At 47.2% G+C, this 57,671-nt stretch carries 54 protein-coding genes and 1 riboswitch (2 of these 55 running past the window's edge); of the genes, 52 read left to right on the forward strand and 2 right to left on the reverse strand.

The features are described 5' to 3' along the window. From AOU00_RS18510 to AOU00_RS18615, 23 genes are all read left to right on the forward strand, one after another. Positions 1-594: the 3' portion of a LysM peptidoglycan-binding domain-containing protein gene (locus AOU00_RS18510; protein ID WP_061830304.1), read on the forward strand. 51 nt of this gene lie to the left of the window's left edge; only the last 594 of its 645 coding nucleotides appear in the window; the start codon falls outside the window, past its left edge; its stop codon occupies positions 592-594. Further along, on the forward strand, positions 591-1,568 hold the full coding sequence (locus tag AOU00_RS18515) for an XkdQ/YqbQ family protein (protein WP_069291305.1): 978 nt from the start codon (positions 591-593) through the stop codon (positions 1,566-1,568). The genes AOU00_RS18510 and AOU00_RS18515 overlap by 4 nt, the downstream gene beginning before the upstream one ends. Beyond that, positions 1,561-1,968, forward strand: coding sequence for a hypothetical protein (locus tag AOU00_RS18520; protein WP_069291306.1), 408 nt, complete (start codon positions 1,561-1,563; stop codon positions 1,966-1,968). Before AOU00_RS18515 ends, AOU00_RS18520 begins: the two co-directional genes overlap by 8 nt. After that, positions 1,961-2,425, forward strand: a complete 465-nt coding sequence (locus tag AOU00_RS18525; protein WP_069291307.1) for a DUF2634 domain-containing protein — start codon at positions 1,961-1,963, stop codon at positions 2,423-2,425. Before AOU00_RS18520 ends, AOU00_RS18525 begins: the two co-directional genes overlap by 8 nt. Further along, on the forward strand, positions 2,425-3,576 hold the full coding sequence (locus AOU00_RS18530) for a baseplate J/gp47 family protein (protein ID WP_069291308.1): 1,152 nt from the start codon (positions 2,425-2,427) through the stop codon (positions 3,574-3,576). Before AOU00_RS18525 ends, AOU00_RS18530 begins: the two co-directional genes overlap by 1 nt. Next, entirely contained in the window at positions 3,569-4,243 is a 675-nt protein-coding gene (locus AOU00_RS18535) for a YmfQ family protein (protein ID WP_069291309.1), read from the forward strand. The genes AOU00_RS18530 and AOU00_RS18535 overlap by 8 nt, the downstream gene beginning before the upstream one ends. Before the next feature lies 1 nt (position 4,244). Continuing rightward, positions 4,245-6,836 carry a hypothetical protein gene (locus AOU00_RS18540; protein WP_069291310.1) on the forward strand — a complete coding sequence of 864 codons (2,592 nt, stop codon included), beginning with the start codon at positions 4,245-4,247 and terminating at the stop codon, positions 6,834-6,836. 12 nt (positions 6,837-6,848) lie between these two features. Beyond that, positions 6,849-7,460, forward strand: a complete 612-nt coding sequence (locus AOU00_RS18545) for a hypothetical protein (protein ID WP_069291311.1) — start codon at positions 6,849-6,851, stop codon at positions 7,458-7,460. Between the two features lie 61 nt (positions 7,461-7,521). Beyond that, a complete protein-coding gene (locus AOU00_RS18550) occupies positions 7,522-7,788 on the forward strand; it encodes a hypothetical protein (RefSeq protein ID WP_069291312.1) in 267 nt (88 codons plus the stop codon). A 41-nt stretch (positions 7,789-7,829) separates the two neighbouring features. Further along, positions 7,830-7,961: a hypothetical protein gene (locus AOU00_RS27495; RefSeq protein ID WP_257785347.1), complete on the forward strand. Its 132-nt coding sequence runs from the start codon at positions 7,830-7,832 to the stop codon at positions 7,959-7,961. Positions 7,962-8,013: 52 nt separating this feature from the next. Beyond that, complete coding sequence (locus AOU00_RS18555; RefSeq protein ID WP_069292085.1) at positions 8,014-8,781, forward strand: putative phage tail protein; 768 nt, start codon at positions 8,014-8,016, stop codon at positions 8,779-8,781. A gap of 42 nt (positions 8,782-8,823) precedes the next feature. Beyond that, positions 8,824-9,213, forward strand: a complete 390-nt coding sequence (locus tag AOU00_RS18560; protein ID WP_069291313.1) for a phage tail-collar fiber domain-containing protein — start codon at positions 8,824-8,826, stop codon at positions 9,211-9,213. A 15-nt stretch (positions 9,214-9,228) separates the two neighbouring features. After that, positions 9,229-9,906, forward strand: a complete 678-nt coding sequence (locus AOU00_RS27160) for a phage tail protein (RefSeq protein WP_237166206.1) — start codon at positions 9,229-9,231, stop codon at positions 9,904-9,906. Between the two features lie 14 nt (positions 9,907-9,920). Next, positions 9,921-10,208: a hypothetical protein gene (locus AOU00_RS18570; RefSeq protein WP_061830295.1), complete on the forward strand. Its 288-nt coding sequence runs from the start codon at positions 9,921-9,923 to the stop codon at positions 10,206-10,208. 59 nt (positions 10,209-10,267) lie between these two features. Then, positions 10,268-10,411 carry a CD1375 family protein gene (locus AOU00_RS26340; RefSeq protein WP_155765248.1) on the forward strand — a complete coding sequence of 48 codons (144 nt, stop codon included), beginning with the start codon at positions 10,268-10,270 and terminating at the stop codon, positions 10,409-10,411. Positions 10,412-10,500: 89 nt separating this feature from the next. After that, positions 10,501-10,947 (forward strand): phage holin family protein, encoded by a 447-nt coding sequence (locus AOU00_RS18575; protein WP_040101929.1) that lies wholly within the window; start codon positions 10,501-10,503, stop codon positions 10,945-10,947. A 157-nt stretch (positions 10,948-11,104) separates the two neighbouring features. Continuing rightward, positions 11,105-12,070 (forward strand): glycoside hydrolase family 25 protein, encoded by a 966-nt coding sequence (locus AOU00_RS18580; protein WP_069291314.1) that lies wholly within the window; start codon positions 11,105-11,107, stop codon positions 12,068-12,070. A gap of 842 nt (positions 12,071-12,912) precedes the next feature. Beyond that, positions 12,913-14,568, forward strand: a complete 1,656-nt coding sequence (locus AOU00_RS18590; protein WP_069291316.1) for an ABC transporter substrate-binding protein — start codon at positions 12,913-12,915, stop codon at positions 14,566-14,568. 29 nt (positions 14,569-14,597) lie between these two features. Then, entirely contained in the window at positions 14,598-15,602 is a 1,005-nt protein-coding gene (locus AOU00_RS18595; protein WP_069291317.1) for an ABC transporter permease, read from the forward strand. 35 nt (positions 15,603-15,637) lie between these two features. Further along, positions 15,638-16,549 (forward strand): nickel transporter permease, encoded by a 912-nt coding sequence (nikC, locus tag AOU00_RS18600; protein ID WP_025720529.1) that lies wholly within the window; start codon positions 15,638-15,640, stop codon positions 16,547-16,549. A gap of 229 nt (positions 16,550-16,778) precedes the next feature. Continuing rightward, positions 16,779-18,194, forward strand: a complete 1,416-nt coding sequence (locus AOU00_RS18605; protein WP_061830290.1) for a deoxyguanosinetriphosphate triphosphohydrolase family protein — start codon at positions 16,779-16,781, stop codon at positions 18,192-18,194. A 69-nt stretch (positions 18,195-18,263) separates the two neighbouring features. Beyond that, positions 18,264-19,208: an MsnO8 family LLM class oxidoreductase gene (locus AOU00_RS18610; protein WP_069291318.1), complete on the forward strand. Its 945-nt coding sequence runs from the start codon at positions 18,264-18,266 to the stop codon at positions 19,206-19,208. Between the two features lie 13 nt (positions 19,209-19,221). Beyond that, a complete protein-coding gene (locus AOU00_RS18615; protein WP_069291319.1) occupies positions 19,222-20,208 on the forward strand; it encodes a TRM11 family SAM-dependent methyltransferase in 987 nt (328 codons plus the stop codon). 4 nt (positions 20,209-20,212) lie between these two features. On the opposite strand, the gene AOU00_RS18620 is transcribed toward AOU00_RS18615, so the two are convergent. Next, positions 20,213-21,169, reverse strand: a complete 957-nt coding sequence (locus tag AOU00_RS18620) for a D-2-hydroxyacid dehydrogenase (protein WP_069291320.1) — start codon at positions 21,167-21,169, stop codon at positions 20,213-20,215. Between the two features lie 227 nt (positions 21,170-21,396). Between AOU00_RS18620 and thpR the strand changes: the two genes are divergently transcribed. From thpR to AOU00_RS18740, 24 genes are all read left to right on the forward strand, one after another. Further along, entirely contained in the window at positions 21,397-21,963 is a 567-nt protein-coding gene (thpR, locus tag AOU00_RS18625) for an RNA 2',3'-cyclic phosphodiesterase (RefSeq protein ID WP_069291321.1), read from the forward strand. 111 nt (positions 21,964-22,074) lie between these two features. Further along, positions 22,075-22,887, forward strand: a complete 813-nt coding sequence (locus AOU00_RS18630) for a cell wall hydrolase (protein ID WP_025720522.1) — start codon at positions 22,075-22,077, stop codon at positions 22,885-22,887. Between the two features lie 135 nt (positions 22,888-23,022). Beyond that, entirely contained in the window at positions 23,023-23,706 is a 684-nt protein-coding gene (locus AOU00_RS18635) for a metal-dependent hydrolase (RefSeq protein ID WP_069291322.1), read from the forward strand. Positions 23,707-24,169: 463 nt separating this feature from the next. Continuing rightward, a complete protein-coding gene (gene gltB / locus AOU00_RS18640) occupies positions 24,170-28,768 on the forward strand; it encodes a glutamate synthase large subunit (protein ID WP_069291323.1) in 4,599 nt (1,532 codons plus the stop codon). 320 nt (positions 28,769-29,088) lie between these two features. Beyond that, complete coding sequence (locus AOU00_RS18645) at positions 29,089-30,726, forward strand: sensor histidine kinase (protein ID WP_061830283.1); 1,638 nt, start codon at positions 29,089-29,091, stop codon at positions 30,724-30,726. A gap of 116 nt (positions 30,727-30,842) precedes the next feature. Continuing rightward, complete coding sequence (locus AOU00_RS18650; RefSeq protein ID WP_069291324.1) at positions 30,843-31,481, forward strand: response regulator; 639 nt, start codon at positions 30,843-30,845, stop codon at positions 31,479-31,481. 273 nt (positions 31,482-31,754) lie between these two features. Beyond that, positions 31,755-32,498 carry a YveK family protein gene (locus tag AOU00_RS18655; RefSeq protein WP_023987416.1) on the forward strand — a complete coding sequence of 248 codons (744 nt, stop codon included), beginning with the start codon at positions 31,755-31,757 and terminating at the stop codon, positions 32,496-32,498. Then, a complete protein-coding gene (locus AOU00_RS18660) occupies positions 32,482-33,120 on the forward strand; it encodes a CpsD/CapB family tyrosine-protein kinase (RefSeq protein ID WP_013309150.1) in 639 nt (212 codons plus the stop codon). The genes AOU00_RS18655 and AOU00_RS18660 overlap by 17 nt, the downstream gene beginning before the upstream one ends. A gap of 39 nt (positions 33,121-33,159) precedes the next feature. Beyond that, positions 33,160-34,053 carry a UTP--glucose-1-phosphate uridylyltransferase GalU gene (gene galU / locus AOU00_RS18665; RefSeq protein WP_013309151.1) on the forward strand — a complete coding sequence of 298 codons (894 nt, stop codon included), beginning with the start codon at positions 33,160-33,162 and terminating at the stop codon, positions 34,051-34,053. Between the two features lie 16 nt (positions 34,054-34,069). Beyond that, complete coding sequence (locus tag AOU00_RS18670; protein ID WP_013309152.1) at positions 34,070-34,768, forward strand: sugar transferase; 699 nt, start codon at positions 34,070-34,072, stop codon at positions 34,766-34,768. Beyond that, complete coding sequence (locus AOU00_RS18675) at positions 34,768-35,703, forward strand: glycosyltransferase (protein ID WP_061830280.1); 936 nt, start codon at positions 34,768-34,770, stop codon at positions 35,701-35,703. The genes AOU00_RS18670 and AOU00_RS18675 overlap by 1 nt, the downstream gene beginning before the upstream one ends. Before the next feature lie 10 nt (positions 35,704-35,713). Continuing rightward, positions 35,714-37,051 (forward strand): O-antigen ligase family protein, encoded by a 1,338-nt coding sequence (locus AOU00_RS18680; protein ID WP_069291325.1) that lies wholly within the window; start codon positions 35,714-35,716, stop codon positions 37,049-37,051. 4 nt (positions 37,052-37,055) lie between these two features. Next, entirely contained in the window at positions 37,056-37,826 is a 771-nt protein-coding gene (locus AOU00_RS18685) for a WecB/TagA/CpsF family glycosyltransferase (RefSeq protein ID WP_028543109.1), read from the forward strand. Positions 37,827-37,831: 5 nt separating this feature from the next. After that, entirely contained in the window at positions 37,832-39,274 is a 1,443-nt protein-coding gene (locus AOU00_RS18690) for an O-antigen ligase family protein (RefSeq protein ID WP_061830308.1), read from the forward strand. Positions 39,275-39,279: 5 nt separating this feature from the next. Continuing rightward, positions 39,280-40,659: a lipopolysaccharide biosynthesis protein gene (locus tag AOU00_RS18695; RefSeq protein WP_069291326.1), complete on the forward strand. Its 1,380-nt coding sequence runs from the start codon at positions 39,280-39,282 to the stop codon at positions 40,657-40,659. A 22-nt stretch (positions 40,660-40,681) separates the two neighbouring features. Beyond that, positions 40,682-41,521, forward strand: coding sequence for a glycosyltransferase family 2 protein (locus AOU00_RS18700; RefSeq protein ID WP_023987421.1), 840 nt, complete (start codon positions 40,682-40,684; stop codon positions 41,519-41,521). Continuing rightward, positions 41,508-42,695 (forward strand): glycosyltransferase family 4 protein, encoded by a 1,188-nt coding sequence (locus tag AOU00_RS18705; RefSeq protein WP_069291327.1) that lies wholly within the window; start codon positions 41,508-41,510, stop codon positions 42,693-42,695. The genes AOU00_RS18700 and AOU00_RS18705 overlap by 14 nt, the downstream gene beginning before the upstream one ends. After that, the gene (locus AOU00_RS18710) at positions 42,692-43,840 is read left to right on the forward strand and encodes a glycosyltransferase family 4 protein (RefSeq protein WP_023987423.1); all 1,149 of its coding nucleotides are present in this window, start codon (positions 42,692-42,694) and stop codon (positions 43,838-43,840) included. The genes AOU00_RS18705 and AOU00_RS18710 overlap by 4 nt, the downstream gene beginning before the upstream one ends. 28 nt (positions 43,841-43,868) lie before the next feature. Beyond that, positions 43,869-44,969, forward strand: a complete 1,101-nt coding sequence (locus AOU00_RS18715) for a glycosyltransferase (protein ID WP_069292086.1) — start codon at positions 43,869-43,871, stop codon at positions 44,967-44,969. 5 nt (positions 44,970-44,974) lie between these two features. Beyond that, positions 44,975-46,303 (forward strand): UDP-glucose dehydrogenase family protein, encoded by a 1,329-nt coding sequence (locus AOU00_RS18720; protein ID WP_061830275.1) that lies wholly within the window; start codon positions 44,975-44,977, stop codon positions 46,301-46,303. 664 nt (positions 46,304-46,967) lie between these two features. Further along, positions 46,968-48,344 carry a sugar phosphate nucleotidyltransferase gene (locus AOU00_RS18725; RefSeq protein ID WP_013309163.1) on the forward strand — a complete coding sequence of 459 codons (1,377 nt, stop codon included), beginning with the start codon at positions 46,968-46,970 and terminating at the stop codon, positions 48,342-48,344. A gap of 156 nt (positions 48,345-48,500) precedes the next feature. Then, positions 48,501-48,581: riboswitch (cyclic di-GMP riboswitch) on the forward strand. A 13-nt stretch (positions 48,582-48,594) separates the two neighbouring features. Continuing rightward, a complete protein-coding gene (locus tag AOU00_RS18730) occupies positions 48,595-50,169 on the forward strand; it encodes a glycosyl hydrolase (RefSeq protein WP_069291328.1) in 1,575 nt (524 codons plus the stop codon). A 48-nt stretch (positions 50,170-50,217) separates the two neighbouring features. Beyond that, the gene (locus tag AOU00_RS18735) at positions 50,218-52,515 is read left to right on the forward strand and encodes a PD-(D/E)XK nuclease family protein (RefSeq protein WP_061830272.1); all 2,298 of its coding nucleotides are present in this window, start codon (positions 50,218-50,220) and stop codon (positions 52,513-52,515) included. Positions 52,516-52,826: 311 nt separating this feature from the next. After that, complete coding sequence (locus tag AOU00_RS18740; RefSeq protein WP_069291329.1) at positions 52,827-53,009, forward strand: hypothetical protein; 183 nt, start codon at positions 52,827-52,829, stop codon at positions 53,007-53,009. A gap of 53 nt (positions 53,010-53,062) precedes the next feature. Here AOU00_RS18740 and AOU00_RS18745 read toward each other — a convergent pair whose 3' ends face one another. After that, positions 53,063-53,431, reverse strand: coding sequence for a helix-turn-helix domain-containing protein (locus tag AOU00_RS18745; protein ID WP_025720479.1), 369 nt, complete (start codon positions 53,429-53,431; stop codon positions 53,063-53,065). A gap of 327 nt (positions 53,432-53,758) precedes the next feature. On the opposite strand from AOU00_RS18745, the gene AOU00_RS18750 reads away from it, so the two are divergent. The 5 genes from AOU00_RS18750 to gmd form a co-directional block, all read left to right on the forward strand. Next, positions 53,759-54,508, forward strand: coding sequence for a YveK family protein (locus tag AOU00_RS18750; RefSeq protein WP_069291330.1), 750 nt, complete (start codon positions 53,759-53,761; stop codon positions 54,506-54,508). Next, entirely contained in the window at positions 54,489-55,175 is a 687-nt protein-coding gene (locus tag AOU00_RS18755) for a CpsD/CapB family tyrosine-protein kinase (protein ID WP_061830270.1), read from the forward strand. The genes AOU00_RS18750 and AOU00_RS18755 overlap by 20 nt, the downstream gene beginning before the upstream one ends. Before the next feature lie 85 nt (positions 55,176-55,260). Then, the gene (locus AOU00_RS18760) at positions 55,261-55,959 is read left to right on the forward strand and encodes a sugar transferase (protein ID WP_039269544.1); all 699 of its coding nucleotides are present in this window, start codon (positions 55,261-55,263) and stop codon (positions 55,957-55,959) included. A gap of 36 nt (positions 55,960-55,995) precedes the next feature. Beyond that, entirely contained in the window at positions 55,996-56,934 is a 939-nt protein-coding gene (locus AOU00_RS18765) for a GDP-L-fucose synthase family protein (protein WP_069291331.1), read from the forward strand. A 21-nt stretch (positions 56,935-56,955) separates the two neighbouring features. Then, positions 56,956-57,671: the 5' portion of a GDP-mannose 4,6-dehydratase gene (gene gmd / locus AOU00_RS18770; RefSeq protein WP_069291332.1), read on the forward strand. 274 nt of this gene lie beyond the right edge of the window; only the first 716 of its 990 coding nucleotides appear in the window; its start codon is at positions 56,956-56,958; the stop codon falls past the right edge of the window.

The raw sequence follows: 57,671 nt of genomic DNA on the forward strand, positions 1-57,671 counted from the left end.
AATCCTGAGGAAGTGACGATCTCACGGCAAAAGGGATTTGATACAACGACGATTTTATCCTATGGGGAGTTTGACTTCCCACAAGGGGAGAAGGTGAAGGAAATCTCCTTCTCTTCTTTTTTTCCGAAAGAATACAATCCAGCGTATTGCACATACAAAGATATCCCTGATCCGCAGGAGGCCATGAACACGTTGAATGGCTTTTTGTTATCCAAGAACCCGCTACGTTTTATTATTACGGAGACAGCCGTGAATGTGCCAGTAATTGTGGCATCTCATAATTCGATCTTTCGCGGCGGCGAGTATGGGGATGTGAATTTTGATCTGTCACTGCGGACCTGGAGTGATATGAAAGTTGCCAAAAAAGCTGGCGTCACGGGAAGTAAGGCGGCTGCGGTCAACAAAAAGCCCCGCACAGATATGAAAGAAAAGAAAAAAACATATACGGTTAAGTCGGGGGATTCCTTGTCCAAAATTGCCAAGTTGGAGTTGGGGGACAGTTCGCAATGGAGTCGTATTTATCAGCTTAATAAAAAGGTCATTGGACAAAATCCGAATGCAATTAAACCGGGGCAAAAGCTGGTGCTGTCATGAGCTATAAAGTCATTTTACAGGATAAATATGATTTGTCGCCGCTTGTGGAGAACATTAATTTGAGGGATTCGCTGGAGCAAATCGCCTATCAGGGCACGGTCAATCTGGTCGTTACGCCGGATATGCCCGCCATTTCCCCTGGGATGTCTATTCGGGTTAGCGGAATTCCTTATGGTAAAAAAGATTATGTTCCCTTGTTGTCCCCTGCAGTGATCTGGGAAGTAGAAACCTCTAACAACGGGCTCAAACGTATGACGCTGACGTTGTATGACCGTACGGTGTATTTGGACAAGTCCGAGGATGAATATTTACTTCCTGCCAAGCAGACGGCTACTCAGCGTTTTCAGAAGTATGCTAGGGACTGGAAGCTGAAAATCGCTTCATTGCCAGATACGAAAAAAACGCTGGGACGCGCCGTATACCGCACACAATCCATTTATTCTATGATGCTGGGAGATCTGCGCGAAACGGCAAAGGCGGGGGGAAAGCTGTATCATCCACGGATGATTTCTTCCGGCTTGGAGTTGTACGAGCTGGGAACGAACAAAGATGTGTATGCTCTGGAGAGAGTCACGGATACAACTCAATCCCGTACGCTGGAAGGTGCGGCCACAAGAGTGAAGGTACTGGCTACGGCTGCTAGTGAATCAGGCAATGAGGTACCGTCCAAGGTGATGGCGCTTGAGGAGAAGGACATTGCCAAATATGGGACACTTCAGGTGATCGTACAGGATGACGAAGTCAAGTCTGGTGCAGCAGCACGTGAGTTGGCCAAAAGTAAGCTGAGAGGCATACAGCAAACGATATCAGTAAATGCGCCGGATATGAATACGATCCGAGCAGGAGACGCGATAATGTTAGGCTCCGTAAAGTTATTGGTCATTTCGGTGAGCAGGGAATTGGGCAACCCTGGCAGTATGTCGCTGGAGCTCGGAACGTATGACGATGTAAAAAGGAGGTTTTACCTTGAATAAGGACCCCTATGGGCATTTGGCTACTGCGCTGCAATCTTCATTTCATAAGCATACCAAGCAAGCACTGAGTGGGGTAGGCGCGGTACTAGGAACGATCACCTCCACGGGACTCAAGCTGGACGATTTTAAACATGAGCTTCAGGATTATCTGGTCGCCGAGCTACCGGGGCTGCTGTCTGTACCACGTCATATGTATAAAGGCACCTCAACCGCAGTTGAATCGGAAAATTGGGAAGGAAAAGAGCTGAAAACTTCCTTTTATATTGGGGAGGACGAGCTGGTGGATGTGAATCTTAGCTTGAACGAAGGTCTTAAGCCCGGAGATCGTGTACTTGCGGTTCGGGTGAATAGCGGTAACGATGTAGTTGTTGTGTGCAAGGTGGTGAGTGGACGTGGCTAATTTATTTCCCGAAACAGATGATATGATCTGGACAGACACGGATATGACCGACCCGGATGTGCTGGAGGATAACCGCGCAGTATTTGGGCGAAGCTGGCGGTTTGATTTTGAGGCTGGCGAGTTTGTCATGAGTCCTAGCCGTAAAATCGTGACTACAGGCGAGAAAGAAGCCTGGGTACAGTGGTGTGAAAAAGCCATTCGCACTCCTCGCTACCGGCATGTGATCTATTCACCTGACTATGGTAGCGAGCTGGAGGAGCTGATTGGCAGCAGTTATGGGCACGGTGTGCAGGAAAGTGAAATTAAACGCATGGTCACGGAGGCGTTACTAGCAGATGCACGTACGGCTAGTGTGGATCAATTCACGTTTCGCTGGCAAGGTGAGGCGTGCCATTTTAGCTGCCAGATTACGAACGTGCGAGATGAAACGGAAATTGTGGAAAGTGTGGTGATCTAATGGCAGACTTGCCGGAATATTTGGTAGACCAGACGGAAGAGGGAATTTTAAATCGGATGTTGGAAAAAGTGCCTTCGGACATGGATAAGTCCGAGGGCTCTTTTATTTGGGATGCACAGGCGCCAGTGGCTTTTATGCTATCCGAAGCCGCAATCTGGGCGCAGGAGCTACTGCGACGTGGCTTTGCCAGCACCGCAGCCAGCGATAATCCGGATTTTCGCTCGCCGGAGTTGGATTTGCGGACAGCAGAGCATGGGGTGACACGGCGAGAAGCGGTTGCTGCCTCAGGTATGGTCACGTTCAAGGGCACAGCGGGAACGACCGTTCCGGCGGGAACGCTGGTGGCGACCCCGGCAGATGATGTATCCGGGGAAGCTTCCATTGAATATGCGACCACGGCATCGGTCACGCTGGATGAACAAGGTGTTGGGGAAGCAGCTATTCGGGCGGTCAATCCCGGGCGTAGCGGCAATGTGCCTGCGGGTGTCATCCAAGTGATGGCAACCCCAGTTAGCGGGGTCGCCTCTGTGATCAATACGGAGGAAACAAAAAGCGGTACAGACGTTGAGAGCGACCAGCTGTTGCTGGAGCGTTTTTATGCCAAGGTGCGGAACCAAGGCACAAGCGGCAACAAGGCGCAGTATACCCAGTGGGCGAATGAAATTGCTGGAGTGGGTGGCGTAGAAGTTGTTCCGCTCTGGAAAGGGCCAGGAACAGTGGGGTTATATGTACTGGATACGGACAAACGAGCAGCCAGCCCGGATATCGTGGCTGCGGTGCAAAAGTATATTGATCCGACGCAGGATGGGCAAGGAGAAGGGCTGGCACCAGCGGGTCCTGTGGTGACGATCATGCCAGCGACAGAAGTGGAAATTAACATCTCAGTCAAGGTACAGCGTACCAAAGAGAAGCCGTCCACATTGGATGAAATCAAAAAGCTGATCGAAAGCGGTGTGCGGACGTATTTGAAGCAGCTTGCTTTTTACAAGGAAGACCCGTTGGTACGGTATACCCGGATTTCTGCTGTTTTGCTCGACATTCCAATTATTATTGATTTCTCTGAACTGAAAATCAATGGACAGAGCAATCAGAATATTGAGATTGGATCAGGTCAGGTGGCAGTGCTGGGGACGGTGAGCGTCAGTGAGTAACAATGGAACGAACAGCTTTGAAGATTTATTGAATAACCCAGACCAGGGAAAACGTGCAAACCGTAGTGACACTTTTGTTAATCGGGTAACTATAGAGGGAGATACAGTGGGCCAAATGAGCAGCGAGCGGGGACGCGAGCTGCTTTCCTATTTGCCTGCCTATTATGAAACCTCACGTGTGATGCGTTCCGATATGGATGCTAAAGGAAGCGAATTGGACGCCTTGTATCTTGCAATGGATGCAACGGTGGGACAGTTTTTTGTACGTACCGCCACATGGGGGTTGGAACGCTGGGAAATGGAGCTGGGGATCGAAACCGACCTGGCGAAGCCATTGGACCAACGGCGTGCTGTGGTGGAATCGAAGCTGCGAGGGGCAGGAACCTTTTCCGGCCGGCTTGTCAAAAATGTAGCTGAAGCGTACGACGGAGGCACGGTAGATGTCACTTTTCATCCCGCCGAATGGGGATTTACGGTCAAATTTATCGATACCATTGGGATTCCGCCCAACGTGGAAGACCTTAAAGCAGCCATCGAGGAGATCAAGCCCGCTCACATGGCGGTGGAGTACAAATTACGCTACCTGACCATTGCTGAAGTTGAGTCTATGACCCTCTATGAAATTGAACATACAACCCAGGATAGATATTTAGGAGGTGGCGCATAGCATGGCAAGCGAAAAGACACCAAATCTTGGCTTAAATCAAATTGACCGCACATCGCCCAAAACCACGTATTTTGACCTGGAGAAGTATTTGGATCAAAACTGGCGAGCTGTAGACGATTTCGCAGGTGATGTGAATGATGGTGTGAATGAGATCAAGAAGCGTCTGGATACGACGGAGCGTAAGGCGGTGACTCTCGAACCCGGGGTGCAAATTGTTCATGCGGAAAAGGCATCGCCGTTTTCGCTGACGGGGATGAGCGGGCGTACGTTGGTGAATTTGTTGGGAAGATGGGGGAATTTGAGTAGCTTAAGGGTGGTAACACCGTATCAAGCTGATATAGCGCTAGATACTTTGAATAAAGGGACAATGCCTAATTCGTTAAAAGTAACGATCAAGCCTGGATATACCGTTGGAGTGGGGTTTTATAGTAATTTTAAATTTTTAGCTGGGAAATACTATGTTGCAATTGTAAGAGCTAAAGTAGGTAACGCTATAGATGCAGGAATCTCGGCTCCGAATGCTCTGGTAGAATCGAAAGTTGTAGTTACGGATAAGACTAACTTTGCTACGGCTTGGTTTAGGCTGGCACCTACCAGCGATATTATTACTAACATAGATTTGGTAACACAGGGTACTGTAGGACAGTATTCTTATTTTGAGGCTGCGCGTATCTATGAGATTTCTGCAGCAGAATATGCAGCATTAGCAACGATGACCGACGATCAAATTGACAACAAATATCCTTATGTAGATAGTGTAATGCCTGTGCGTAATCCATACGCGGTCCGGTACGGGGAGAATTTGGCCCCACACTCTTTTTATTCTTGGGACGCTACGGTCGGAACACCTCTTATTAAAGATAATCGAAATGTTGTTGTTTCTTCTTCGAATATAATGATATCTTCCATCTACCCATTAGTTCCGGGTCAGGCTTACACGGTTTCCGCTCAGTCGAGTGGAGCAACGGGTAGAATACATGTAAATATGCAAAACGAGACTGCGGTTATCGGTAATGTAACAGGTAGTGGAATTATATCTTATACATTCACAGTTCCGGCAGGTACTAAAGGTGTAGTGATCCGCTTGTTAGGCACATCCACTGCCGAAGTAACGATTTCAGACTTTATGTTCAACATCGGCAGTATTGCCAAACCATTCAAGCAGCATGAAGACTCCATGCTGGCACTGCAAACAGACCTGTACGCCGATCCAGTTACAGGGGCTAATGCTGATACAGTGTTTGAACGTGATGGGCAATATTATAAAAGCAAACGTTGGCACAGTATGACGCTTGACGGCTCGCTACCCTGGGGTTACTTCGATTCAGCCGCAGGCTACAAAGTTGTGCGGATACCTGCCACTAATGGAATGGTTGACAGTGAGAGGATAACAAAGTTTGACGGTAAGTTGGTTCAGCATGTTTTCCCGTTAAGCGGGCCGGATCAATCCCACCTTAGCCCAGAATCTGGTGTTGTGGGTCTGTCCATTTCTAGCGCAGACAGTGGATGGGGAGATAACTACACACCTACAACAGACGAAATAAAGGCGTATTTTATGGGCTGGAAGATGTATTTGGCTGGTCAAGGAGACGTTAGTAAGCCGTTTAACAATGAGGCAGTAGGGAAGGCGTGGTGTCCGCTTGATTCTATCTACGATTCGAACGGGGCCGCAGCAACGCTGTACGTAACTACTTTGCCGACAACAGCGATAACATCCTTGTCGTACGTAAGATATGGAAATTGGTCGGCATACCAACTCGTATACAAACTCGCAACGCCTACAGCAGAGCCTATCATATCCGAAGGGCAACTAACGTTCGTTGCGGGAGACAATCAGGTTGAAGTAGGTACGGGAATTGTGTTGCGCGAGCCTGCCGACGTATTTATGGAGACAGGAACTATGTTCGGCAACAGGATGAACATAAATAACGCCAGCTTTAGCGCGCGCTTGCTCAGGAACAGGTCTATACAACCGTTGACGGTATACAAAGATGGGGTCTTAGACACAAGATGGACTAAGGGCGTCGGATGGATCACGAGTGCAGGTACGTTATCGCAACTTTTGAATGCATCGGATAGCGACAGAGTATCGGCCTACAGTGTCACGTACTTTATGGTTGGTCTCTCACCCGTTGTGCCGTTCACAGGAATCTACGCAGCCAACGAAAAGACACTGCTGTTGGATTTGATAGACTGTGTGCAACAAGCAAATTTGCGCCTGTCTGTGGTGGAGAACAAAAAGGCGGACAAGGATAGCCCTTCCTGGATTACACCCACGTTGCTTAATGGCGTTACAGCAGAAACATCCTCAGTGGATATGTGGCCTCAGTACCTTAAAATGTCAGATAATCTTATTAAGATGCACGGGTCAATAAAGGTACCGACTTCTAATGCAACCGTTACATGTTTTAGGTTGCCGGAAGGATACAGGCCAAAAATACTAACGGTATTAACCTGCGCAGCATCTGATGCGGTGTCCGCTGACAAAACTGCCGTAATTGCAATATCCTCTGACGGACGTGTTGAAGTAGTAGGCAGAGGGGGCTATGGTTGGATACGTTTAGATGCCGTTCAATTTATAGCAGAAGTTTAAGGAGGATAATATATGAAAGCAGTACCTAAAGTAAATACAGATGGCCTCTATCTGGAGGACAAGCTAGTGGACGATGCCTTTTCGGGTATCGTCCCTTTTTATGCTCCATCTTCACTCATACTATCTGACACAGACCAGCAACAAGACATCTATATGCGTACTACCGATAAATCGAGTGCCATTGATGAAGAGAATACAGAAACCAGCCCTGCTGGCTATACGGTTGGTATTCCAGTTCCACCGGGCTTATATCATCCTCTGTTTGATATTCAAGGCTGGTTGACCTATGAAGCAGAATATAACGAAACTCTGATTGAGGCACAAAAGAAGTACGAGAAAATTAGTAAGGAATCGCAAGCTTCATTTCAGAAGTTGCATGTTGAATGGCAAAACAAGCTGGGAAATGAACGTGGAGACGAACCTATATATTCTGCTCCGGCTTTTTCGACTCCAGAACGAAGAGACCCAACGACGTTCTGGAGTGAAGGATTGAGTGAGGAAGCAATTAAGGAACTGACACAAAAAGCAGAGCAACAGCCAAGTGAGACAGATCAATTGAACCAGCGTATTGCAGATCTCGAAGTAACGCTGACCCAGCTCATGCTTGGTAACACAGGAAAATAACCATGTACTGACTCCTGTTTAGCCGCAAAATTCTTATTTAAAAAGAGATGAGGTCATAACTATGACTGCTTTAACAGAGACTCAATTGCGTATTTGTGCTTATGCTTGTGTTACCCGCTATGACCGGGGAGAAGGTAATATAGCAGCTATCATTGGATGCTACGCTTTAGATGAAAAACAACGTAAACAAGTGGAGGAAATGATTTTGTCCCATCGTTCTGATCTGGTATTGGATAACGTAGAGGAATCGTCATCTATGGGGGTTTCCAGTGCACAGCGAGAACCGGTTAAATGGTATAGCTCTATTTTTCGTAAAAAAACGGTATAGAGCAGAGAGCAAAAATGCCTGTACTCAAAGGAGGAGCGAGCATGTATGAAAGAACGGATCTGATTATAATGGGTTTCTCCAAGCTGAAAATGAACAGACAAAGCAATCCTTTTATAACGATTCAATTCGGTCAGGAGGTAGAACTGGGGATGGTGAGTATGGATGGATATTGACGAAAAAAAAGAAACTGTTATCCAAGATGTAACGGATGATTTTAGTAAACGAATGTTCAGTTCGCGGGGACCGGAGCTGTTTTCCTATCTTCCTGCATATTACGAAGCATCCCGTGTTATGCACGTCGATATGGATGCAAAGGGTAGCGAACTAGATGCTCTATACCTTGCGCTAGATGACACGTTAGCCCAGTTTTTTGTTCGCTCCGCCACTTGGGGGCTTGAACGCTGGGAAATGGAGTTGAGTATCCCGATCCATTTGGAAAAGCCGCTGGAACAGAGGCGATCCGTTGTGGAGTCAAAACTTCGTGGGAGTGGCAAATTTTCAGGGGATTTAATACGGAAAATCATGAGCTCATTTGGTGTCGATGGGGAAGTAGATTTTTATCCGGCTGAGTACAAGTTTGGTATAAGCTTTGAAAATAGAATCCCTGAAAATATGATTGATTTCAAAAAGATCATCGAGGATATTAAGCCTGCTCATCTTGCTTTTTATATGAATAACAAAACTAGGCTTGCATTTCTTCATGAGAATGAAATGGTTTCTCGTATTCGATTACGTTCAAGAGTTCGCTTTTTTGGTGGGAAGCCATGGTATTTAGATGGTGTCGAGTTACTGAACGGAATAGCTTCTTTGTCCGGGTGGACAGAGGAACCTATGCGCTATTTGAACCATACAAAACTAGTCATCAAGCATCGAGTGGATCATCATCAGGAAGGCAGAATGATAATTCGAGACCATTATTGGAAGTTAGATGGAAGTATGAAGCTTGACGGTAGTCAGATGTTAAGCTCAACCGAGAAAGTCATTTCAATCTAAACCAATATAACTTTTATTTTTAAGATAGAAAGGATGGTAAGTATGGCAGAACAAGTTTTGACAGTCACGACTGCATATGCAAGGGAACAAGTGGCTCGTGCCCGCGCTGAGGGAGGAACGCTGACAAAAGTAGTAAAAATGGCGTTTGGTAGCGGAGGTGTGGATCAAGCAGGGAAGCCACTGCCTTTGGATGGAACAGAACAGGTGTTGAAAAAGGAACTGGTTCAAAAGGAAATTACGAGCTTTGAATTTATTGCGCCTGCAACAATTCGATATACTTGCTCACTGGCAGAAAATGAATTGGCGGGTGAGACGATTAATGAGCTGGCTTTGGTAGATTCAGCGGGGAAGCTGACGGCTATCCGTACAATGAGCAATAAGATCAAGGATAGTGATATGGAATTTGTTTTTGAAATTGAAGACATCTATTAAGGAGGATGAAGAAGTATGAGCATACAACAGCCACGCAGATTTGTTACTACCGACCAGGGACATGCAGACGTCCTGAATGGACCGATTGATACCCTTTATGCTAACGATCTGGAATTGGCCGCACAGGTTGAAAATATCAAAAAGGACCCGGCTGGGAACGGTGTTGCTTCCAAGGAAGCGTTAGACAACCATGCCAGCAACACAGAGATCCATGTTACGGCAGCCAAGCAAGCGGTATGGAGTGCAACAGAGGGGAATGCCAAGAAGTATACAGATCAGTACGCTGCTCCCAAGCAGCATAGTCACCCAGCATCGGATTTGCCTTCTGCATCCACACAGGCTAGGGGGATTGTGCAACTTAATACATCTACCGGGAGCACAGCTACAGATCAGGCAGCTACTCCCAGTGCGGTAAAGGCAATAGGTGATGAATTAAGACAACTTATTAATAGTGTAAAGGAGACTGGTTCTGTGAAAAGCATACAAAGATTTAGTATTTCCAGTAATGTGCCTGACGGTATTGTAAATATTGCACCTGTCAATGTCGGAAAAGCAATGTTGAACTTAATAACTTACGGAGATGATGATAGCCATATGGCCAGCATTATAAGCCCAACGCAAGTCAAATTCACTCATGCAAGAGGCGGAGATTATTATATTTTTGCAAGTTTTGAAGTCATAGAATTTAATTAAGGTGGGGATGTTATATGAAATATTTTGCTCAGTATAATAATGATTGCGTAATATTCGCAGTATCACAGAGTATTGAAGCGCCAGCAGGTGATAAAGTAATTGAAGTTAATGGATACGAAGTATTAGGGAGTAAATTCCATCCGGATACAGGTGATTTCGAAAAGATTCCAGCACCGAGCCCTAAGCCAACTTTCGAGGAACAGCTCCGAAAAGAAATTGAGATATTAAAACAAGCTGATCTGGATAATAAAGAGACAATTGCAGGGCTGATTCAGCTCGTGATATCACAGCAGAATGTTTAAGTAGAATTTTAAAGATAGGTACTATTTACTTTAATATAATAACCAGAGGAGGTAATACGTTGGATAATAAAATTAAAAAAGCGTTCGCAGTAACTTTCGTACAACTTATTTTATCTGGTCGTCGTTCAATAGAAGATGTACCAGTAGTGCTCCAAGACATGGTTAAGGCGAATTTGGATTTAGCCAAAAATCAACAAGTATAAAAAGAATGCCCGCGCAGAGCGTTTTTTTAATGCCCTTGGACAACCAAGGGCATTCATTTTACACCTAGGTTCAAAAAGGGGGAACAAACATGCATGAAAAGATCGATCAGATTTGGCTGGGGTTTTCCACGGGGACCTTGATTGGTTATTTTTTTGGGGGGTGGACCACAATGTTGACGTTGCTGTGGTGGATGGTCGTGATCGACTTTTTCACCGGCTGGGCAGCGGCCTGGATTAATGGGGAGCTAAAAAGCCGCCAGGGGTATTACGGTATTTTTCGCAAGGTTACCGTGTTTTTGCTCATTACGGTAGCTCATCTAATCGACGGTATTCTCGGGGATGCACATTACTTCCGGGATGCCGTCGTTTTCTTTTATTTAGCGAACGAGCTGTTGTCCATTATTGAAAATGTGGGCAGAATGGGAGTGCCGATGCCGGATATTTTGCGGAATGCGGTAGCTATTTTTGAGTCCAAGTCGAGTGGAGAAAAAATAAAGCCAACCGACCCTTCCGACAAAGAAAATAAAGCTTCATAAAGTACCACCAGTGGCCACTACAAAATAGGCAGACTACCTTTTTGCCCTTTTTTCGGTGTAAAAGTGGAAAAGCCCAGACCGTATGGATGGTCCAAGCATATGGATAACAGAGACAAAGTGAGCTACAACATTATGAATGATAAGGAGGGAACGCCTTATGCAGAATCGCAGCCCTAACGCTGCCGAAGGCATTGACGTGTCCCGATATCAGGGAACAATTGATTGGAAGCGTGTACGAGCCGATGGTAAATCGTTTGCATTTATTAAAGCGAGTCAAGGACAGCGTTACGTCGATCCGACATTTATCACGAATGCAAAAGGGATCAAGGCAGCCGGGATTCTGCTGGGAGCTTACCATTTTGTAGATGCAACCACTGTAAATGCAGCAAAAGCGGAAGCCAGGCATTTCGCCGAGGTGCTGGATCAGGTGGGTGGTGCGAAAGCGCTGGACTTGCCAGCGGTCATGGATTACGAAAATAATCCGGGAGGGCTTAGCTCGGCCGCGATTCATGAGGTTGCGTTGGCATTTTTAACAGAATTTGAACGGGTAAGCGGCCGTAAGCCGATGGTATATACAGGGAATGCTTTTGCCGCCCATTTCAAAGCGTCATTGGATAGTTATAAGCTGTGGATTGCACGTTATAGTACACGGGTGCCCGGCGACACCACAGCATGGAAGAACTGGGACTTTTGGCAATACAGCGATAGTGGACGGGTTGATGGAATTCAAGGGCCGGTTGACCTGAATGTATACGCCGGAACAGAGGCCGAGCTACGCCAAGCATTTGCAGGAGAAGAGGGGGATGAGCCAATGACAGCAGAGGAAAAAGCGGCATTTAAGGCCCTGCAGCAACAGGTCGCCGCTCTTGAAAACAGCAAAGATGTGCTCAAGCAGACGTTGAATGAACAAAGCGCTTATATTAAAAAGGTGGATCAGCGGGTAGCTGAATTGGAGGGACGTCAGGCTATTCCTGTACCGACCTGGGCGAAGGAAGCGATGGCTGCCGCTGTTGCATTTAATCCGGCAAGCCCGATTGTGGATGCGAAACTGCCAAGCAGTTATGATTTTTATCGCTTACTGGTCGTACTGAACCGTCTGGGTGTGTTTAAAAAAAATAAATGATCTTTTGCAAATCTTATGCCCGGAAGGGATTATTTTCATGTGAACCAAGCCATACACCTGAAACGTAAATTGACAGGCGGTTCAAAGGCAACCGCCTGCACTTATTGTAAAGTAATGTTCTTCATGATTTCTACATAAGCTGAACTCGAACGCTTTAAAAGTGTGAATCATTGGGTGAAAATGCAGCATGTCTACCAGCCGGATCGAGCTGTAAAGGCCTCTGTATGTTTGTTTATTTCAGAACATACCTGGGAATTAGGATATAAAGGATGGGAATTGTATTATAAGGGGGAAATGTTCACGCATAAAGTGCCTGGCGATCATTTCTCTATCGTAAAAGGAGCCCAAGCCGTGACTGTAGGTTTGGTGCTGAATACATTTTTGAGGTAAGATCATACTCCTGCTTGGAGGTTGAAGACTCCAAGTAGGAGTATTTATTTGATATGATTGTATAAATTGGTTTGTAATATTAATTGACATGATGTATAAAAACATATGGTAATGTATGAAAAACCCCCTTGTCTGCTTCCAGATTTTATAGTAAAGTATCCAATAATCAACTTTGTTTGAGCATAATATTCACTGTTTGTGAGTATATATCACACTTTCACCACGACCTGACATACTCCTCTTTCTATTTATTACATCACATCTATTCATTACCCTACAGCATCTCTTACACCACTAGATTATGAACACTTCTGTCCTACTACACCTATTTGATGAACTCGGAATTTGGGACCACAGCTTGAGGACAAGCTTGCCATGTCAATCTAAAGGAATTGGCATTCATCCGGTATCAACGAATTAACAATATATAAGGTGTGAAAGGGGTTTGCTGCATGAGCAAAAAGTATGCGAAACACAAAATCTGGACCGTTCTGCTGGTGCTTGCGCTAGGAGCTGTTTTGGCGCTTTCCGGTTGTGGGGGATCAGGTGAAGGAGCAAAGCCAGAGGCAGGGAAAACACCAAGCGGAGCAGGAGAGGGCGTGCAGGACACGCTCATTTATGGACGCGGTGGAGATTCCGTGGCGCTAGATCCTGCTATTGTGACTGAAAGCGAGTCGCTAAAAATCGGAATGCAAGTGTTCGACACACTGCTGGAATATAAGGAAAATACAACGGAGATCCAACCGGGGCTTGCAGAGAGCTGGGAAGTATCACCGGATGGACTGGTCTATACGTTCAAGCTGCGTCAGGGTGTGAAATTCCATGATGGAAGTGACTTTAACGCAGAAGCGGTTGTGTTTAACTTTGACCGCTGGGCTGATCCGAAAAGTCCATACAAATTTGAAGGTGACTCGTTTGACTATTATGATTCTATGTTCGGTCCTGAAGGAAGTAGGGTGATTAAGGAGGTTAAAGCGGTAGATGCGAATAGCGTCCAGTTTACACTAAACAAGCCGCAGGCGCCGTTTTTACAAAATATCGCTATGCCATCCTTTAGTATTTCAAGTCCCAAGGCTATTCAGGAGAAAAAGGCTGATTTCAAAAGTAATCCGGTCGGCACGGGGCCTTTTGTATTTAAGGAATGGAAACGGAACGATACCATCACGCTGGAGAAGAATCCAAACTATTGGAAAGAGGGGCAGCCGAAGCTGGCTAAGATCATTGTTCGTTCCATACCCGACAATACCGCACGATTTAATGCTCTGCAAAACGGGGAAATTGACCTGATGGAGGATTTGAACCCGGATGATGCAAAGCAGTTAGACGGCAATAGCGATTTGGTGAAAATTGAACGTCCCTCCTTTAATGTGGCGTACATTGGCTTTAATTTAAAGAAAAAAACATTCAATAATCCCAAGGTGCGGCAGGCACTGAATCACGCAGTGAACAAGCAGGCTATTATTGATGCATTGTTTGCAGGGCAGGCCAAGCCTGCGGTCAATCCGATGCCACCTACGTTATGGGGGTACAACGATAGTATTCAGGACTACGCCTATGATCTGGATAAGGCTAAATCTTTGCTGGCGGAAGCGGGCTTTCCTAACGGGCTCCCCGAGCCTTTAACCTTCTATGCAATGCCCGTATCTCGTCCTTATATGCCTGACGGCAAAAAGGTGGCAGAGGCCATTCAAGCCGATTTTGAAAAAATAGGCGTCAAAGTAAACATCCAATCCCCGGAATGGGCTACGTATCTGGATGATCTTAAGGCGGGGAAAAAGGATGATCTGTACATGCTGGGTTGGAACGGGGACAATGGCGACCCGGATAATTTCCTTTACACATTGCTGGACAAGGATACGATCCCAGGCAATAACCGTAGTTTTTATGTGAATGAGGAACTCCACAAAATATTGGTGAAGGCGCAGGTTGAGGTCGATCAGGACAAGCGTGCGGAAATGTATAAAGAAGCACAAGTGATTATTAAACAGGATGCGCCGTGGATTCCATTGGTTCACAGCACACCGCTGATGGCAGGTAAAGCGAATCTCAAGGGTTTTGTACCTTCTCCGGCAGGTATTGAAGCGTACGGAAATATTTATTTTGAATAGCCCAAACGCAAGCAGGCGGTGAATAGGATATGAACTCATATATTGTAAAAAGACTGGCCATATTGATTCCTGTATTACTGGGCATGACGCTCATCGTTTTTTCCATTATTCATGCCATTCCGGGAGATCCGGCCGAAACCATACTGGGAGATAAGGCTACGGAACAGTCCAAGCAGGCGCTACGTGAGCAATTGGGGCTGAATAAGCCGTGGTTACAGCAATATGGGACCTATTTAGGTGAGTTGGCACAAGGGGACTTGGGCGATTCCATTCGCACCAAGCAGCCGATTGCCCGGGAAATGGTCCCTTATCTGGCGGCTACGCTGGAGTTGACAGTAGCAAGCATGTTTTTTGCCGTTGTAGTCGGAATGAATGCCGGCATCGTGAGTGCCTGGAAGCGAAATTCCTGGTTTGACTATGTGAGCATGGTCATTGCACTGGTCGGAGTATCGATGCCGATTTTTTGGCTGGGCTTGATGGAGCAGTGGATCTTTGCAAATAAACTGCATTGGCTTCCTTCCATCGGACGCATGAATTCCCGTGATCCGGTGGAAGCTGTGACACATTTAGCCGTGATTGATGCGTTCATAGGTGGGCGTATGGATCAGGTATGGACCGTCATCAAGCATTTGATCCTGCCCAGTATCGCACTTGGAACGATTCCAATGGCGGTCATTGCGCGCATTACTCGTTCCAGCATGCTCGAGGTTATGGATGCGGACTATATCCGTACGGCTCGGGCGAAGGGGCTGGCATCTTTTCAAGTTGTGTACAAACATGCGCTTAAAAATGCTGCGATCCCCGTACTTACTGTCATCGGTCTTCAGACTGGATCACTACTGGGAGGCGCGGTACTAACAGAAACCATTTTTGCCTGGCCCGGCATCGGACGGTACATTTTTGAAGCGATCAGCTCGCGTGACTATCCGGTTATTCAAAGCGGAATTCTGATCATAGCGTTCCTGTTCGTCATCATTAATCTGATTGTCGATTTGCTGTACGCGGTGCTCGACCGGCGTATCCGTTATCAGTAATCAAGTCGTCAATTGTTCAAGGGGGAGCTTGTCCGATGTCACAATTTTCAATGGAACCCAACAACATACCGACGACACGCAGCACATTGGCGCATTTGCCTGTCGTGACTGGCCCTTGGAGAGACGCATGGAGGGCTTTCCGTCACAATAAAATGGCGTTCGTCGGCCTGAGCATTATTATCTTCTTTGTCATCATTGCTTTGATCGCGCCGTGGATTGCACCTTTTGACTATAAAGAGCAAAATTTGGTGAGCCGTTTGCAGCCTCCTTCTGCGGAGCATTGGTTCGGTACGGATGATCTCGGTCGAGATTTACTGACTCGCACGCTGTATGGAGCCAGAATCTCGTTGTGGGTCGGTTTCTTGTCTGTTATTGGTTCAATGATTGTAGGAACAGCCTTAGGTTTAATCGCAGGATTTTACGGAAAATGGGCAGATATGGCCATTTCGCGGCTATTCGACATTTTACTGGCATTTCCGGGGATTTTGCTGGCCATTGCTATTGTGGCCATTTTAGGGCCTTCATTGGAAAATGCGTTGTACGCCATTGCCATTGTCAATGTGCCAACCTATGGACGGTTAGTTCGCTCTAAGGTGCTAAGTGTCAAAACGGAGGAGTATATCACTTCTGCTAGAGCGCTTGGAGCCAATAATACAAGAATCATCCTCCGCTATATTTTGCCTAACAGCCTGACACCAATCATCGTACAGGGAACGTTGGGGATCGGAACGGCCATCATTGAAGCGGCAGCGCTTGGATTTCTGGGCTTGGGTGCACAACCTCCTGAGCCAGAGTGGGGTAAAATGTTGTCCGATTCGCGGCAATATATCCAGAACGCGCCGTGGACAGTTATTTTTCCGGGGGTATCTATCATGCTGACCGTATTGGGCTTTAATCTGATGGGGGACGGCCTGCGGGATGTATTGGACCCGAGGGCAAAGCGTTAGAGCAAAAGTGGTGAGGTATATAAAACTGAGAAAGAGGTGTTCTCTGGCCTGAAGCAAATGGCTGGAGAACACCTTTTTTATATGACATTTTTTGTATTGGAGTAGAAAGCACCATCCGACTGCGCAGTGGCGCTAAAAGTTACTTTTACAGCTGAAATTCATGTGAGCTTTCCTGAGGCGCGAAAAAAATGTATAATCACTCCAATTGAGTACGTAGGGAGTGGGCTTTATGACATGGCAGGACAAGAGAGAGCATCGGCAATTTGCGGAACAGACACGAAGCGACGCTTCACGGGCCGCATATGAACGGGACTACTCCCGTTTGATCCATTCACCGACTTTCCGGCGATTGCAGGGTAAATCACAGGTGTTTGGCGCAGGCACGGGCGATTATTACCGCACACGACTGACGCATTCTTTGGAGGTAGCGCAAATTGCGCGTGAAGCATCACGAAGCTTGCTGCGCCGCCATCCCGAAGTAGAGCTGGAACAGGCAGATAACGCAGGACTGATCATTGACCCTGAGGTGGTAGAATGTGCTTCCATTGCACATGACTTTGGGCATCCACCGTTCGGACACAAGGGAGAAGAGGTGCTGGACGGGATTTTGGATCAACTGATTGAAACAAAGGTAGAAAAGATATCCTCTGCCGGAGGCTTCACACCGGAGTCTAAGCGTGGACAGGAGGCCTATGCGCGTGAGCGACAAATTTATGAGCATTTTGAAGGGAACGCGCACAATTTCCGACTGATTATGTTTTTGGAGAAGCGTGAGAACGTGGATGGTTTGAATTTGTCGGACGCCGTGTTACTGGGGATCAACAAATACCCATACCCGGGGATTCTGAACAAAAAAGGGTTGTACCTGCATGAGTGGGAATACATACGTTCTATCCGCGAGGATTGGGGTATCCCTGATGGTAAAAAGACGCTAGAAGCCCAGCTTATGGACCTGTGCGACGATATCGCTTATTCTGCGCATGATCTGGAGGATGGGATTAAGGCTGGGAAAATCGAGGTGCACGAGCATTTCTTATATGATCCGTATTTAATTCGTCTGATTACGGAGAAAATCACCACGTTGGAGGATAGCTTCTGGCAAGGCTGGCAACTGGCTCAGATTGAGCAGAAGGTAGCGGCTGTGCTGAGCGAATTTTTGAAGGTGTGGAATGGCAAGATGCCGATGTGTGAACACGATTATTCCCGTACTCGCCGTGAAGTGAAGGCATACTGGGTCAGCCTGTTTGTCAGCAGCTTGGGTGTAATTGATGATGGAAATTGGAAAAAGGTAACCTTCGTGCGGGATGGAAGCGAAGATTTGGATATGCTGCGCACTGTGAGTGTGTTGAAAAGCTTTGCTTGGGTTACGATGATCCGCGATCTGCGCGTACAGCGACTGCAAAAACGGAGTGAGTGGATGCTCAGACGGCTGTGGCTGGCGTTTCTGGACCCAGAAACGTCGAAATCTATTATTCCAAGCGACTGGCTCCAGCGCTATGAGCGCGACCAAGCCAAGGCGAAACCGATCTGGACATGGGAGCATATGGTCATAGACTATATTGCAGGTATGACCGATGCTTTTGCTGAAAAAATCTATAATGAGTTATACGGTCTGAAGGTGGGTTCCATTTATGATCTGGATTGACCTTTAAATTTCCCCTATATAGTAGAAGGAACTGGTTTGTAAAGGATAGCAGGAGGGAGGAATGTGTCTATGCAATCTCGGCCTTTATCTATAAAAAGGTTGAATCTCGGTGTGCTCGATATGGTGCCGTTGCTGCCCGGTAACCGCCCGGAGCAGGCGGTTCAACGAGCTGGTGAACTAGCGAGACAGGCAGAAGCATGGGGATATACACGCTACTGGACCTCGGAGCACCATGATATGGAGGGGCTGGCTTCCTCCAGCCCGGAAGTGCTGCTGTCGCATATCGGGGCGGTGACGAAGACAATTAAACTGGGTGCGGGTGCTATTTTGCTCCCGCATTATAGTCCAGTCAAGGTCGCGGAATGGTTTCATCTACTGGCCGCTCTATATCCTGGCAGAGTCGAATTGGGCCTGGGGAGAGCACCTGGTGGGGGACCTCATGCTTCGATGGCACTGAGCGGTAATTTTCTTCAACATGTGGCGGAGCTGCCACAGACGATGGAAGCTCTATTGGCTTTGCTGGAAGGTACTTACGAGTATGAACAGGTACCTGTGTTTGCCCGGCCGATGCCTGAACAGCCGCCAGCAGTGTGGATGCTAGGTACAAACCGAAAAAGTGCCGAATATGCCGCCCAGTATTCAACAGGCTATGTATTCGGTCAGTTTATGAGTGAACAGCAAACGGAAGAAATGCTAAGCATTTACCGCTCCAGCTTTCAGCCATCCAACCGGATGGACAAGCCACGTACCATGGTGGCTGTAGGAGCAGTATGTGCCTTGACGAATGAACTGGCGCAGCAATGGGCTATTCAGATTTCATTGGGCGACCCGGCAATGCGAGCCAGCTGGCTAGTGGGAACGCCGTCGGATATTGCCGAACGGTTACGCGGCTTGCAGATTAAATATGATAATGATGAGTTTCTGTTGGTCACACCGATTCCCGATTATGAGCAGCGGCTTCACTCCTACCGTCTAATAGCGGAGGCTGTAAATTCTAGCCTTGATTCCAAATGAAAAGAGATATGACATGAATAAACAGAAAACGAATATCGAAGAAATGAAACCAAGCTACATATATACCTATGCGTGTCATGAAACAGAGCGTGAGTTGTGTCTTTTGGAATTGAAATGCTTGTTCGGTCAGCCGCCCGTGCAGGACTCCATCCTGTTGTCCCATCGGCGGCTGGAGCCGGGGACCAGCCCGTTTATTCATCTTCGGCTGGATGTAATGACAGATGCGGGAACGCTGGAAGAGCTATGCGAAGCAACCTCTATGTTACAAATTGAGGAAGGAAAGACTTTCAAGGTGTTGTGCCTTAAAGAAGGTGACCATGAGGCCGACTATGACGAGCGGCGCGGGATCGAACGCCGAATTGGTGCACGCATTCATGGCCAGGCGCAAATGAAGACACCGGATATCACCCTTGGTGTTATTCGGATAGGAGAACGGTGGCTACTGGGCACGTGTCAGTATAGCGACAGATCGTGGCAGGAGCGTCGTCAGAAGCCGCAAAATTATTCTACTGGACTACCCGTTCTGGTAGCTAGGGCACTTGTGAATTTGGCAGCAACTGATCTAACAGCCGCAAAGGGAGAGTCAGGCTCATTGAAACTGCTAGACCCGTGTTGTGGTATGGGCAATGTAATGATTGAGGCATTGAGCATGGGGAAGGATATTCGCGGTTGTGATATCAACCCGTTGGCGGTGCGTGGGGCACGAGTGAATTTGCGTCATTTTGGATTTGAAGAAGATCTAGTGAAGCTCGGGGATATGAATATGCTCGAAGGCACATACGATGCGGCCATATTGGATATGCCCTATAACCTGTGCTCCGTGCTCCCGGCGGATGAACAAAAGAAGATGCTGCGCAGTCTGAGACGCTTGGCCGCGCGGGCAGTGGTCGTGAGCACGGAGCCGATGGAAACATTGTTATCCGAGTCAGGCTGGACCCTTACGGAGCAATGCCGCATACATAAGACAGGTATGAGTCGGGAAATCTGGATCTGTAAGTAGCGTATTAATACTGAGTTTTGTAGTTAACCAAATTCAGCGGTAACTCCTGATCAGCGGCATAGGCATTCAAATTAGTAAGAAAAATATCCACCGCCCGTTCGGCATATCGGTCCGTATCGCCTGCAATATGCGGTGTGATCAAGACATGGTCCAGACTCCATAGGGGATGTGAAGCAGGTAGCGGTTCTTCCTCGAATACATCCAGTCCGGCAAAGGCAATATGCTTTTGTTCCAAAGAGCGTACAAGCGCATCCGTATGAACGGTGCCACCGCGACCTACATTAATGAAGAAGGCACCCTTACGCATAGTTGCAAATGCTTTTTCGTCAAAAAAGTGATAGGTTTCCTCGGTGAATGGCAATATATTTACCACGATATCCGCTGCTCCCAATGCTTCGTGTAGTTGTTCGTTAGTATACATGTGCTCTACATGGGGAGCTTCCTTGCCAGAACGGCGGACTCCGATCACCCGCATGCCAAAGGCTTCTGCAATCCGTGCTGTTTCACGGCCAATTTCGCCAACGCCTGTAATCAACAGCGTTTTACCACGTAATTCCATCAGTTGGCCTTTCGGTGGCTGCCATGTTTTCTGACGTTGCAAGAGAGCTGCTTGCTGTAAATAACGTGTATGCGATAGCAGCATGCCAAAGGTCTGCTCTGTAATTGGAATTGCATGCACACCACTTGTATTCGTTAGTAAAATGTTACGCTTCTCCAATTCGGTAAGCGGTAGCTTATCAATCCCAGCCGACCAGGTTTGTATCCATTTCAGCTTGCTGTCTGGATGTAATGCCTCTTCGGCAATATGCTTGGACCAGCCTAGAATAACCTCGGCCTCCCGGATTTGTCTAGACTCCAATGACTGAGCTTTGCCAATAATCAACTCGTAGCCCGGAGCCGTTGCACGAACTTGTTTTTTTTGCTCTTCCGTAAGTTGATGTAAGCTTAAAATGTTTCCCATAGTTCATAGCCTCCTCGATTTTTGATTCCTTGGAGTTTCCAATATATTCTGGCGAACCATCCTTTCAAGAATAACAGATTGCCGAAAAAATTGCATAAGGAGGGTAAAAACGAGCTCGCAGTGTCATTATATATAACAACAAATGGCTTTACCCTGATCAGGGACAATCCAAACAGCTACTTTTTGAGATATCCACAAATATCCATTAGGAAAGGAGGTATAGGTTGATGAAAAATGAATCGCAAAGACTTTTTACAGCTATTGCTCTCCCGAATGAGCATAAGAAGAAGCTACATTATTGGGTGCAGCAGGATTTAAAAGACCTGACTTTTCGCAAATGGAGTGATTTCAGAGATTACCACGTGACACTTCAGTTTTTGGGTGATGTGGAGACCTCGGTTATACCGAAACTTGAGCAGGTTTTAGTTCAAGCTGCAGCTGAGCATGACCCGTTCACACTCGGCATTGGAGAAGCAGGTTTTTTTGGTCGTGAAGAATTTCCGCGTGTATTGTGGAGGGGAGTGACCGGGCAGCGTGATTCACTGGATCAACTGTACCAGTCCATACTCCAGGCTACCGAACCGCTGGGTTTTAAACCCGAGGAACGACCTTATCGACCTCATATCACCCTAGCACGTTCGTACACAGGAGAACAGCCTATTCCACCGTCTATTTGGCAGCCAAATGACCGATGCAGCGAGCCATGGAAAGTGGGAGAATTTGTTTTATATGCAACCCGAATGGGTCAAAAACCAATGTACCAAATAATTCAAACATTCCCATTAATGAGGTGAAAGCCTTGATCTATCAGCGAATTTAGTGATATAGTGTTTCAGCGTTATTCAAAAAGCGCATTTTAGGTTACATATCTGAGGAATGTGCTTATAGTTAACGGGAGGAACATTATGGAAATCGTTAAAGAACATCGTTGGTTTGCACCTCTATTGAGTGTGCTGCTTGTTTGTATATTGGGGATAGGCCTCTACGCTGAGGTTCAGCAAACACAGAAAAATCATAAAAATACACCTATGCAATCTCTGAGCTGGTCAGGGAACTCTTCGTCTCCTACATATGGCGACAGGATGGGGACCCATAATGGGTCAAACAGGACAAGCCCCATCTTTGTCGCTGCTCATGGGCAGTCAAGCTGGAAAGAAATCATGCCGACTCCGTTACCCGCTTCCCAGATGAAGCAGGCGGAACAAGCCCGGAATAACGTTGCTACAGGCAAGAAAAAGCCTGAGGTCCAGCATAGCAAGTCCGCAATCCTAACCCCTCCTACAACCATCTACTTTACGAAGACAAAAATGCTCACGCAGGATGACAAGGCGTTGTCTACCTGGAGCTATCCTGTCTCCGCTAAAGAACTGCTCCTGCTGCAAAAAATAGTGATGGCAGAAGCAGAAGGCGAACCGTACGAAGGCAAAGTGGCAGTTGCCAACGTTGTCTTAAACCGGCTGCGGTCAGCCCCATTTCCCGATACGATTCAGGCAGTGATTTATCAAAAAGCGCAATTTAGTCCGGTCGCGAACGGGCGTCTTCGTCGTGTTCAGCCCAACCAGGACAGCATCCGTGCGGTTACTGCTGCTTTGAACGGCCATAAAGCCGTGCCTGATAACACCTGTTTTTTCCTGTCGCTTACGTTGGCCCAGGATCTTACGGTTCATCATTCGCGTACGAAGGTGAAAACTATCGGTCATCATACCTTCTACAAATAACAGCCCTTTCTAAACAATAGGGTTCAGCTTTGTGAACGAATTTTAGGGTACAGGTGAAGCCAGTATGCAAAAGAGGTATAATAGGTAAAGGAAAGTAACCAAAATAATGAAAGTGACAAAGGAGGCGTAGATGATATGAAAATCACATATTATGGACATTCAGTTGTACTGGTAGAGGCAGAGGGGAAACGGATTATTATTGATCCTTTTTTGACGGGAAATCCTAAAGCAACCGTACAGGCCGAGGATATTCAGGTGGATGCCGTGTTGTTGACACACGGTCATGCCGATCATTTTGGAGATGCTGTTGAAATTGCCAAGCGCAATGATTGTCCAGTAATCGCGGTCGCGGAACTGGCCGAATATTGTTCATCCTTGGGGGCCAAAGCTCACGGTATGAATCTGGGTGGAGGTCACCACTTTGACGGTTTCCATGTGAAATTCACGCTTGCATTCCACAGCTCATCTTTGACGGTGGACGGGCAAATCATTTACATGGGAGAGCCGGCGGGGATCTTATTGACCATGGGAGGCCAAACCTTTTTCCATGCAGGGGATACTGGCCTGTTTGGCGATATGCGTCTCATTGGCGAAACTAACTCCATCGATGCTGCGGTATTGCCCATCGGAGATGGTTATACGATGGGACCGGAGGATGCACTGCTGGCAGCAAAATGGCTGCGTGCAAGCCGCGTAATACCGGTGCATTACAATACGTTCCCGGGTATTGAGCAGGACGGAGACGGCTTCTGTGATCGTCTGCACAAAGAAGGTATTGAAGGGAAAGCATTGAAGCCCGGCGAAAGTCTCGAATTTTAATACGGATATCTGATTTACGGGAATATACTCGATGGTCTATAAACTCATCAAATCTCCTTTGTCAGCCTTTTCTGTTCCTTAGAGGAATAGGAAAGGCTGTTTTTTAAAAGTGAATATTTATACATAAAAATGAGATATTTTTGCATTGATACGTTGAAGCTGTAATGTAAAAGATTTATTATCACAATCATAAAAACTTTGAATTGCTAACATGATAGGTCAATGATAAAATGATAGAACTAATTAGATTCATCAGTGGAATCGACGTATTTTTCAAGTCAAGCCATTGCATAATTATTGAAAAACATACGCATTCGGCGGACCGTACCGCCTTGAATACGTCACATGTTTTGTCCCCCATTCCTCGTAGTTGTTCTTTGAGTTACCTCTTGTCGCCACTGTCTTCTATTCGGCCGCCTGAATTTCAGGCCAGCATGACTTTATAACAGAAAGGTTGCGTTCCATGAGACAGACAGGTTTACCACCCAAACAGGGACTATATGATCCCCAATTCGAAAAAGACGCCTGCGGCATGGGCTTTGTTGCCCACATCAAGGGAAAACCATCGCACGATATTGTAAGTCAGGCTTTGACCATGCTCGTGAATATGGAGCATCGGGGCGGTCAGGGAAGTGAACCAAACTCCGGTGACGGAGCAGGGATTATGATTCAGGTCCCTCATCTGTTTTTTCAAGAGGAAGCGGAGCGATTGGGCTTTAAATTGCCAAAGGCCGGACATTATGGCGTGGGTATGCTTTTTGTATCCAATGATCCAAAAGTTCGTGAAGTGCATGAGCAGAAGCTAAGAGATATCATCGTGGACGAAGGTCAAAATTGTTTGGGTTTTCGCGATGTTCCAACTTATGACGAAATGCTGGGTAAATCGGCAAAAGCAGCTAAACCGGGCGTGCGTCAGGTATTCATCGGTCGCAGTAGCGATTTGAAGGAAGAGCTGGACTTCGAACGGAAACTGTATGTCATTCGCAAACGTGCAGAGCTTGCTATTCGCTATAACCAAGAGGATGAGAACGGTGAGTCGTTCTATATTCCAAGTTTGTCATGTCGCAAGGTTGTATACAAAGGAATGCTCACAACCGAGCAGGTAGGCAAATTTTATTTGGATTTGCAGGATGAGCGGGTGACATCGGCGATCGCGCTGGTCCATTCCCGTTTTAGCACGAATACGTTCCCGAGCTGGGACCGTGCGCATCCTTATCGTTTTATGATTCACAACGGCGAAATTAATACTATGCGCGGCAACGTGAACTGGATGCATGCTCGCCAGGCGCAGTTTGAAAGCGAAGCGTTTGGCGGAGATATCAAGAAGGTAAAACCAGTCATTAACCCAGATGGATCGGATACAGCCATGTTTGATAATACACTAGAGTTTCTGTATCTGAGCGGACGTTCCCTTCCTCATGTAGCCATGATGATGGTGCCGGAACCTTGGAACAAGCATGAAACCATGGACCCGAAGAAACGAGCATTTTATGAATATCACAGCACCATGATGGAGCCGTGGGACGGACCTGCTGCGATGGCGTTTACAGATGGTATCCAAATCGGGGCGATTCTCGACCGCAACGGTCTCCGTCCTGCACGTTACTATGTGACCAAGGACGATCTGATCGCACTGTCTTCAGAGGCGGGCGTATTGGATATTGCTCCTGAAAATGTGCTCTATAAGGATCGTCTCCGTCCAGGTCGTATGCTGCTGGTTGATACTCAAGAAGGTCGTATCGTTTCTGACGAAGAGTTAAAGGAACGTATTGCTTCCGAGGAACCTTATCAGCAATGGCTGGATGAGCACTTGGTTGATTTGGATGAGCTGCCGGAAGCACTAGAACAGCCGGAGCCTAAACATGAAAATGTAAATCAGCTTCAGCTCGCTTTTGGATATACGTTTGAAGAACTGCGCAAAATTCTGGAGCCGATGGCACTTACAGGTGCAGAACCGATTGGTTCAATGGGGTACGATGCCCCATTGGCGGTGCTGTCTGATCGTCCGCAACGTTTGTACAATTACTTTAAACAAATGTTTGCCCAAGTCACGAACCCGCCGATTGACGCCATTCGTGAAGAGATTGTAACGTCAACCGCAACTACGATTGGGCCAGAGCGCAATTTACTGCATCCAGAACCGGAAAGCTGTCGTCAGATTCGTTTGGATTCGCCGGTGCTGTCGAATGAGGAGTTCGCCAAAATTCGCCACGTACACCGTCCTGGCTTCAAATCGATGACGATTCCGATCTTCTTTGAAGCGAAGGAAGGCGCTGAGGGCTTACGCAAGGCGCTGGAAGGATTGTTTGAGGCGGCTGACCGTGTCATTGACAAAGGTCATAACATCCTGATTTTGTCCGACCGTGGAGTGGATGCGGAAAATGCGGCCATTCCGGCGTTGCTAGCTGTTTCCAGCCTGCATCACCATCTGATTAAGCAGGGTACACGCACACGTGTGAGCATTTTGCTGGAGTCCGGGGAGCCAAGGGATATTCACCATTATGCGGTGCTGCTTGGCTACGGTGTGAGCGCGGTTAATCCGTATCTGGCTTTTGAAACGCTGGATATCATGATTCAGCAGGGCTTGTTGCGCGGCATCTCGCATGAAAAGGCAGTTAAAAATTATATTAAAGCGGCAACGAAGGGTGTCGTTAAAATATTGTCCAAAATGGGTATTTCCACGATTCAATCGTACCGTGGAGCACAAATTTTTGAGGCTGTAGGTCTGAAGCAGGATTTTGTTGACCGTTATTTCACCTGGACACCTTCCCGCATTGGCGGTATTGGTCTGGAGGAAGTGACTACGGAAGCGCTGGTTCATCATAACCGTGCTTTCACTGACAAGGACGGCAATGACAAAGTACTGGATTCGGGCGGCGACTATCAATGGCGTAACGATGGGGAAGAGCATTTGTTTAACCCGCAAACGGTGCATTTGCTCCAGCAGTCGGTACGCTCGGGAGACTACGAGCTTTACAAGAAGTACGCCAAGCTGGTACAGGGGGAATCTGAACAGTATTTGACGATTCGCTCCATGCTTCAATTGAAGCCTGCTGGTGAGCCTGTGCCGCTGGAAGAAGTGGAATCGGCTGCATCCATTATGCGTCGCTTCAAGACAGGAGCCATGTCCTTTGGCTCGATCAGTCAGGAAGCGCATGAAGATATGGCGATTGCGATGAATCGGATCGGTGGCAAGAGCAATACGGGTGAAGGTGGGGAGAACCCAGCACGTTTCATACCGGATGCCAATGGCGATTCTCGTCGCAGTTCGATTAAGCAGGTAGCGTCGGGCCGATTCGGTGTAACATCGAATTACTTGGTGAATGCCGACGAAATTCAGATCAAAATGGCGCAAGGCGCTAAGCCGGGCGAAGGTGGACAACTGCCAGGACGTAAGGTATACCCTTGGGTCGCTGAGGTACGTGGTTCTACGCCTGGAGTAGGTTTGATTTCACCACCGCCGCATCACGATATTTATTCTATCGAGGATTTGGCAGAGCTCATCTATGATCTCAAAAACGCTAATCCGCGTGCTGACATTAACGTGAAACTGGTGTCAGAAGTAGGCGTAGGCACGATTGCTACAGGGGTAGCAAAAGGCCGTGCTGACATTATTCTGGTCAGCGGTTACGACGGTGGTACAGGCGCTTCCCCGCAAGGCTCCATCCGCCATGCGGGTATGCCTTGGGAGCTGGGTCTGGCGGAGACGCATCAGACGCTGATGCTAAACAACCTGCGCGACCGCGTAGTATTGGAGACAGACGGCAAGATGCTGTCTGGCCGCGATTTGGTAGTAGCTGCCCTGTTGGGCGCGGAAGAATACGGCTTCTCTACAGCGCCGCTCGTGGCGTTGGGTTGTATTATGATGCGGGTATGCCAAATGGATACATGTCCGGTTGGTGTGGCTACGCAGAATCCGGAGCTACGCAAAAATTATATGGGCGATCCTGCCCATGTGGTGAATTTTATGCGTTTCATCGCAGAAGATGTCCGTGAAATTATGGCGGAATTGGGCTTCCGTACGATTCAGGAAATGATTGGACGTACAGATTGTCTGGATACCGTGAACGCCGATTCGCACTGGAAGAAGAAGGGCGTAGACCTGAGCTTGCTGTTGCATGTTCCTGAGTTGGAAGAAGGTAGTGTACGTTACCGCGTACAACGCCAAAATCACGGTCTGGAAGAAACACTAGACATGCAACAGCTCGTACCGATGGCTGCGGAAGCGCTGGAGAACGGAACGCCTGTTGAGGGTACCTTACCTATTACAAACGTGAATCGGGCGGTAGGAACGATTCTGGGCAGCGAGGTCACCCGTAAGTATGGAGCGGCGGGTCTGCCTGAGGATACAATTCGCTTTAACTTTATTGGATCGGCAGGTCAGAGCTTCGGGGCATTTATTCCGAAAGGCATCACGCTGAGCGTGGAAGGCGATAGCAATGACTATGTCGGTAAAGGGCTATCTGGCGGTAAGGTTATTGTGAAAAAGTCTCACAAAGCGACCTTTAAGGCAGAAGAAAACATTATTATCGGAAATACAGCCTTGTATGGAGCGACCAGCGGTGAAGCTTACATTAGCGGAATCGCAGGCGAGCGCTTTGCCGTTCGGAACTCCGGCGCACGTATTGTAGTTGAGGGCGTTGGTGATCATGGTTGCGAATATATGACGGGCGGACGTGTAGCTGTATTGGGTGGAACCGGACGGAATTTTGGAGCCGGAATGTCCGGTGGTATTGCCTATGTCTATGACCCTAAGGGGACGTTCCTGAGCCGTTGTAATCTGGAAATGGTGTTGCTGGAAGGTGTGGAAGATCCTGCAGAAGCAGCGGATTTGCGCGGCTTGATTCAACGCCATGTCACTTACACGGGTAGTGAAGCGGGACAACGTATTTTGGATGATTGGCAGACTGCGATTCAGCAGTTTGTACGAGTGATTCCAAAGGATTACAAGCGTATGGTTGAACAGATCCAAAAAGAAGAGGCAACTGGTTTGAGCGGAGATGAAGCTCTGTTGGCAGCATTTGAAGCCAATATGCGTGAATTGGCGCGTGCCGGGGGCTAAAATGTAGACTACCAAATTTACTAAAAAAGGACTCGCTGAATACCGCTGTTATAATCACGGTGGTACCAGCAAGTCTTTTTTAGGTTACTAAAATGTGATTTATTTCCTTGACAAACGTCATAAATTCTGACATTACCCCCAAAATGTTTTCCTGAAACGGTAAATATGTTATAAAAAGTACCAAATTTTTTGGAATGTAACCGTTTACGTAAGAGTTTATGTCTTGTTATTTATTTTTGGATTGGTTATGATTTTTTTAGAGTACACAAACAAACCTAATATGCCCATCGTCCCTTCAAAACACAGAATAGGGTGACAGGATGAAGTTGAGGAAGTCAGCAGAAGACCAAATGATTTTTTTATACCGTTATGTATCACTATCTTTAACGTCACTTGTTTTTCTGTTCGAATCATCTAGATTAATCGTGTGGCAGAAGCTATTACTGATTGGTTTTCTATTTTTATCCGTTACAGCATTTACTTGGATTTACCGTAAATACAGACTTCATGATATGGTATTGAAATGTAGCATTGCACTAGAGACAGCAGGGATCATTTTGTTGTTATTCCCAACCGGAGGGATGGATAGCCCGTTCAAATGGTATGTGATTACCCCCATGCTGGTGGCTTGTGCTCATCTGTCTATGAGATACAGTTGGACACTCCTCCTTTCTTATATCGGCTTGGTGCTTACATTTTGTTATATCTTTTTTACACCAGGTCAATATTTTTTGTGGGATCTTATATTGCAGAACATCAATTTGTTTCTGGTACTGATCGCAACTACGATGGCAATGCAGGTTATCGGCGTCATGAAGGACGAACTGAAGGTGGCTAAAGAACAAGCCAATGAGACGATGGATCATATCAAGTCGATTTACCACATCATGGAGACGACCAGCCACAATGAGGCTTTAAATCTCGGTCAAGTCATCTCGGACTATACGGTCAAGCTAACCAAGCAGAGCCGTGCATTTTTCTGGCTGGATAGTCAGGAGGAGGATGCACCGGAAAGCAGCCAGACAGGCTGGACGGTAGAGGAGGAGGAGCAGCTATTCGAGGAGCTGGGGAATTATCGGGAGGAATTCAGGGAAGAGCGTGAACCATTTTTTAGACATCTGCCAGAATGGGGCGATTTCCTCATGATTACCGTACCGATGACGACCCGTTTTGTAGCGACGATTGGCCTCAAGCTGGGCCCGGATCAAAGTCTGACAGGAAGACGCTGGCTCGTGCAACAACTGATATTCTTGGCTGAGCTGAGCGCTGTGTTCTTGGAGCGCTATGAGCTGGAGCGTATTGAAAATCAGCTGATTGTGACGAATGAGCAGAACCGGATTGCAAATGAAATGCATGACAATGTTTCTCAAAGTCTTTTTGGTATTGTGTACGCAACGCATTCTCTCCGGCAAACCTGGTGTCATCAGCCAAAGGAGCAGGTGGAGGAGCAAATTGATCTAATTCAGCAATCAGCCAACCAAGCGGTTAGGGAGCTGAAAGGGGCGATTCATAGTTTAAGTTCGAAAAAAAGCGGAGGCTCAACTTGGTTAGGGACGGTGAAAAGTCATCTGCATACACTCTCCAAGCTGAACCATGTACAAATTGATTTTGACATTCATGGTGATCATTATTCACTTCCGTATTTGTACCAAAAGGCTTTGTTCCGCATCATTTCCGAAGCGGCGGGGAACGCAATCCGTCATGGATTGGCCAAGCGAATTGATGTGAAGTTAAAATTGACGCCCCAAGTGATTAGACTGTCTATTCATGACGACGGAGTAGGGTTTGAGACGGCGAGAATGGTAGCAGGAGGTGAGGCGGTCAGTGCAGGCGGGGGCCTGGGCATGATGAATATGGAATATTTAGCTCAATCGATGGGAGGCGAATTTGATATTTCAAGTCGAATCGGAGAGGGAACACAGATCCGATTGTCCATTCCGGTAAATGCTTATGAATGAGGATTTTGCAAAATCCTCGAATAAAATGTGTGAACATTCTGCAATACAAAATCTGCGGTAACAATCGGATACATAGGGATTATGCAAATCCTGAACTGTAGACAGGAGGCCGAATCATGAAAATTGTCATTGTCGATGATCATCCTTTAGTACGGAAAGGACTCGCTGCAGTTATATCCATGCAGCCCAATGTTCAGTTTGCGGGAGAGGCCCAGAATCAACAGGAAGCACTTGTGGTGATCGAGGAAACGGATCCGGATCTGGTGCTGCTGGATTTGAAACTAGCTGATGAATCGGGGCTGGATATTATCAAGATAGCGCGCGGACGCGGTTTCAGAAGCAAATTTATTTTGCTGACTTCTTCCGCAACACGTGAAGATTTTCTAAAAGCAGAGGAAGCTTCCGTGGACGGTTATGTGCTTAAGGAAGCATTGCCTGAGGAACTAATTTACGCGATTCATCTTGTCAACAAAGGACGCAAATATTATGATCCGGCTATTCTCGAAAACAAGCTGCGTGAAGATGCGGGCAATCTGACCGACGACCTGACGCCAAAGGAAAAGGAAGTGCTGGTCGAGCTGGGACAAGGAGCTTGCAATCGTGAAATTGCATCCCGGTTATTTATAAGTGAGTTCACAGTCAAAAAGCATGTCAGTCAGATCTTGGCCAAGCTGCGGCTAGCGGATCGTACGCAGGCAGCATTGTATGCCAATGCCATCGGTCTGGCGAAGTACGAGCCAACAATGATGCGCTGACTCTATAAGCTACGCTGCACTTTCATATGCGAGTAGAAAGAAAAGCCTCAAAATCACCAAGCTTTGTGATTTTGAGGCTTTTTTCGATTTCTTTTTCCATAATCGACAAAGCATGGTACAAAAGTATACCATGCCGTATCCGAAAGTATACATTTCCCTCCCCCCATAGTGAGGGAGAAAGTGCCATTCGGTTCCATGTCGTTCACAGAGCCAATTGTTACAATAAAGTCATACTTAAATATGAAGAGAAATTGTATAGGAGGGAGGATTTTTGTGGAGAAAACCATTTTGGATTATCTAGTCCTGATTAAAAGAAGATTGTGGCTGATCGCAATTTTTGTCATTCTCTCATGTGTAACAACATACTTTGTGAGCGACAATGTCGTGAAGCCAGTCTATTCCGCTTCAAGCCAACTGCTGGTTAATCATATTTCCGCCAAGCAGGGGAGCAACAATCTGAACGACGTCAACACAAGTCTTAATTTGGTGGAAAGCTACAAGCAAATTCTCACTTCACCTAAAATTATGGACGCTGTTGTAGCGGCTCATCCCGAGTTCGGTTTGACACAGCAGAAGTTGGCAGAGAAACTGCAGATTAAATCCTCGGATAAAAGTCAGGTTATCGGTTTGACGTTTGAGGCAGGGAGCTATCCACAGGCCGCAGCGGTTGTAAACGCGGTAACCCAGAAATTCGTACAGACAGTTCCGGGATTGATGGAATTGAATAATGTGAAAATTTTAAATGAAGCGGACCCTCAGGCCAATCCTGACCCGATTAATGGGAACCCGCTCATGAATATTGCGATTAGTTTTCTCGTATCGCTGATGATTGCATTGGGCACGATTGTGTTCCTGGAAAGCATTAACGGTACGCTGCGCTCGGAGAAAGAAGCGGACGCGGACATCGGTATTCCGGTAATTGCATCGATTCCAGTCATTCGCAAGAAGGACGTCGATGGAGCAGCCGGAAATTCCAAAGAACGGGTAGGGGAGCGTAAATATGCTGCGATTGAATGACATGTTGATTACAGAAAGTAATCCATCATCGTATATCTCGGAATCATTTCGATCCCTCCGTACATACATCCGGCAGCAGGTGATTGGGCAAAAGGACCGTGGCACGGTTCTATTGTTGACCTCGCCGGAAAGCGGAGCGGGTAAAACAACACTGCTCGCCAACATCGGAGTTTCCTTTGCACAAGAAGGCAAAAAGGTGGCTCTGGTGGATTGCAATCTGCATAAACCAGCGCTGCACGAGATATTCGGAATGGAGAATACCGGAGGTCTATCGGCTTATTTGCGCGGTGGGGCTTCTTCCAAGTCAATCGTTAGGCATGGTGGCTTGGAGCTATCGGTTGTTCCCGGTGGAGACACCCTGTACAACGCAGCAGATCTGCTCGGTAGCGAACGTATGGCTGAGCTACTGGAAGAACTCAAACGTGAATATGACATCATTTTACTCGATTCGGCTCCGGCGCTGAATTATACGGATGCTCGCCTGATTGCAGGCTTAACGGATGGTGTGATTCTCGTTGCTAGACATGGTCGTACCAAACGGGAAGATCTACGTAAAACAAAGCAACTCATGGAGCAGGCCAGTGCGACGCTGGTTGGAATTGTGATGAATCAGGTGAAGTAAGCAACACCAAAATTCGATGAAGCAAGGAGAATGAGTGCGATGACGAAAAGAGTGAAAAAGGCCATTATTCCAGCAGCAGGGTTAGGTACGCGCTTCCTCCCTGCCACAAAAGCGATGCCTAAGGAAATGCTTCCAATTATCAATAAGCCAACGATTCAATATATCGTGGAAGAAGCGATTGCTTCTGGTATTGAGGACATTATTATCGTTACGGGTAAAGGCAAACGTGCCATTGAGGACCACTTTGACAACGCATTTGAGCTGGAATCCAAACTGCTCGAGGACGGTAAGCTGAAGCTTCTGGAGGAAGTACAGCGTTCTTCGGGAGTGGAAATTCACTACATTCGCCAAAAAGAACCCAAAGGTCTCGGACATGCGGTATGGTGCGCAAGACGCTTTATCGGGGACGAGCCGTTTGGTGTGCTGCTGGGCGATGATATCGTAACAGGTCAGAAGCCTTGCCTTCGTCAGCTGATGGATCAGTATGAGGAAACTCAAAATTCGGTTATCGGTGTGCAGCGGGTACCGCAAGAATTTACGAACCGGTACGGCATCATTGAACCGGATCAGCAGGACGGACGCTTGTACCGAGTGAATAATTTTATTGAAAAACCGGCTCCAGGCACAGCGCCATCCGATTTGGCCATTATGGGTCGCTACGTGTTCTCGCCGAAAATTTTCAAATATCTTGATCTTCAAGAAAAAGGAGCTGGCGGCGAAATTCAGTTGACGGATGCGATCCAAAAGCTGAATCAGAGTGAGCGTGTGTACGCCTATGATTTTGAAGGCACACGTTATGACGTAGGTGAACGTCTTGGATATATTCTAACCACACTTGAATTTGCACTTGCCAGCGATGATTTGAAGTATCCGGTTATGGAGGCCATGAATGAATGGTTGAAAAAGACCGAGAAAGCAACCACGGCAGGTTGAGAGGGGGTACGTCAGCATGAGCATGGAAAATTTACCGGAGGACGGCGAGGCTGTCATGTCAGGTAAAGCGTTTTACATGCCATACGGAAATACACAAATTCAGGATAAAACGTCCTACCTGGTCACAAAACGCCTCCTTGATATGCTGCTGTCGTTCGTGGGCTTGATCGTCTTGCTTCCGCTTTTTGTAGTGGTAGGCGTTTTGATTAAGCTCGAAGACCCAAAGGGAAGCGTGTTTTTCAAGCAAACTCGGGTGGGCAAGAATGAGAAGTTATTCGATATGTATAAATTCCGTTCAATGGTGTCCAATGCTGAGGAACTGAAAAAGGACTTGATGGAGCTGAATGAAGTGAGCGGCGCCATGTTCAAAATTAAAAACGATCCTCGGATCACGAAAATTGGCAGTTTTCTGCGCAAGACGAGTATTGATGAGATTCCGCAGCTGTGGAACGTGTTGGTCGGCGACATGACTTTAGTCGGTCCGCGTCCGCCGTTGCCCAGCGAGGTCGAGCAATATTCCGATTATGATAAGCAACGCCTGATTGTAACACCGGGATGTACGGGTTACTGGCAGGTGAGCGCACGTAACAGTGTAGGCTTCGAAGAAATGGTGCAAATGGATTTGAAGTATATTCATGTTCGCAATACGTGGCTCGATTTGAAAATCATCATGAAAACAGGCGTTAAAATGCTGTTCTCCAAGGATGCTTACTGATGGATGCATTCAAGCGATGTCCCGCAGTGTCCGTCGTTATTTGCACCTATAACCGGGCGGACCTGCTGGAGAAAACGTTAATGTCCCTGCTGGAGCTGGAAGACCTTGCGCTGGCTGAGATCATTGTGGTCGATAACCGATCCACCGATCATACAGCAGCGACGATCAAAAGGTTCACCGTCGCCCATGGTCAGAATATCCATCTCCGATATCATTATGAGCGCGAACAAGGACTGTCTGCTGCTCGTAATGCAGGCATTACGTTATCAAGAGCGGAAGTCATTGCTTTTCTCGATGATGATGCAATTCCGTGTGTTACATGGTTGCAAACGATTATGTCAGCATTCGGGAACAATCCTGAGCTGACGGCTATGGGTGGGAAAATTGACCCTATGTTTGAGACGGAACGACCGGGTTGGCTGACAGGCCCGCTTGAACTGCCTTACACAATTATTGATCTGGGCAAAGCTGTTCGTGAATATCCGTCGGGACTGAATCCATTTGGAGCGAATATGGCGATGCGCAAAACGGCTTTTGCCGCCGTTATGTTCCCGCTTCATCTAGGCAGAAAGGGAGATATTCTTCTATCTGGTGAAGAATCGTGGGTTTTCGAGCAAATTCGTAAAAATGGTGGAACGATTATGTATCATCCACACATGTCTGTGGAACATTTTGTGCCGGCTTCACGGTTAACGAAAGAATGGATCATGAACCGCTACTATTGTCAGGGCATGTCTAACGCTGCTCAGGCCGTAGGTCTGCGCGGCAACGCGATGCTGATGGCGAAGACGGCAGCCAAAGTGTTATACATCACTGTGGATTCCCTGCTGGCGCGTAGTGAGGGCAGGAAGCTGTTGAACCGGTGCAGGCTTGAAAGTATCCGTGGGACGCTGGATACACTGCGCAACCGGAAAAGCGAGTCAGCTGCGGGGTGAAAGATGGAACATGAGTAACTATCCTTGGACTACTAGAATAAACACCATACAGCATGTTTTTATTTTTCTACTGGGCGCTCTTGCTGTAGGAATTGCGGCTACCTATCAGCCGGTGGTCAGTATTGCGGCGGTATGTTTACTGCTCTTGCTGGCTGTTTCCATTCATCATCCAGAGCGCATCAGCTACGCTGTTTTGCTAAGTACAGCAGTCTCAGTCGATTCTCTGTATCAGGGTGGCGTGTTCGGTATTGAGATTTTGTCATTGTACAAATTGGGCATTTTGGCTCTGCTGGTGCCGTGCATGCTCGTGTATGGCATACGTCTCAAGTTCAGCTATCCGGTCTGGGTATTGGTGATCATGCTGGGGATCACATTTGGATTTTCAGCATGGCTGCCTTTGTTAACGACCTCGATTGCCGTCAAGGCGTTCGTCGGTTTATCACTCCCTTTCTTTTTTTTACTGATCCAGTGGAAAAAGGATGTGGCAGAAAAGCATATCCGACTGATCAGTTTGTTGCCCATTATTAGTGTGGTCATTGGACTGGGTTTGCAGGTTCTAGGGCTGCATTCGTTTACGGATGTAGAATTTACGGGCGCAGTCAGAGTACAAGGAGCGAATATACCGCCGCATCTGGCAATGCTCTCCTTTCTCGGAATTGCTGTCTCTCTAATTGAGGTCAAGCGTAAACCCAAGCAAGCCGCTTTTTATTACACTGTGTTGGCACTGAACTTTCTGATTCTGATCGCCACCGGTACACGTGGACCGATTCTGGCATTGTTATTAATGTTTGCTGTGTATCTGTTTGATATTGCCCGTCAGTACCTCAAGGGGAAAGTCAATTATTTGCTACCGCTGGCCGGATCGTTTTTGGTTGCTCTGGGGGCGGTGGCCCTGCAATGGAACAATTTAAAAAAACGCTCCTTCGAACGGGAGACCGATACAGGCATTGACCTGTCGGGACGCTCGGAGGCATGGGGATATTTTTTGAACAGAGTACATGATTACCCTTGGTCAGGGAGAGGTCTTGGCGCGGTAACGGTCGCGAACGACGGGACATTATTCAATGGCTTTGTTGTACCGCATAACGAGTATATACGCTTTTATTTTGACACGGGATATATCGGTTGCGGGCTATTAATGCTTTCATTGCTGATCGTGTTCGCGCTCATTTACCGGTCGCTTGCCAAGTCTATCAAACCTTATTTTGCAAGCTTAGTTGCAGGCTTTCTGATCTACTCGTTTTCAGATAATACGTTGTCGACGGTTCAGATGATTATTCCATTTTGCTGGTATTTGAACGCGTTATACCAGACATCTACTCAAACCGATTTTCGCAAAGAGAAGTGATACGATGAGCAGAGTGAACATGTTCGATGTCAACTTTGATAATTACGATTTTAATGATCTACTCGAATTTATAGATACTTCTATTGAACATCAGCGTCATTCCTACATTTTGACCTGTAATGTCGATCATGTGATCAAGCTTCGCAAGGATGATGAATTCCGCAAGGTGTATTCGGATGCCGGAGCTGTAGTGGCCGATGGGATGCCTATCATATGGGCGTCCAAGTTACTGAAAAAACCCCTCAAACAAAAGGTGTCCGGGTCAGATTTGTTCACTCGGCTGGGAGAGGCTTTTGAGGATCGAGGCTATCGTTTATTTTTTCTGGGTGCAGCTGACGGTATTCCTGAGAAGGCTATGCTCAATCTCCAGGAATCTTATCCGAACATGAATGTGGTAGGCTGTTACTCTCCTTCTTATGGCTTTGAGAAAAACGAGGAGGAGAATAGGCACATTATCCAACTGCTTCAAGAGGCTCGCCCGGACATCGTTTTTGTAGGTGTAGGCGCACCTAAACAGGAAAAATGGATCTACAGATATTATGAGACTTACCGCGCTCCGATTTCGATTGGGGTGGGAGCGACCTTTGATTTCCTGTCGGGAAATGTGAAAAGAGCACCGGAGCTGATGCAGAAGACGGGATTTGAATGGTTCTGGAGGTTGTCTCAGGAGCCTAAACGATTGTGGAAAAGATATTTGATTGAGGATTCCCAATTTCTCGTTCTGCTGTTTAAGGAGATGTTCAAGCGGAAGCGGATGAAGGGAGGTCAGGGGTGAGAAACATGAGTCGGTTGGCAGATCAGCAGATTTCCGTTTGGCTAGGAAATCGGCGTGGAATCAGCATGATCGGCATGGGATTGCTGGCTTGTATGCTGCCACTCGCCATCGGATTTGTCAGCGCCAAGATGAATCCCACCATGAGCCAGCAGGGAGCCATATTGCTGGCGCTCGTTTTTCCGGCCTTCCTGCTGGCGATCTTGCAATCGCGGCTACTGATTCCTTACACACTGGCAGTGTGGGCAGTAGGCCCGGAAATCCGCCGCATTGCGGATTGGATGGAGGGAACGTATCACTCGGTTTCCTTGTTGAGCGTGGCACCGCTGCTGGTAAGCAGTATGTTGATTATTCCTGTGTTGCGAGGCATTCATCAGGCGGAAAAACCCTTGACTCGAATTGCTGTATTTTTCGGCATAGAATTGGCCTACGGAAGTGTGGTCGGGTTATTCAAAAATGGTATTGTTTTTGCTTATGATTTAGCCAATTATGTGGTTCCTTTGATCCTGTTGCCTTATCTTGCGATTAAGCCCATGAAGGCGAAGGAGCTGGACCGACTGCTGTATTCATATGCCAACATTGCTGTTCTTGTGGCAATTTACGGCATTATCCAGTACTTGACGGTGCCTCCGTGGGATGCATTTTGGATGAATCATGTAGAAATGAATTCCATTGGTGTTCCAGAACCACTTCAAATCAGAGTATTTTCTTCCATGAACTCGCCCGGTCCCTGCGCTATTTTCCTGGCGATGGCACTTGTACCCATGCTAATGGAAAAACGTTGGCGCGGCACTTTGGGATGGATCGGAATCCTGCTGACGGTCGTTTGTCTTTTAATCACGCTGGTACGTTCAGCCTGGCTAATTGCCTTCGTCATGTTACTGGCTTACATTCTCAGTTCATCTTCCAAGGGAAAGTGGAAAACCTTGTTTCAACTAGCTATAGTTGGCCTTCTTCTCTACATCATTGTTCCAAAACTTCCAGGAGCAGAAGGTTTGGTGGCTCGCATGCAGACGCTGACGGATATTCAGCAGGATCATTCGTACAATGAACGTTTGGATTTACTGCATACGATGCTTCCGGCGATTGCTGGCAATCCGGTCGGGCAGGGAATCGGGAGTGTAGGAATCGGAACCAAGCTTGATAACGGCGGCGATCTCGGTGAACTTGGGATTATGGATAATGGATATATCGCCATTTTCCTCACCTTCGGTATTTTCGGGGCATTCTTTTTCTTCGGTGGTCTGTTCGTTATCATCAAGCGCCTTCTCGCCCGTATTGCCGAACGAGATGCCAGTCAGCCTTATATCAGACTGGCGTTGGCTACGTGGGCCGGAGCTGTAGCCAGTCTCATATCAGATAATGGTTTCCCCGGTATGCGCGGCTATCTGATCTGGATGATGATCGGAATAGGACTATGGGCAAAAGATGTCATCGCGGAAAGAAGGTAAAGGCTGTGCAAAACTTACAAGCATTATCCGCACCTGTCCGGACACTATGGTCCACAGTGATTCGGTTTGCCAAAAGCAAGGATAACAGCTCTGCAGCAGTAAAAACGATGATATTCAGTATGCTGATTCTCGTCGTGAATATGCTGACTGGTGTGCTAACGGCACGATTCCTGGGTCCTACTGGACGCGGGGAACAGACAGCGATGGTGAACTGGTCCCAATTTCTCGCCTTCTGCATGAGCTTCGGTGTCCCGTCTGCATTGATTTACAATGCGAAAAGGAAACCGGAGGAAACGGGCAAGCTGTATGGTCTGGCCTTGCTGCTGGCTACCATGTTCGGGGGCTTGGCGACACTCGTCGGAGTTTTTCTAATTCCTTATTGGCTGCGCTCTTTTTCTTCATCGGTCATACTTTTCGCGCAGTGCTCCATGATGATGTGTCCGCTCATAGCGATTTCACAGATCAATAATGCATTGCTTCAAGTTCGCTCGGAATATAAGCAGTACAATTTATTCCGGTATCTGGTACCGCTGAGTACACTGCTGGGTCTGGCGATTCTGATCTTAACCGGAAATATGAATCCGTACACCTCGGCATTGGCCTATTTACTGCCAGGCTTGCCGATTTATATCGGTGTCACGATACGAATGATTCGGCTGTACAAACCAAAGGTAAAGAACAGCTGGACGCAATTTAAAAATCTCTTTACCTACGGTATGGGTTCATACGGAAATGATCTCATGGGGCAGGTTTCCACTTATATTGATCAGATTTTGATTGCGGGTCTGCTCAGACCCGCTGATCTCGGTTTATATGCAGTAGCGGTCAGCTTGGCCAGGATGGTGAATGTATTTTCTACCTCGATCATTGTCGTGCTGTTTCCCAAAGCCTCTGGTCTGAATAAGGAAGAGGCGGTGGCCATAACATTTCGGGCATTTCGAGTGACATCAACGGCAACCTTTCTGGCTGCGGTGATGCTGATGCTGATTGCTCCGTTCGTATTTACATTGTTATATGGTCAAGAGTTTAAACAAGCGCTCACGGTATTCCGGTTCTTGGTGCTTGAGGTTGCTATCAGTGGAGGGACCATGGTGCTGGCACAACAATTTATGGCGTTGGGTAAGCCCAAACTGGTTACCATTCTACAGGGTGTCGGATTGGCGCTCGTCATTCCATTGCTGTCCATACTCGTGCCGAGATATGGATTGACGGGTGCAGGGATAGCAATGCTGTCTTCGGGGATTCTACGGTTCATTTTCATTTTATGTAATGTTAAATTCGTTCTAAAAATGAAGATTCCAAGACTGCTTATTTCCAAACAAGATTTTCAATGGCTCCGATCAACGATGTCGCACTACATCCGGAAAAAGCCAGTTAACGGTTAGATAAAGAAGGAGGCACCCGCTAATGAACCACATGTCTAGCGTTCCCGCGGACAACCGGATATCCGTAGTTATTATCGCTCAGGATGATGGCACTCGAATCACAGCCGCCATTAAATCCTGCAAGCCCTTTGCGGACGATATCGTCGTCATTGACGGAGGGAGCAAGGACAATACGATTCAGGTAGCTGAATCCTTGGGCTGTCGGGTGTTTTCTAACCCGTGGCCCGGTTATGCCAAGCAGCGCATGTTTGGTGTTGAAAAAGCGGAATTTGATTGGATATTCCTGATTGATACGGACGAAGTAGTGGATGCAGAGTTGCTTGGAGACTTGTTGAAAGTAAAGGAAACGCTCCACGATCCGGCCAAAGCATATTCCGTATTCCGGATTGGAGATTTTCTCGGCAAATGGATGAACAAAGGTGAATACCTGGTTCGTTTGTACAATCGGCGTATTTATGGCATTACGAATAGTCTTGTTCATGAAATGCCGGATGTAGCCTCTTCCCAGATTGTCAATCTGGAGGGCGTGTTATGGCACTACGGCTTCCGCAGCATCAGTGATCATATGACCCGTTTTAACAAATATACAGATCTGGAAGCAGAGACGGCATTTAACAAAGGAAGATCCTTTCGGATTACCAGACTGTTGTGGCGGCCTCCTGCCCGCTTTGTGCAGAAGTATTTTGTCCAAGGCTTATACCGCAAAGGATTGGCAGGTTTTGCCGTAGCAGTATTCTGGGTGATGTATGAGTTTCTCGTCTGCTTCAAGCATTATGAGCTAACCAAGCGGAGAAAAAAGATAGAAATCGTGGATGACGGACATACCGAGCAGAAAGGAGAAACCAGCTATGTCGTACAATAACGGATTTCGTATTGCGGCAACGGGGCTAAGCTGGCCGTCCTTGCAGCCAGGAGGCCTCAACACATATTTCAAATCCATCTGTGAGCAGCTTACATTAGAGCGCAATACGCTGGATGCTCTAATCTGTAGTGACGAGCAGCCGCAGGCGCCCGACCGTATTCGGATTCATTCGATTGGCAGCAAGCAGCAATCCATGTGGAAGCGTCGAGAGCTAATGCAAAAATATGCAGCAGAGCTGTTCGACAAGCAACCGACGGATGTACTGTATTCCCATTTTGCTCCCTATGGTGTCGGACCGGCGCTGGAGGCGAAAAAAAGAGGAATCCCGGTAGTTACCACCTTTCACGGACCGTGGACGGAGGAAATGAAGATTGAAGGACAGGGCATCAAGCATTTGCTAAAAACGACGTTGGCCAAATCCATTGAAATGAAAGCCTACGGATTGGCGGATAAATTTATAGTGCTCAGCGAAACTTTTCGGGATATTTTGCATGAGCACTATAAGGTTCCACTCAGCAAAATTCATATTATTCCTGGTGCGGCGAATGTAGAAAGGTTCCACCCGGCAGAGGATCAAGAAGCGGTGCGGAAGCGCCTGAATTTGCCGCAAAATGCGACGATTGTGCTAACCGTTCGTCGTCTTGTTAATCGAATGGGACTACTACAGCTACTGGAAGCATGGCGACGAGTAACCGAGCGTCATCCTGATCATGTGTTGCTGATTGGAGGGAAGGGCCCCTTGATGGAGGAATTGGCTTCTAAGGTGGCGGAATACAATCTTCATAACCATGTAAGGCTGCTCGGTTATGTGTCGGATGAGGAGCTTCCACTGTACCACCAAGCATCGAATTTGTTCGTTGTACCCACACAGGCACTGGAAGGTTTCGGTCTGATCACAGTAGAGGCGATGGCCTCGGGACTGCCGGTGCTGGCGACTCCTGTGGGTGGCAATAAGGAGATTTTAAGAGGATTCCGTCCCGAGCTTTTGTTCAAGGGAACGGATAGTGAAGCCATTGCTGAAGGGTTGCTGCGTGTGCTGGATCATCGTGAACTTCTACCGAATGCAAGGGAATGCCGGGACCATGTCCTGAGCAGATATACATGGGGACATGTAGCGGAGCAGGTGGAAGAGGTGTTCCGACAGGTCCTTGATAGAAAGGCGGCGGCGAAATGATGAGAGTAGCTTATATTGACCATACGGCAAGATGGAGCGGCGGCGAAGTCGCTTTGTACAACATACTGACGAATATCGGGGAACATATCGACCCGCTCGTTATTTTGGCAGAGGAGGGCGATTTGGCAGATCGGCTTCGGCAGCGTGATATTGATGTGCGCATTGTTCCATTGGACGATTCGATTCGCAATCGGGGACGGAATGCCGTGAATCTAGGTGCGCCTGCAGCAGCTTTTCGTTTGCTGGCTTACGGTAGAAAACTTGCGCCCTTGCTGCGTGAGGAAAAGGTCGTGTGCGTTCACACGAACTCGCTCAAGTCTGCACTGTATGGTACAGTAGCCGCCAAATCGGCGAAGCTGCCCTTGATCTGGCATATCCGTGACCACATCGGTCCGCCGTATCTGAAGCCGATTGTGGCCAAAGGGATTCGGCTGATGTCCCGCTTTTTGCCCAACGGAGTGATTGCTAATTCCAAGTCCACGCTGAGTGCGTTGGAGTTACCCCCGGACAAAAAGACGCTTGTCGTTTATTCTGCTTTTGCCAAAGCAATTACAGCACGTGACACGGCTGCCCATGTACGTGGTGATGACTCGTTTAACGTCGTATTGGTCGGCAGATTGGCGGAATGGAAGGGACAGCATATTTTACTGGAAGCAGCACGCTCCTTTTTACCGGATCAGCGCGTGAAATTCTGGCTGGCTGGAGATGCGTTGTTCGGAGAAGAGGAATACAAGCAACGATTAGAGTCCACGATGCGCGAATACGGGTTGGCTAACGTCAATCTGCTGGGACACGTCGATGACATTCAAGGCCTGATGCAGCGTTGTGATTTGCTGATTCATACCTCTATTACACCAGAACCATTCGGTCAGGTCATAATTGAAGGCATGGCTGCGGGTCTCCCCGTGATTGCTTCCAATGAGGGTGGACCCAAGGAAACGGTGGTACCCCATGAAACCGGGCTGCTTATTGAACCGGGTGATCCGGCTAAGCTGGAAGAAGCCATCCGCTGGATGTTGGAGCATCCACAAGAACGTCAGCAGATGGGTGAGAGAGGGATGGAACGGGTCAAGAAGCATTTTGTCATCGAGAACACAGTTAAGGATATAGTTCATTACTATAAGGGTTTGTTGGCAGGAGTCTGACCGACATTCGCGTTAAAGGATGATTCAGATGAAAATAGCGATAGCGCACGATTACTTAATCCAAATGGGCGGAGCGGAAAGGGTAGTAGAGGTATTCCACGATATGTATCCGGAGGCTCCTATCTTCACAACGGTGTTCAGCGACGACCGCCTGTCGCGTAACTTGAAGGATGCGGATATTAGAGCCACTTGGCTACAAAAAGTCCCAGGAGTGAAGGACAACTTCAAAGGAGTGCTGCCGCTGTATCCCATTGCTATCCGTGATTTTGATTTTAGGGATTTCGACATTGTTTTAAGCTCCAGCAGTGCATTTATGAAAAGCATCCAGGTACCCAAACATACGTTTCACATTTGTTATTGTCACACACCGATGCGGTTTGCCTGGGATTACGATACATATATGGCCCGGCAGTCCAAATCCAACCTGCTCAAAAACATGCTCAAGCTGTACATGAACCGGTTGAAAACATGGGATGCCAAAACTTCTCGCAACGTAGACCAGTTTGTCGCCAACTCTTCGGTTGTAAAACGAAGAATTTTACACTATTACCAAAGGGATTCGGATGTGATTTTCCCACCTATTAATACATCCCGTTTTAAACGCGCTACAAACATCGGTGACTATTACCTGATCGTATCCCGATTGGTGTCCTACAAGCGCATCGATCTCGCGATCGAAGCATTCAAACGTAACGGTCTCAAGCTGCGCATTGTGGGTGAAGGACCGGACCGTAAACGACTCGAAGCTATGGCTGCCCCGAACATTGAGTTCCTCGGCAGGCTTGAGGATGAAGAGGTTAACAAGCTGATGGCAGAATGCCGAGCGCTCGTTTTTCCGGGTGAAGAGGACTTCGGTATTACGCCTTTGGAGGCGAATGCGGCCGGACGGCCTGTCATCGCTTTTCAGGGTGGGGGAGTGCTGGATACGATTGTTCCTCATGTGAACGGCGTGTTTTTCCGCAAGCATCAAGTAGAAGATGTGCTGGAGGCCGTCGAAAAGGTTGAGCAACATGCGTGGAATGTGGACGATATCATTACCCATGCCCGCAAATTTGATGAAGAAAACTTCAAGGATCAATTAAAAAAGTATGTAGAACAAGCCTATGTGAACTTTCTAAAAGGAGGATGAACGGAATGAAGCTGGCTGTAATCGGTACTGGATACGTTGGACTCGTCTCGGGTGTATGTTTTGCGCAAAAAGGTAATGAGGTGATTTGTGTCGATCTGGAGCAGCACAAAATCGACATGTTGAACCGGGCAGAATCTCCGATTTATGAACCGGGTATTGAGGAATTGATCGCGTTGAATCTGGAAGCGGGCCGGTTGGAGTTCACCTCGGATTTGGCCGATGCGGTACGCCGCTCGGATATCGTAATTTTGGCGGTAGGTACACCTTCTCTGGCTAACGGTGAGGCGAATTTGTCGTACATTGAACAGGCGGCCGCTGATGTTGGGAAAGCCATGAACGGGTATAAGATTATTATGACCAAGAGTACTGTACCTGTCGGAACGAACGAAAAGATTAAGGACGTGTTGGCTCGTCACACGAGTTTGTCTTTCGATATCGTCTCCGCGCCGGAGTTCCTGAGAGAAGGCTCAGCCATCAATGATACGCTTTATCCGGATCGCATCATTATTGGTTTGGACAATACAGGATTGCGTGAAACCATGGTCACTCTGCATCAGGTGTTCACGGATAAAATCTATGTGACGGATATCCGTAGTGCTGAAATGATCAAATACGCGTCCAATGCGTTTCTGGCAACTAAAATTTCGTTCATTAACGAAATCGCTAATATTTGCGAAAAGGTTGGCGCCGATGTAACCTGTGTGGCTGACGGTATGGGTATGGACAAACGGATTGGCTCCTCTTTCCTACAAGCAGGGATCGGGTATGGTGGCTCTTGCTTTCCAAAAGACACAAATGCGCTTATCCAAATTGCAGGTAATGTAGACTATGAATTTAAGTTGTTGAAATCGGTGGTCGAGGTGAATACCGACCAGCGCTTTATGATTGTATCCAAGCTGCGCGAATCGCTGGGTCAACTGAACGGTGTGTCCATTGGCATTTGGGGCCTCGCCTTCAAGCCAAATACAGATGACATCCGCGAAGCTCCAGCACTGGAAATCGTAGAAACGCTCATTCAGGCAGGCGCTATTGTCAAACTGTATGATCCCATTGCGATGGATAAATTCAAGGAGCGCGTGGATCACCCGAATATTATGTGGTGCTCATCCCCACAGCAAGCCGCTGAAGGTAGCGACGCTGTGTGCCTGTTGACCGATTGGGAAGAGTTCAAAAAAGTCGATCTCGTACAACTGGCCTCCATTTTGCGCAAGCCGGTTCTCATTGACGGTCGTAACGTATTCGCTGAGGAACAGATCCAAGGCTCCGGGCTGGAATACTACTCCGTGGGTCGTCCGCGGATGAGTGGGTGGAATAGAGATAAAGTGGAAGTTTAAAAGTGACAGATTAAAAAGTGACTGTGGCGGTGTTGGAGGCGCTGAAGGCGCTGCGCGTGCAGATTGTTCTTCCGATTGCTGTTACCCCCGGATTTTCTGGATTATATAAAACATTCAAAGATTAAAATCCGGGGATAAAGGCAAACGCTGACGCTTCTTCAGAACAATTCTGCCCGCTCCGCTGCTTTTCGCCGTGGAGTCACAGTATTTAAACTCCCACCTTATGGGGGGAGTAGAAGGGCAGATCGGAAGGAGCGGCACGGTTGAAGCCGCTCCTTCCGATCAAGTACGCCATTGCGGTTGCCGAAGGCAATCTGGGCAAGGCGTTACGAAACCTCGATTACTTGAAGCTTGCAAGCACAGCGGGCAAGCTCTGAGTTCTCGAACGTCTTACAGGCTGACCGGACTTAATAATGTCCGGTCGTGCCTTTTGCACCACAAGATATGATCGATATGATGCATTTTTGAGTAGCGCAGGAATGGATTTGAATCTGGAGAAGCGGAGCGGTCGCCTTTGACTTGGGATTCTTACATATAAATGTCTTACACAATCCAAAGAATCCCACGGCAACAGCGATCGTAAGATCAAATCCAGTCCGTAGTGGGTAGTCAACTCATCATTCAGAACGATCATCCAACCAATATAGAGAGGAAGTGGAGAGTTATGAAGCTCGTACTTTTGTCTGGTGGTTCCGGTAAAAGATTATGGCCTTTGTCCAACGATTCCCGTTCCAAACAATTTTTGAAGGTACTGGAGAGCCCAGAGGGGATTTCGGAATCCATGGTACAGCGGGTATGGAGACAATTGGGAGACAACGGATTATCAGAATCCTCGTTTATTGCGACAGGGAGAGCACAGGTCGAAATGATCCAGAGTCAGGTCGGGCCGAATACGCGCATCATTGTTGAGCCGGAACGCAGAGACACCTTTCCTGCGATTGCGCTGACAGCGACTTATCTATATTCCATTGCTGGTGTTTCCCCTGATGAAATTATAGCTATTTTGCCTGTAGATCCTTATGTTGAGGATGCTTTCTTCGCTTCCGTAGCCCAGCTGGAACATACACTCCAGGAGAGTGAAGGCAAGCTTGCTTTAATCGGGGTTGTCCCTTCCTATCCTTCAGAGAAATATGGTTACATTATTCCGAAAAACGATGCCACCCAAGGTAGCACAGGCTACCGCGAAGTGAGCCATTTTCAAGAGAAACCCGACCGGGAGCAGGCGGAGCGTCTGATTGAACGCAATGCTCTATGGAACTGCGGGGTTTTTGCATTCAAATTAAGTTATTTGCTGGATATCTTGGCATCCAAGGGTTTGCCGCTGAATTATGAAGAAATGCAAAAGCAATACGCATCTCTGGAAAAAATCAGCTTTGACTATGAAGTAGTCGAGAAGGAAAAGGATATCGTAGTTCTTCCGTATGATGGTTTTTGGAAGGATCTGGGCACCTGGAATACGCTCACAGAAGAAATGTCTAATCAACAAGTGGGCAGAGGTGTAGTAACGGAGGATTGCGTCAATACGAGTCTTATTAACGAGTTAGACATTCCTGTGGCGATCATTGGAACGAATGATCTGATTGTAGCCGCTAGCCCGGATGGTATTCTTGTGACCAATAAGGCTGAAAGTCCTCGCATTAAGGAAGTGCTCAAGGCTCATGATCAGCGTCCAATGTATGAAGAACGTCGTTGGGGGCAGTATCGGGTTGTGGATTATGTCAAGTATGACGAGGGTAACGAGGTATTGACCAAACGAATCCGCGTACGGAAAGGCAAAAATATCAGCTATCAGCTTCATTTCAAACGGAGTGAAATTTGGACCATTATTAGCGGTGAAGCGGAAATTATTTTGAATGAGAAGCTGCACAAAGTAAAAGCTGGTGATGTAGTTCGCATTCCTGAAGGAACGAAGCATAGCATTTTGGCTGTGACCGATGTGGATTTTATTGAGGTGCAGACTGGTTCTGAATTGGTTGAAGAGGATATTGTCCGCTTTTGTATGGATTGGAATGAAATTTCCCGTCACCAATTTATCTCATAATTGTTTTCGTAAAAACGAAAAAAAAGACGAATTCATGAAAATTCATAGCTCAAACTGTCGAAATTGGGCGAAAACCTGTAAATTCATGAACATGACCTATTAAATTTTGGTAAAAGAAAGTCGATACTTAGGGTAAGAAGGAATCCAAACTCCTTCCAACGATAAACGCAGCCCTGTCGAAAGGCAGGTACGCAAAGCTAAAGGGCCTTCTACAAGGATGGCAGCCTGGCTACCGAAAGGAAGAGCGAAAGTGAGATTCAATTTTATTCCTCTGTATCGACTGATACGTCATGTACTCCCCGTTGTTATGCTTTTTTCATTGTTGCCCGTCGGTTTTGGTGATTCTCTGTCTGTGGCGAATGCCGCTTCATTACAACCTGTTAATTCGGACGCTTCTATTCAGGCCCGTGAACTATACAATTATTTACTCAACATCTCAGGGGAAAAAATAGTCACCGGTCAGCATGATTATTTGGAAAGTCCGGATGAATTAAGTAACAAGGTCCAAAAAATCAGTCAGGCATATGTTGGTGTACACGGCTATGAGATGGGAGCTATCTCTGGTCAATCTGACGCTACGGAAGCAGCACAACGTAAAAATGTCGTCGATAGTGCTATCCGTTGGAGCAGATCCGGTGGTATTGTGACGATGACTTTTCATGAAGCGCTACCGGGTAGGCCACTGACTTGGGCCAATGTACAGGCGAAAGTAAGTCAGACAGAGTTCAACAAATACGTGACCCCAGGTACTACGCAGTATAACCTCCTCATTGCCGATCTGGATAAGGTCGCTGTTTCGTTAAAGCAGCTTCGTGATGCAGGGGTTCCGGTTTTGTGGAGACCTTACCACGAAATGAATGGTGACTGGTTCTGGTGGGGAAACAAAACTAATTTCAATCAGCTATGGAATATCATGTACGACCGTTTTACAAACACACATCAATTGAACAATCTGCTGTGGGTATGGAGTCCGAATGCGCCCAATTCGTATACTGTTCCGTATACCCCGAAATACCCGGGGGATGACAAAGTGGACATTTTGGCAGTAGACATTTACAACAATGATTTTAAGCAAAGTCATTACGAAGGCTTGCTTGGATTGGCACGGAATAAGCCGATTGCCATTGGGGAGCATGGTGAGATGCCTAGTTCTGAGGTGTTGCAGGCTCAGCCTAAATGGGTATATTCCATGACTTGGGGCAAGATGCTGACCGAGAATAACACAACAATTCAAATTCAGGATTATATGAATGATTCGAGGAGTTTGACGCGGGATGATGTGAAGAATGGATTGGAAACGATTCAACCACCTGGGGCAGATATACCGACCTTACCGGACGAGGGACAAAGTGAGCCTATCCCGGCTCCGACTCCTCCTTCCGTTCCTGATGTGGTATATGTGAACGGGCTGCAGGGCGAATATTTTAACAATATGAATTTGAATGGAAGTCCTGCTTTGATCCGTACAGATAGCAAGCTGGACTACAACTGGCGCGCCATTGCAGCTGATCCAAAGGTGAATGCCGATCAGTTCTCGGTTCGCTGGACGGGTAAAATCAAACCACAATATAGCGAGACCTATACGTTCACAACGATATCCGATGACGGTATTCGTGTATGGGTAGACGGCAAGTTGGTGATTGACAGCTGGTTCAAACAAAGCTGGACGGAGCGTAAAGGCAGTATTACTTTGGAAGCAGGCAAAATGGTAGATTTAAAAGTGGAATACTATGATGAAAAAGGCGACGCAATGGCACGTCTTATGTGGGAAAGTCAGCATGAAGCGAAAGCGGTGATTCCCGGAAACGCTTTGTTTCTTCCTTGATTGATACTCTTTCCCGGTCCAAAAATTTGAGGAGAGAGGGTGGATCATATGATAAAAAAATGGTTATCCCATAGGTATACAGTCGTTTTATCTGGACTATTAGCGGTCGTAGCTATAGCGATGATTGCTTGGTTTATATACACGCCTTCAAGAAGCGCAGAATTGCAGACGGATAAAGTAGCGGCTGCCAGTCCAGTATGGAAGCTGGGTCAGAGGGATGACTCTTCAGCGGAATTCAAAGGTGTGGTCGGTAGGGATAATATCGACATTTCTACAGCAGCTGCCACTACCGAATCGTCTGCTAAAGGAGCACTGTCAGCGTTGTCGGTAGCAGAAGAGAGTACAACAGTTCCGGTATTGCTCAGCAGTGGAGATATTCCTCCCGGTTTGAATGCGTCCACGAACCCTGAACTGACACTTCAGTATAAGCTGAATCAGATACCTCCCAATGGTATGATATTCCGTGTTCGGATTTTGGATGCGGGCAAAGCAGTCCCGCAAATGGCTGTATTTTCAAATCATCAGCTGTCCGGTATTATTCAGATTGCCGGGGTATCCGGTACTGGGAGTGCTTATAATTTCAAAAACAACTACGAGTTGTATATACCCAAAGAGCAATTGCAAAGCGGTGTTAACGTACTCAAGCTAAAGACAGCGCGCTGCCTATACTGCTCCTCTGCAGAAGATAAAAATGTGTGGTGGACTTGGGATGACTTGAGCTTGGAGACGTTAGCTTCACCTGCGGTCGAACCGGTACACGGTAAATATATACTGACCGGAACAAATGTGAACAATAAAGAATTTTATTATGATCAGGGTGCAGTTAAGCATTTACCATACGTTCTCAAGTGGCTGGGCATTGCTTATAGTGGCAATGTCATGAGGGTCACCTGTGCCAGTAATGTGGGCAAGGCATGTACAGACGTGGATGATTACTATCAAACGTTAAAGCAGTATAATATGCAATCGTCTGCTTTGTATTTATATACAGGTGATATTAAGCTGCAAAAAGATGGTTCTCTGCCAGAGACAGCCAAGCAAAAGTTGCGCGATTATGTAAAAAAATACGGTTCTTATCTTCAATATTATGAAGTAGATAACGAACCTGGATTATTTAATCGCTCCAAGGCGGTAAACCTGGCTGTGGCCAAGTGGTTGAATACAGAAGGCAAGCAATTGGCACCGCATCTCAAAACCGTAGCACCGGGCTGGGCCTACTGGCCAACGTACTCTACCAAGGCGTGCAAAAATCAAACCAGTGGTACGCAAAAATGCGGTGACCCAGATGGATGGGAACGAGACCCGGCGCAACGTAAACAGCTGGAGGAAGTCACCGACCTGACCAATGGACACGCCTATGGTGAATCGTATAATGAAGAGGGCGGAGGCAGCTTCGTCCAAAATTTGAAAACCTTCGGCGGTTCGAGCAATGGACTGGCGAAAAAGATGCTGAACACAGAGTTCGGTACCAATGATACGCATCGAGACAATCCAGATTACGGGGCTAGTCAGCCACAAGCAGCTGCATTCGACCGGATTATGCGTTCGCAAATTGGGTTTGCCGATATGTTTATCCAGCACGCTGCTTTTTATAAAGATTATACGCTGTTTAAAACAGGCTTCGATCTGCAAAGTCATAACCCGGCCAACACAGAAATTTATCCGTTCGGGCAAGGACAGGACACTCGCGTTAAGATCATGAGACGCTTGAGCTTAGCCTATGCCACCCATGGACAACCTCTGACTTATACAGTGCTGAATCCAGAGGATACCAAGGACAAGATGGTCTATGTTCGTGCGGTGGATACGTCCAAGCTTAAACCGCTGGCAGGTAGCGGCGCTACTTCAGACAAATTGCTGGTGAATCTAGTGAATTTCGAAGCTACCCCGCAGACCGTTCGTGTACGGGTAACGATGCCGAAAGCTGGTTTGTACACCGGTGAACGTTTTGGAGCAGGTTCTACTTACAGTCAGGCACAGCGTTCCATATCAGGGCTCAAGGCTTCTCCTGCCCTTGATTTTGAAGAAAAGCTGGGTCCTGGCGAAGCGGTACAATATATTTTGGAATTAAAAAGTACAGATCAGACCGCAGCTTCAGCCCCAACAGGGGTGAAGGCTGCCTCTGTTCAGGATGGGGCGGTAAAGATTAATTGGCTTCAGGCAGAAGGCGTATCTTCCTATGATGTGCTGCGTGCTGACGGGACCGACGGGGCCTATCAGGTGATTGCCTCGCAAGTAGCGGGAAACACGTATACAGACCGCACAGTAAAAGCTGGAGGCCACTATGTCTACAAAGTCCGGGCGACCGGAGGCACTCAGGTTTCCCAGGCAGCCGAGGTGGCTTAATAACAGATCGGAATGTATATAGGACCTGAGTTAACGAATACCTAACATCATTTCGAAAGAAAACAAAAAAGAACCTATCAGGAGAAAATAGGACCTGACAGGTTCTTTTTTGTTGGAAAATCGTTCTGATTTGCCAATACTTTACGTATAATGAAGAAAAAAATAAGAAAATCCTTTTATATTCTCGTCATAAGACGACAACATTGCAGGTATGTATTCATATATAATAGTTTTGTTCATGACTATACATACATGGTTTTGTGGGAAATCTCTTTCCGGGACCAAGAATAATAAAGCGAGGTTAGTGCTGAATGAACAAGGAGACAGAATTAGAGGTGAACAACCCTCTTTTTCAAAACAACGTACGGAAAGTAGACAAAGCCGCTATCGACTTGGACATCCGGGACATTTTGCTTCAATGTGGGCTCACGATGCCAGAATGGCTAGAAAACGACGCTGATGGAACCACATACCGGAAGGACAAGCGCGTGTAAATTCCACCGGCTGGTCCTACTTGAGCGAGACGTGAAGCAGTCGGCCGCTTTCTTTATTCCATCATTCGTTCCATTCGGACAAATGCAATAAAACGTTTGGCTTCTTCCTCAGACAAGGTGCGTCCGTCAATGGTCAGGTTGAAACGTTGCAGAATATCCTCGTCGGACAGTTCAAGCTGGTCCACAAATTCCCTCACATCTGAATCCAATATCGCTGCCGGATGGCTCGTACGTCCCACCAAGTAGTCAATCGTTACCCCGAAAATATCAGCGAGCTTGGTCAGGATCTCAAAATCTGGCTTGCGCCTATTTTTTTCATAGTGAGAAAGAGCTGCCCGCGTAATTCCGAGGGATTGCGCTAGTTCCTCTTGTTTTAATCCCTTATGTTCTCGTAATTCAGCGATGCGGGTGCCATAATTCATCTGTTTTTCCTCCTGAAGGCAAGGTTAAGAAAGGTAAAAAAGCAATTTTACGCTTGACAAGATACGTTTTGTATCATAAATTAGTTATGTAAGTTACATAACGTATCTTTATTTCATAGTTTTCACTTATGTCTTCGTTTATATACCCTAAGAGGCCACCGATTATTGAGCATTTTGTGCTTATTCGCTGGCTAGACCTTCTATGCGCTATTATACAACATTTTACTATAGATTAGAGGGTCATGCATCGTTCTTTTCCCCGTTATGCAGAGGATCAGTACAAGCGTTATTGCATCGAAAACAAGTCAATCAGGGAGGACTGGTCTTGTGCAGTTGAAAGAGTACATCCGTTTGATCCGTAAAAGAATGTGGTTGATTGGTAGCATCGTACTGCTGGTATGTACTGTAGTGGGCATAAAAAATGTATATTTTACCCCGCAGATTTATGAAGCTACCGCAAAGCTCATTATCAACCAGACGCCACGACCGGATCGTGCAGGTGTCGTTGATTACAGTGTAGTTCAAACGAATATAGCCTTAACGAACTCCTATAAGCAAATTATGATCTCCTCGGCGATTATGGATCAGGTGGTCGCCAGCTTCCCCGACCTTAAGGTCACTCCGTCAGCTTTGGCGCAAAAATTAAGAGTGAACACCGCAGGTGATTCACAGGTCATGGATGTAACAATCCGCGATTTATCGTATACGAAGGCTGTGAAAACCGTCAATGCGGTAGCCAAAGTATTCAAACGGCAAATTCCCTCTATCATGAAAATGGACAATGTCACCATCCTAAGCGAAGCCAGTCTGAATGATCCAGCAGTTCCCGTGAATAGTAATCCCGCTATACAGATATTTATTGCTTTTGCCACCTCTTTATTGTTGGGAATAGGTTTGGCATTTTTGCTGGAGGTACTGGATGATACATTTAAGAATGAAGAGGATATTGAAAAAGAACTCGGTCTGCCTACCCTATCCCTGATTACAAAAATGAAAAAAGAAGATAAACGCTCTGACAGCTCGACTACAACTCCTAAACAGGTAGGTGAAGGGCAATATGCCGCGATTAATCAATAATCAGCTCGTTACATCCCTACATGCTCAGTCTTCCGTTTCGGAGGAGTACCGCATGCTTCGTACTAACATCCAGTTTTCTTCTATAGACGAGCCGATTGAGGTTATGATGGTGGCGTCCGCCCAGGCGGGTGAAGGCAGAACGGTCACGATTAGCAATTTGGCTGTAACCTATGCGCAAGAGGGGAAAAAGGTGCTGATTATGGACATGGATCTGCGTCGTTCCTCTTTGCACCATATGTTTGGTTTGCGTAATCATACAGGGCTGACACGGGTGCTTGCCAATCAACAGGCATGGCAGGATGTGGTTCAGGAAACCGGGATTGACCATCTGCATGCAATTACAGCCGGGCCGAACCCGCCCAATCCGTCCGAGATGCTCAGTTCCCGCAGAATGAATGCTCTGCTGGTTGAGCTAAAAGAACATTATGACGTGATCTTAATGGATACGCCGCCGTTGCTGTCCTTTCCGGATGGCTTAATTATAAGCGCTATGTGTGACGGAGTCATTCTGGTGGTGCAGGCAGGGAAGGTCAAAAAGGATGTCGTCAAGAAAGCAAAAGCGAATTTGGAAAGAGTAAAGGCGCGCATTCTGGGTGTCGTACTTAATAATGTGAAGCGTTCGAATACCCGCGCCGAGAGGGGTATGGAGGAACGCAATCTGACATGAATAAAAAGGAGGAAAATGAGAGTATATAAAATTCTTTTAACAATGTATAAATAATAATTATCAATAAGGAGCGAGGTGATGAGACGTGTCTTCTTCCCGCTCGAACGAGGCCGAAGTGCTGGGCGCGTCAGTGGATGTATATTCGGTCGCTCATGGGCTTGAACGGCGGCAAGGATGGAACGTATACCCGTTCGTGAAGCGAAGCATGGATATTATATTGTCTTTCATTGGAATCATCGTGTTATGCCCGGTATTTCTGCTTGTCATTTTGCTGATTAAGCTGGAGGACCCAAAAGGCAGTGCGTTATTTTATCAAGTACGTATTGGGAAAAATGAGCGTCCGTTTCGCATGATCAAATTTCGTTCCATGGTGTCTGATGCCGAGGCGAGATTGTCTGCACTGCTGGTGGAAAATGAAATTGAGGGTGCGATGTTCAAAATGCGGGACGATCCCCGAATTACCCGTGTGGGTCGCTTTCTTCGCAGAACGAGCATCGACGAGCTGCCACAACTGTTCAATGTACTGCGTGGGCAGATGAGTCTGGTAGGACCCAGACCCCCGTTGCCAAGAGAAGTCCATAATTACACAGTGAGGGATAAGCTGCGTCTGACGGTTACACCAGGCTGCACCGGTCTATGGCAGATCAGCGGTCGTAATCATCTAAGCTTTAACCAGATGGTAGAACTGGATTTGGAGTACATATCCAGACGCAGTTTCCGCACAGATATGATCATTATGCTGAAAACATTTCGTGTGCTGCTAGGCTCCAAGGATGCGTATTAAAGTCTTTCATTTTCACGAAGAAGGTAGGGGATAAGTATGGATCTTCATTCCAACATATATGTAGCAGGGCATAACGGACTGGTGGGTTCCGCTATTGTCCGAGCGCTTCAGAATGCGGGTTACCGTCATATTATTACTCGCACAAGCCGTGAGCTGGATCTACGCAATAAAGAGGCGGTAGATCATTTTTTTGAAACAGAGCCTGTGGATTATGTATTTCTGGCAGCGGCCAAAGTTGGTGGGATTTTGGCGAATAGCGAATATCCGGCTGATTTTATCCGTGACAATCTGCTTATACAAACGAATGTGATTGATGCGGCGTACCGGGCGAATGTAGGCAAGCTGTTATTCCTCGGCTCTACCTGTATCTATCCTAAATTTGCTCCGCAGCCGTTGCGAGAAGAATATCTGCTTACGGGTGAACTGGAGCCTACTAATGAGGCCTATGCGATTGCTAAAATTGCCGGGATTAAAATGTGTCAGTCTTACAACCGTCAGTATGGAACCCGGTTTATTTCTGTGATGCCGACGAATTTATACGGTCCGGGCGACAATTTTGATCTCCAGACCTCTCATGTGCTACCTGCGCTCATCCGCAAGTTTCATGAAAGCAAGCTGAATCAATCTCCGACTGTAGAAGTATGGGGCTCTGGTACGCCGCGCCGAGAATTTCTTCATTCTGATGATTTGGCTGAAGCCTGTCTGTTCCTGATGAACAATTATGAAGGAAATGAAATTGTAAATATCGGCGTAGGTGAGGATATCTCCATTCGTGAGCTGGCTGAACGAGTGAAGAATGTAGTCGGCTATGAGGGAGAAATTACCTTTAACACCTCCGCTCCTGATGGAACGCCGCGTAAGTTGGTAGATGTATCCCGAATTTCCGGGCTGGGCTGGTCGGCGCGTATTTCACTAGAAGAGGGATTAAGGTCTGTGTATCAGGCATTTCAAGGCCTGGATCTGGTTGAACAATAAAAAAACGGTGGGGGAATTGGAATGAAAAAAGCGCTGATCACAGGGATTACCGGACAAGACGGGTCCTATCTGGCTGAGTTGCTGCTGTCCAAGGATTATGAGGTATACGGGGTGCGCAGACGAACCAGCACACCGAACTTTGAAAATGTAGCGCATATCCAGAATGACATCCAATGGCTTTCCGGTGATATGACCGATCTGGCTTCATTGATCGAAGCCGTCCGTCAGTCCGACCCAGATGAGGTCTACAACTTGGCTGCTCAATCCTTTGTAGCGGCCTCGTGGCCGCAGCCGTTGGCTACAGGGCAGATTACAGCGCTATCTGTCACCAATATGCTGGAGGCGGTTCGAATTGCCAAGCCGGAAGCGCGCTTTTATCAGGCGTCAAGCAGCGAGATGTTCGGTAAGGTGCTGGAGACACCCCAGACAGAAACGACTCCGTTTTACCCACGTAGTCCCTACGGTGTCGCCAAAGTGTACGGCCATTGGATTACAGTGAACTATCGCGAAAGCTTTGATATGTTTGCGTGCTCTGGCATTCTGTTCAATCACGAATCGCCACGCCGAGGACTGGAATTTGTAACGCGTAAAGTGTCGGATGCGGTAGCTCGTATCAAGCTAGGGTTGCAGCAGGAGCTGCACATGGGAAATTTGGATTCACTGCGAGACTGGGGTTTTGCAGGCGATTATGTAAAGGCGATGTGGCTGATGCTTCAGCAGGATCAACCGGATGATTA

It is taken from the genome of Paenibacillus polymyxa, assembly GCF_001719045.1.
GTDB classification, from domain to species: domain Bacteria; phylum Bacillota; class Bacilli; order Paenibacillales; family Paenibacillaceae; genus Paenibacillus; species Paenibacillus polymyxa_B.

Coding starts and splice junctions, on each gene's coding strand:
- AOU00_RS18515 (WP_069291305.1), top strand. CDS start 591: ATGAGCTATAAAGTCATTTTACAGGATAAATATGATTTGTCGCCGCTT.
- AOU00_RS18530 (WP_069291308.1), top strand. CDS start 2,425: ATGGCAGACTTGCCGGAATATTTGGTAGACCAGACGGAAGAGGGAATT.
- AOU00_RS18540 (WP_069291310.1), top strand. CDS start 4,245: ATGGCAAGCGAAAAGACACCAAATCTTGGCTTAAATCAAATTGACCGC.
- AOU00_RS18545 (WP_069291311.1), top strand. CDS start 6,849: ATGAAAGCAGTACCTAAAGTAAATACAGATGGCCTCTATCTGGAGGAC.
- AOU00_RS18550 (WP_069291312.1), top strand. CDS start 7,522: ATGACTGCTTTAACAGAGACTCAATTGCGTATTTGTGCTTATGCTTGT.
- AOU00_RS27495 (WP_257785347.1), top strand. CDS start 7,830: ATGTATGAAAGAACGGATCTGATTATAATGGGTTTCTCCAAGCTGAAA.
- AOU00_RS18555 (WP_069292085.1), top strand. CDS start 8,014: ATGTTCAGTTCGCGGGGACCGGAGCTGTTTTCCTATCTTCCTGCATAT.
- AOU00_RS18560 (WP_069291313.1), top strand. CDS start 8,824: ATGGCAGAACAAGTTTTGACAGTCACGACTGCATATGCAAGGGAACAA.
- AOU00_RS27160 (WP_237166206.1), top strand. CDS start 9,229: ATGAGCATACAACAGCCACGCAGATTTGTTACTACCGACCAGGGACAT.
- AOU00_RS18570 (WP_061830295.1), top strand. CDS start 9,921: ATGAAATATTTTGCTCAGTATAATAATGATTGCGTAATATTCGCAGTA.
- AOU00_RS18575 (WP_040101929.1), top strand. CDS start 10,501: ATGCATGAAAAGATCGATCAGATTTGGCTGGGGTTTTCCACGGGGACC.
- AOU00_RS18580 (WP_069291314.1), top strand. CDS start 11,105: ATGCAGAATCGCAGCCCTAACGCTGCCGAAGGCATTGACGTGTCCCGA.
- AOU00_RS18590 (WP_069291316.1), top strand. CDS start 12,913: ATGAGCAAAAAGTATGCGAAACACAAAATCTGGACCGTTCTGCTGGTG.
- AOU00_RS18595 (WP_069291317.1), top strand. CDS start 14,598: ATGAACTCATATATTGTAAAAAGACTGGCCATATTGATTCCTGTATTA.
- nikC (WP_025720529.1), top strand. CDS start 15,638: ATGTCACAATTTTCAATGGAACCCAACAACATACCGACGACACGCAGC.
- AOU00_RS18605 (WP_061830290.1), top strand. CDS start 16,779: ATGACATGGCAGGACAAGAGAGAGCATCGGCAATTTGCGGAACAGACA.
- AOU00_RS18610 (WP_069291318.1), top strand. CDS start 18,264: ATGCAATCTCGGCCTTTATCTATAAAAAGGTTGAATCTCGGTGTGCTC.
- AOU00_RS18615 (WP_069291319.1), top strand. CDS start 19,222: ATGAATAAACAGAAAACGAATATCGAAGAAATGAAACCAAGCTACATA.
- AOU00_RS18620 (WP_069291320.1), bottom strand. CDS start 21,169: ATGGGAAACATTTTAAGCTTACATCAACTTACGGAAGAGCAAAAAAAA.
- thpR (WP_069291321.1), top strand. CDS start 21,397: ATGAAAAATGAATCGCAAAGACTTTTTACAGCTATTGCTCTCCCGAAT.
- AOU00_RS18630 (WP_025720522.1), top strand. CDS start 22,075: ATGGAAATCGTTAAAGAACATCGTTGGTTTGCACCTCTATTGAGTGTG.
- AOU00_RS18635 (WP_069291322.1), top strand. CDS start 23,023: ATGAAAATCACATATTATGGACATTCAGTTGTACTGGTAGAGGCAGAG.
- gltB (WP_069291323.1), top strand. CDS start 24,170: ATGAGACAGACAGGTTTACCACCCAAACAGGGACTATATGATCCCCAA.
- AOU00_RS18645 (WP_061830283.1), top strand. CDS start 29,089: ATGAAGTTGAGGAAGTCAGCAGAAGACCAAATGATTTTTTTATACCGT.
- AOU00_RS18650 (WP_069291324.1), top strand. CDS start 30,843: ATGAAAATTGTCATTGTCGATGATCATCCTTTAGTACGGAAAGGACTC.
- AOU00_RS18660 (WP_013309150.1), top strand. CDS start 32,482: ATGCTGCGATTGAATGACATGTTGATTACAGAAAGTAATCCATCATCG.
- galU (WP_013309151.1), top strand. CDS start 33,160: ATGACGAAAAGAGTGAAAAAGGCCATTATTCCAGCAGCAGGGTTAGGT.
- AOU00_RS18670 (WP_013309152.1), top strand. CDS start 34,070: ATGAGCATGGAAAATTTACCGGAGGACGGCGAGGCTGTCATGTCAGGT.
- AOU00_RS18675 (WP_061830280.1), top strand. CDS start 34,768: ATGGATGCATTCAAGCGATGTCCCGCAGTGTCCGTCGTTATTTGCACC.
- AOU00_RS18680 (WP_069291325.1), top strand. CDS start 35,714: ATGAGTAACTATCCTTGGACTACTAGAATAAACACCATACAGCATGTT.
- AOU00_RS18685 (WP_028543109.1), top strand. CDS start 37,056: ATGAGCAGAGTGAACATGTTCGATGTCAACTTTGATAATTACGATTTT.
- AOU00_RS18690 (WP_061830308.1), top strand. CDS start 37,832: ATGAGTCGGTTGGCAGATCAGCAGATTTCCGTTTGGCTAGGAAATCGG.
- AOU00_RS18700 (WP_023987421.1), top strand. CDS start 40,682: ATGAACCACATGTCTAGCGTTCCCGCGGACAACCGGATATCCGTAGTT.
- AOU00_RS18705 (WP_069291327.1), top strand. CDS start 41,508: ATGTCGTACAATAACGGATTTCGTATTGCGGCAACGGGGCTAAGCTGG.
- AOU00_RS18710 (WP_023987423.1), top strand. CDS start 42,692: ATGATGAGAGTAGCTTATATTGACCATACGGCAAGATGGAGCGGCGGC.
- AOU00_RS18715 (WP_069292086.1), top strand. CDS start 43,869: ATGAAAATAGCGATAGCGCACGATTACTTAATCCAAATGGGCGGAGCG.
- AOU00_RS18720 (WP_061830275.1), top strand. CDS start 44,975: ATGAAGCTGGCTGTAATCGGTACTGGATACGTTGGACTCGTCTCGGGT.
- AOU00_RS18725 (WP_013309163.1), top strand. CDS start 46,968: ATGAAGCTCGTACTTTTGTCTGGTGGTTCCGGTAAAAGATTATGGCCT.
- AOU00_RS18735 (WP_061830272.1), top strand. CDS start 50,218: ATGATAAAAAAATGGTTATCCCATAGGTATACAGTCGTTTTATCTGGA.
- AOU00_RS18740 (WP_069291329.1), top strand. CDS start 52,827: ATGAACAAGGAGACAGAATTAGAGGTGAACAACCCTCTTTTTCAAAAC.
- AOU00_RS18745 (WP_025720479.1), bottom strand. CDS start 53,431: ATGAATTATGGCACCCGCATCGCTGAATTACGAGAACATAAGGGATTA.
- AOU00_RS18755 (WP_061830270.1), top strand. CDS start 54,489: ATGCCGCGATTAATCAATAATCAGCTCGTTACATCCCTACATGCTCAG.
- AOU00_RS18765 (WP_069291331.1), top strand. CDS start 55,996: ATGGATCTTCATTCCAACATATATGTAGCAGGGCATAACGGACTGGTG.